We start from the raw sequence: 47074 nt of genomic DNA on the forward strand, positions 1-47074 counted from the left end.
AGCCGGTGTGGTCCAGCCAGGTGATCGTCGGCGAGGGGGTCGGTGTGGGTATCGGGTCGGGGATCGGGGTGAGGGCCATAGCTCAGGTATAGCGCGTGGATCTGACGGTCCGGTCAACGCCACCGGATGTCTCGGCCGGAGGGCGTGTGGACCATTCGCGTGTCAGCCCGGGCCAGATTTGTGTGGTTCCTACAACCGTCAGGGTCCCACTCAAGATTAGACTGAGGCCTTGACCTTGGTCATCAGCGGGTTCCACCCGGCGTGTGCCCCGGAACCGTCCGACCGGACTTGTATGAAAGCGCCAAGGGTGCCCCGCACCGGCGACCACCCCGACATCCACCCCGACGGAGGACCTGTGACCGAACCGGATCTGACCACCACGGCAGGCAAGCTGCAGGACCTGGCCCGGCGCCGGGCCGAGGCCGCACTGCCGTCCGGCCAGGATGCGGTGGACAGGCAGCACGCCCGGGGCAAGCACACGGCCCGCGAGCGCGTGGAGATGCTGCTGGATCCGGGCTCCTTCCTGGAGTTCGACGCCCTGGCCGTGCACCGCACCACGGCGTTCGGCATGGGGAGCAAGAAGCCGGTCGGGGACGGGCTGGTCTCCGGCCACGGCACCATCGACGGCCGGCTGGTGGCCGTCTACGCCCAGGACTTCACCGTCTACGGCGGCTCCCTGAGCCAGGTCAACGGCGAGAAGATCGTCAAGGTCCAGGAGTTCGCCGCCCGCAACGGCTGCCCGGTGATCGGCATCAACGACGGCGGCGGGGCTCGCATCCAGGAGGGTGTGGCCTCCCTGGCCATGTTCGCGGACATCTTCCGCAACAACGTGCTCTCCTCCGGCGTGATCCCGCAGATCACCCTCATCATGGGTCCCTCGGCCGGCGGTGCCGCCTACTCCCCCGCCCTGACGGACTTCATCATCATGGTGGACAAGACCTCCCACATGTTCATCACCGGCCCGGACGTGATCAAGACGGTCACCGGGGAGGACGTGGACATGGAGACCCTGGGCGGTGCCACCTCCCACAACACGGTGACCGGCACCGCCTCCTACCTGGCGGCGAACGAGGAGGACGCCCTCGAGTACGTGCGAGAGTTGCTGGAGTTCCTGCCCTCCAACAACCTGGCCGAAGGGCCCCTGGAGCCGTTCGAGGAGGAGCTGGACGTCACCGCGGAGGACCTCGAGCTGGACACGCTCATCCCGGACTCGGCGAACCATCCCTATGACATGCGCACCGTGATCGAGCACGTGGTGGACGAGGCCCACTTCCTGCAGGTCCAGGAGCTCTACGCGCCGAACGTGATCTGCGGCCTGGGCCGGGTGGAGGGGCGCTCGGTGGGGATCGTGGCGAACCAGCCGATGCAGTTCGCCGGCACCCTGGACATCAACGCCTCGGAGAAGGCGGCCCGCTTCGTCCGCTTCTGCGATGCCTTCAACATCCCCATCATCACCCTGGTGGACGTGCCCGGCTTCCTGCCCGGCACGGACCAGGAGTTCTCCGGGATCATCCGCCGCGGCGCCAAGCTGATCTACGCCTACGCCGAGGCCACCGTGCCGAAGCTGACCGTCATCACCCGCAAGGCCTACGGCGGCGCCTACATCGTGATGGGCTCCAAGAAGCTCGGGGCCGATCTGAACCTCGCCTGGCCCACGGCCCAGATCGGCGTGATGGGCGCCCAGGGCGCCGTCAACATCCTCTACCGCCGTGACCTCAAGGACGTGGAGGCGTCCGGCGGGGATGTGGAGGCCAAGCGCGCCGAGATCGTCCGGGACTACGAGGCCGAGCTGCTCAACCCGTACCAGGCGGCCGACCGCGGCTACGTGGACGCCGTGATCACCCCCGCCGAGACCCGGACGCAGATCGTGCGCGGCCTGCGGGCCACGTTCCACAAGCGCGAGTCCCGTCCCGCCAAGAAGCACGGGAACATCCCGCTGTGACCGTCGGACCGTCAGGGAACCGGACAGTGAACCAGACATCAATGAATCAGGAGGAGAGCATGCAGAACGACCATCCCGAGCTCGTGGTCAAGGGCACCCTCGACGCGGAAGAGACGGCCGCCCTGACCGCTGTGCTGCAGGCCGTGGCCGTGCAGGCCGAGCAGCACCGCCGTGAGGACGTTGGCCGGCGAGGCCCGGACCGCACACTGGACCGCCGCCGCCGGCTGGGACTGTGGGCCCGCCCGGGCTCCGACTCCTGGAAGCACGCCGCCGGGCAGCGCTGACCTCCGCTTTGAGTGCAGAAGTTTCGGCGCATCCCAGCGGAGGTCGATCGCTGCCAGCCGGGGCCGGACCTTGCTGAACGGAGCATGGGACGCCGGCGGAATACGGGGAGGAACGGTCTATTGCCCCCAACGCTCCGCCAGTTCCGGATAGGGCCCCTGCACCGAACACTTCACCGGGCGGGTCTTACGGGGCACGGTGCCACGAGCACTCTCGTTCGCTGAGGCCAGCCACGGGTTCGTCCGGGAGAGGTTCCACTTGCGGCACAGCCGCCGCAGCAGGTTCAAGCACCGCGCCCCGCCCCAGTCGTGATTTCCCAAACGGGCACGGTTGAGTAGGCAGCGCATGCAATCTGGCGGTGTTTGCTTCCGGTCGCGCGCATAAGGAGTCGTCGGTCGCTACGTAGGGGGACTTTCTCGTAGGCTGGTGGTCGTGTCTGTCGTTGATCTGTCCGCCAGTACTCAGAACTATCTGAAGGCCGTTTGGAACCTGCAGGAGTGGTCGGATGGCCCCGTGACCGCTTCCACGATTGCGCAGAAAACCGGGTTGAAGCTGTCCACGGTGTCGGGGGCTCTGCCCAAGCTCGTGGAGCAGGGCCTGGTGGAACACGCTCGGTATGGCAGCAGCGTCACGCTCACGACGGTGGGCCGCGGGTATGCGGTCGCTATGGTGCGTCGGCACCGGCTGATCGAGACGTTCCTGGTCGAGGTGCTCGGCTACGGCTGGGATGAGGTCCATGACGAGGCAGAGGTACTTGAGCATGCGGTCTCCGATTTCATGATCGGGCGCATCGATGAGCTCCTGGCGCACCCAGTCCGGGACCCGCACGGTGATCCCATCCCCTCGCCCTCGGGAGCCGTGGAACGGGTCCCCTCGGTGGAGAACCTCTCCGCGTCGAGGCCCGGTGCGCGGCTGGTGGTCGAGCGGATTTCCGATGATGATCCGCAGTTGCTGCGCTTCTTCGCCGAACGCTGCCTGGTGGTGGGCGCCGAACTCGTCATCTCCGCCGGGCCGCCCTACTCGGATTCGCTGCAGGTGCAGGTGGGCGAGGCCGCCCCGCTCGTGCTCGGCCGCGCTGCCACGGACGCGGTCTGGGTCTCCCCGGTGGGCCCAGCGGCCGCGTGACCGGCCGGGTCTTGACCGGTCGGTTTCAGCCGATCAGCGCCTGCTCCGGTGTGGTCGGCCGGGTCCCGGTGGTGCGCTGGAGGGAGGACCGACGCCTCCGAGCCCTGGCCGCTCGAGTGGCGGCGAGGACCAGCAGGAACACAACTCCGTAGAACACGGACATGCCGGCGCTGGTGGCCGCGTTGGCCGCATACGCCGCCCAGAACCCCCCGACGGCGCCGGCTCCGGCGATTCCCACGGTCAGGCCGATCATCACTGGCAGTCGATCGGTGAGCAGGTAGGCGGTGGCCGGCGGCGCCACGATCAGGGCGATCACGAGGATGGCACCGGCTCCGTTGAATGCCGCCGTGACCGTGATGGAGACGAGGAACATGAACCCGGTGTTCAGCGCTCCGGAGCGGATGCCGAGGGTCCGGGCGAACTGCGGGTCGAAGGTCGTGAGTTTCAGCTGCCGATAGAACGCGGCGAGGAAAGCCACGTTGACCAGCAGCACGGCGAGCATCACGTACAGGTAGACAGGCCCCAGGTCGAGATTGGGCGATCGGCCCGGTGCTTCGATCGTCAGCTGCTGGAATGACGCCAGATTCAGGTCTCCCACCAGCACGGCGTGGGTGTCGAGGTGGATGTTGGCGAAGTCCGCGGTCACCATGATCACTCCGATGCTGAATAGGGCCGGGAACACCAACCCCTGCGGGGAGTCTCCGGCCAAGAGCCCGGTGCGGGTCAGGTACTCGTTGCCCAGGACAACCACGAGGCCGGCCAGGGCTGCCCCGAGGATCAGCCACGGTGAGCCCAGGTCCTGGGTGATGGCGTAGCCGATGACGATGCCGGGCAGCACGGCGTGCCCGATTCCGTCGACCAGCATGGAGTTCTTCCGCAGCACGACGAACACGCCGGGCAGCGCGCAAGCCATCGCCATGGTTACGGCCACCAGTGTGGCTCCCAGCAGGAAGCTCATGACTGTCCCGCCCCCGGCAACGTGGTGCTACCCTGCGGTTCGATGTGTGCTTCCCGTTCGGCGACCAGCTGGCGCAGTAGTATCCGTCGGTGGCGGGTGCGGCCTCGTGCTCGGGTGATGAGGCTGCGTCCAGGGGCGAGCAGCAGCGAGAGCACGAGGAAGGCGAAGAGGGTCAGTACGATCAGCGGCCCGGTGGGCACGCCGCCTACCGCAATGGAGAGGTAGGCTCCCAGGCCGCTGCCGAGGCCCCCGATGATCCCGGAGAGCACCACCATGGCCGGCAGGGTGCGGGTCCATTGCCGTGCGGCGGACGGTGGGGTCACCACGAACGCGACCATCAGCACCAGGCCCACGGCTTTCACGCCGATGACGATGGCAATCACGATGGTGATGAACATCAAGGCGTCGATCGCCCGGGCATGGAAACCCAGCACGGTGGAGTGGTCCGGGTCGAAGGTGCGTAAGGTGATTTCCTTCCAGAACACCACCATCAGCACCAGGGCGGCGGTGCCTACGGAGATGCTGGCGATCAGGTCGGCCTTGGTGATCACGGAGGCGTTGCCGAACAGGTAGTCCTGGATGCCGCCCTTGCCCGGGTAAGCGCCGTTGCTGATGATCCGCATCAGCAGCATCCCCGCGCCGAAGAAGAGGGACAGGGTGATGGCCATGGCGGCGTCGATGCTCAGTTTCGTCGCCCGGGTGACGTACTGGGCCAGACCCACCGCCAGGGTGCCGGCCACGACCGCTCCGAGCATCAGTACGGCCATGTTGCGTCCGTCGACCTCCAGCACCACGACAGCGAGCAGGAAGGCCCCCAGGGTGCCGGGCAGTGCGGAGTGTGAGATGACGTCGCTGATCAGGGACTGCTTGCGCAGGTAGGCGAAGCTGCCGAGCGCTCCGGCCACCAGGCCGATCACCGCGGTGCCGAAGAACGCCATCCGGAAGGTGTGGTCGTCGAAGAACGCGCCCGGCCCCATCAACGCGCCGAGGACGTCGCTCACGGGGCGACCTCGACACGAGGGCCCCGGGAGTTGTCGGGCTCGAAGAATCCCTGTTCGGTGTCACCGACCCGGTACGCATGCCGGAGATGCTCGCTGGTGAACGCCTCATCCACGGGCCCGCAGGAGACGACGGTCTGGTTCAGCAGGGTCACGTGGGTACAGAAGTCCTGCACCGTGGCCAGGTCGTGATGCACGATCACGACGGTCTTGCCGGCCTGCCGCAGCCGGTGCAGCACGGAGACGATGGCCCGCTGGCTCTTCGCATCGATCCCCTGGAAGGGCTCGTCCATGAAGAACAGGTCGGGCTCCTGGGCCAAGGCCCGCGCCAGGAAGACCCGCTGGCGCTGGCCGCCCGAGAGCTCACCGATCTGCCGACGGGCGAGGTCGGTGATCCCGGTCTGGGCCATCGCTGTTGCGGCAGTCTCCTTCTCCGCGCGGCCCGGCCGGCGCAACCAGCCCAGACGCCCATAGGTGCCCATCAGCACCACGTCTCGGACCGTGGTCGGGAAGTCCCAATCCACCGAGGTGAACTGCGGCATGTACCCGACTCGCTGGCGGACCCGGCTCAGGGACTGGCCGAAGAACTCACTGGTTCCGGTCAGCGGTGTGACCAGGCCGAGCATGGCTTTGATCAGGGTGGATTTGCCGGCGCCGTTGGGGCCCACGATACCCATCACCGCGCCGGCCGACACCGAGAAGTCGACGTTGCGCAGCACCGGCTCGGTGTGGTAGGCGACGCTGAGGCCGCTGGTCTGGCAGGCGATCACTGCCCCTCCTCCTGCCCCTGGCCCAAAGCGTCGGCGACGGAGCGGGCGTTGTGCTCGTAGACCTCCAGGTAGGTGTCGACGTCCGCCTGGGCTCCGCGGGTGTCGGCATACAGCTCCTCGTCGGAGATCTTCACCTCCCAGCCGCGAGCTTCCACGGCCTCGCGCAGGGAGGTGATGGCCTGCGGGTTGGCCTGGTTGTCCTGGAAGATCACCGGCACCTCGTTCTCCACGATCAGGTCCGCGAGGTCACTGAGTTCCTGCGGGGAGAGCTGGGCCTCGGTGGAGATGTAGTCGGTGGCGTGGACCTCGATGCCGTAGGCCTGCACGAAGTAGGCGAAGGCATCGTGGCCGGTGATCAGCACCCGGTCTTCCTCGTCGATGGTGCCCAGCAGGTCCTCGGCCTCGGCGTGGACGCGCTGGATCTGGCCGATGTAGTCGTCCGCGTTGGCCTGGTAGGTGTCCGCATTGTCCGGGTCAATCCGCGCCAGATGGTCCGCCGCGTGACCTACCGCCAGCCTCCAGGCCTCGGGGCTGTTCCAGATGTGGGGGTCGTGCAGTGCGTTGCCCTCGGCATCGGTGTCCTCCCAGCCCAGCAGCAGGTCCTCCGGGATCTGATCGCCGACGGCCAGCTGGGCCTCGCCGAGGCTCTCCAGTTGATCGATCATCTGCGCCTCCAAGTGGAGGCCGTTCCATAGCACCACGTCGGCGCTCTGTAGGGCCTGGATGTCTTGTGTGGAGGGCTGGTAGGTGTGCGGATCCCCGCCCGGGCCCACCATGGTGGTCACCTCCGCTTCCGGGGCGATGTTCGCCACCGCGTCCGCGAGGTACCCGGTGGTGGCATACACACTCAGCGGTTCCTTGGACGCGCCGGCGGTGGAAGATCCGCCGACAGAGCAGGCTGACAGAAGCAACGCGCCCGCCAGGACGGTGCCCACCCCAGCGAGACGGCCACAGCGCCCTGAACGAGACGGACGGGGTCGGGAGTTGTCAGGCAATCGGTAGTTGGGCATGCAAGAGACAATATGTTCGGTGTATACAACAACGCAAATGGGTGCGCAGGGGTGAGCCGGAATATGCTCTCAGCAGAGGCCCGTCCAACGGCAGGTGTCCTCGTGGACACGAATTGATGACGCCTTACCAATCAATCGACTCTTGGATCGAATGTGACTTAATCCGCTAAATGGCGGGGTTCTTTAGAAGCTCCGTGGCGGCATGTTGCGGCGGACGATCGTCGTTGGGGCTCGCGTTCCGCAAGGGGATCCCCCTACGGGTCGCTTCTGAGGTCACCTGGTCGATCAGTGAAGACTGCTTCTGACATGAGTGCCGTCCGCTTCTGAACCTGACAGTCGGCCAGCACACTTGCCACCTCGTCCTCGTGCCCCACCGCCTCCTCGTGCCGCTCCCACGTCTCGTCGTCCTCAGACAGCCGCGGGTCGAGCCAGACAAGCACAAGCACATCACGTGGCGCGACGTCTGAGCCAGCGGCGTCCCCCGTGGCGTTGAGAAGGGCATCCGGCCGCGCCACGCATCGTTTCGCTGGACGATGACTCTCCGGCATACTCGTGTCATGGCCTTCCCGGGCTGGCGTGAGCCGACGCGACTGCTGGAAGAGTCCGCGGGTCCGCCAACCGACGAGCAGCTGGGCCTGGCGCTGAAGGTCGGGTATAGGTTTACCGACGAGTCACGCGTCGTGCTTGCGGCGGCTATCGAAGCTTGGCTTCGCCCGACGATCTGGCAAGAGCAGCTTTACCCGGCGACCGAACGGCAGCAGGCGGTCCTGCGGGAGTTGGGTCATACCGGCGAGGTGGCAGAACTCTCGCGTCCAGTGGCTTCGGCTTGGATCGAGCACCACCTCGCCGCGCGGACGGCTGTTGCGCTCAGGAAACTGCGCCTGAGAAGCGGAGATATTGTCGACCATGAGCAGAGGCACGTTGACCCCGCCACCGGAGAAGTTCACGTCTGGTCCGAGGCGCAAACCGTTTCGAGCATCGGTCGGAACGGCCTAGTCTACTTCCGCGGCGGCAACGGACGATGCGGCTGGCCCTCGAAGATTCGGCGCAGCGATGCCCCTCCATCTGAGTGAGCCGGCACCACAAACCTGAGATGTGTGGCACCGACCCCTCTGCGGCACGCCAGCCCGTGGAAAACGAAGGGCCACTGGCGTCACCGGATGTCGTTCCCCCACTGGATCATGCTTGCTTGAGTGCCAAACCTCGCTCTACCTGCCGGGCTTTAGCCTGAATCCACCGACCCGGCTACGTCCCCCACGCAGCACAATGATTGGTGAATCACGGTTAAGACGCCGACTCGAAGCGTTTTACTGACGAATCCGTTCACTGGTCCGATCGCAATATTAATAGGCCTCGATGAAGCGATATTCGCATTCCCACTAACGTCGATTTGTCCATCGACCAATAGATCCACGAAGGCATCCATTTTCGCACAAATTGAAGCACGGGCTGGCTATCCCCTCAACGGTCGGAATGTGCTTATAGTTCGTTCCACACGAGAAACGCAGGGGAAGGAACCATGAGACCTCAAAGGCGCACCGCTCGAGACCCACACGTGCCTGAATCGAAAAAGAAATCTAGGAAGTTGGTTCAGATCGTAGCCACCTCCCTGGCAATCGCGGTTGCCGTGGTATCTGAAATACTGGTTGGTTGGATCCAACCCTTCGCGGATAACGTTTCTGATTTCTTCAGAGATGGTGACCCTGTCCTGACGAGTGTCGTTTCGATTGATGCAGAGGTTCCTGGTGAAGATCTCCTGCTCGTAGGTGGCGTCACTAACGCAGATCTAGACCGACTGGAGACTTTACGTGGGGAGCAACGTGAGCAGTGGTTCCGAGAGCGAGATGCCATCACAGCAGGACCAAAAGAGGTAAAGATTCAGGTTAAAGGCAATAGACGGGATCAGGTCCGGATCGTCGGAATCCATCCGTCGCCGGAATGCTCTTACCCCGCAGACAGCGCCTACTTAATCAACATGGATGGGCGCGGAGGAATTCCGCCTTCCATCGGAGTGGTATTAAGCCTTGACGAACCATTCGATGAGCCAGTCACCCAAGATCCAGAGCATCCGCTGAAGTACGTACCTTTCTTCCGCGACCGGACCATTACCCTCGAAGACAAAGAAACGGAGTACTTAGTCATCACAATTCTCCCAAGCTATGGGGGCGGACTGTGCCAGACGGCGATCAACCTCGAAGTTCTCGTGAACGGCAAAACGACTACCCAGACAATCGGCGACGACGATAACCCGATTTACGTCTTATCAACTCAGAGCACCCGAGACCCTTCGCCGTTCCAGATGTACGAGGGAATGTGCTGGCGTCCTGTTCCATACACCCCTAGCGACATGGCAGTTTACGGACGGTGCGCGGATCCGTCTAACGTGAAGGAGAATTGGTGAACCGGTCCTCACTCCTCTACGGCTCGCTGAATGCCTCGCAACCTATTCCAGCTCACGCCGGCAGCAGTGCGTTCGAAGGTTCACATGCACGGTCTCCGATGGAATGCCCGTCATACTGACTCAGCAGGAGGGATGCCGCCCATCGCCGTATCCCTCACTAACCGAAGGTTCAATGCCCGCCACTCAACCTTGTAGCCCCATGTCCGGTAACCCATCCCCGACCGGACGTGTCTTGTTGAATGGGGGAATGGATATTCGCCCCTGCACCGACGAGGACCTGAGCGTGTTGTGCTTGCACTGGAGGACGCCCGGTGGCGTCCACGAGGCACACCATGCCCGTCAGCAGGCCGGCCAGGCCACCTACCTGGTCGCGTGGCAGGATCAGGAGCCGCTGGGCTCCGGCGTGGTGCAGTGGGGCGGGTGCATCGGGTCGAATGCCCGAACCGCGTACCCACAGGCGGTGGAGATCAATCACCTGCAGGTCCGTGACCAATACCGTGGACAGGGCGTGGGCAGCGACCTCATTGCCGCCGCTGAGGCCCTCGCATGGCAAGCTGGCCGTTTCCAGATAGCGGTAGGCGTCGCCGACGACAACCAGGGCGCGGAACGCCTGTACCGCCGCCTGGGCTACCGCCTCACCGGCGTCGTCGATGTCAGCGAGTACGACTGGATCACCGCCGAGGGAGCAGTCCAGCATGAGACCGAGCGCGATCTCCTGCTGGTCAAGGACCTCGCCCCCACCATCGGCATTCTTTGAAGGCCAGCACCGGGGCCGCCTGAACCCGGACGAGTGGACCGGATGAGGATCAGGTGAGCCCACCGTTCGTCACACCGCTGGATTGTCCCGTGAGGGGGAACGACTCACCGGTCCGACGATGGACCAAGAAGCAGTTTGCCAGCACCGCCCCAGCGGGGGATCCCTTATGGCCACGGTGAGTGGGTAGGCCGCAGGACGAACACAGCGTGGGGTTGGACGCTCACATTGAGTGTAATTCTCGGCGACACGACACGGCTTTGAAGTGCGTAGGTCGCAGCGGATGCGGATGGCGGACTCGCTGCTGATGCCGTAGTCGTACCCGAGGGGCTCCATAGTCGCTGTATGGATTCTGAGCCGGCTACTCCGGCGTAGAGCTCCAATGTTCCCGAATGACTGTCAGAGTGGCCCTGAGATGTGGGTGACCGACATCGGATCCAGTCCGAGATGGGACTGTTCATTTGTGTCGTCACAGTCGGCCATCGCGTCGTTGTCTAGGAAAAGGACGCAGACAGTGACATCGCGGTCCTTGGTGGAACGCCACAGGATGCCGTCGACCGGGAGATCGTAACGCAGGTGTTCAGCGATGATTTGGGTCGGGATGTAGTCGAGGTTCTGGGTATCGCTCGGGTCAGCGACCTTGGTGACGTCGGTGATGAAATCGTGCATGAAGGTCCGGGCACCACGCAGGTGACGAGCGCGGTCGTCGAACAGCGACGGGACCGGGGGCCAATCGCGTAGGTCGATGAAGGTTAGGTCAGTCAGCTGGGTGAACTGGCCGACGGTCGCGTCGTGGTCCGCTTCTGCGTACCCAGCGACCTCGGCTCTGGCTCCATGCAAGGTGGAGGCACCGTAGAATGCGCCGATGCCCGTCGGCGTCATGCGGTTGTCGCGGGCATGTTCGCTTGGAGGAGTTCCGATCTCTTTGGCTGTCTTGTGGGCCTCGTCAGCGGGATGAACGCGTGCGCGCCACCAGGTGGAGCCGGCAGGACTGACTATTGTCAGGCCAGAGTGTTGAACTGATCGCACGACTGCTGCGGGAACGGCGTGGAGAGGGATGTCGCCGGCTCCGAGCGTGGGATCTGCCTCCGGGGTGAGGAACGTGAATCGGCGCCGAGTCTTCACGTATTGGCAGAACGCCGACCATCCCCACTGGAGTGCTTGGCTTTCAGTTGATTCGTACGGATGGAGCTGGCACCAAACAGTGTTGTTGATGGCTCCTGCGATGTCGTCGATGAGCTTGCCGTTCTCGGCGACCTCATGTTCCCGCAGGAGATCGTCGGTGTCGTAGGTCGGGACCTGGTAGCCGCCTTCGCGTCCGTCCCAGCCAGCTTCCTCTGCTGGATCGTCGTACTCGGCCCGCAGGCCTCCGACGACGAGTTCTATTACCCGCTCGAGTTCGGCCAGTGATTCAGGTGCCTGCGGCACCTCCTGACAGTACTCGCAGGCGGCAGCTGCCTCGTCTTCGGCGTCGGCCCACGATTCGCCCTCTTCGCGGATGACCGCGGAAAGTGTGGGCTCGGTGATGCACTTTGAGCAGACCCTGCCGGACTGGTCGGAGTATCCGCGGGCGTCAACCTCTTCCATGTACCGCTTCGTCAGACCCATGAACATATGAAACCCGACGCACGTTGTTCAGGCAAAGCCAGATCCAGACGTGAGAACGGTCGATCCAGGTCGGAGGGACGACCTGCTTCAGCATGCGCGAAAACTGGTCTCCATCGCCCGAGGGGGAACGCACCGTCAACGGAACCTCAGCCGGCCGGTGGACGATCCCTCAGCGGCACATGTGGCCGCATCGCGGCAAGAACGAGGCGGGGATCAAGGAAGTAGGTCCCAGTATTGGCGTCTGGCGGGCATGGCATGGATCACCATCTGTTCGCCACTTTCGAAGGCCAGCACAACGGTCTCAAGCAATCGAGCGCGGGTATCGAAGCCAAGCCGTAACTCACGATGCGGCCAGTCGTCTTCTTCAAGGGGTTCGATCCACTGGCACCAGTCGGCAGCCTGGATCGCGTCCTCGGGAAGCACTCCGTGCTTAAGGGCGCTGGCGTGAACCTTCACACTGCGAAGTCAGTCAGGGCGCGGCGGATCGCCTCCGAGCGTGACAGGTGCTCTCGCTCGGCTACTTCATCCAGTGCCGCAATCTCCTCCGCGGTGAGGCGCACGGCAACGACCTGCATCGGCTCAGCGCCGCGACCGGGGCGACCGCGTCCGCGGCGCTTCAATTCCTCGACGTCGTAACCAGCTTCGGCCTCGTCTGCCCACTTCTGGATCTGCTCGTCACTGACCATGATCAAATCGTATAACGAAAATCGGCTGTGCAGTAGAGGAAGCACTCCGACCCCTGGCATGAGCGGGCGCCGAGCCACTAGATCCGTTTTGGGTGGGGATCCCCGTGCGGACAGCGACGGCTTCTCACCCATCTGGCGCCCAGCGTCGTTGAAGGCGGTTCGGCAGGCGGGCTGTCCGTTCATGCCGATGGTCCTTGAAGTAAGCTACTTCTGTCGACTATAGTCGACACATGGCCGAGGTCTTCACCACTGACGACTTCGACCGGTGGTTGCGCAAGCTAAAGGACCGACAGGGCCGGCTGCGGATCCTGTCCAGGATCGACCGCCTAGCCCACGGTAACCCCGGTGACGTCAAGGCTGTCGGCCAGGGCGTCCTGGAACTTCGGCTTACCTATGGGCCGGGCTACCGGGTCTACTACGCACAACGCGGCAACCGCTTGGTGCTCCTGCTCTGCGGAGGCGACAAGTCGACACAACAGAGCGACATTGCCAAGGCGCACCAACTCGCCTCAGAGTGGCAAGCGACGGAGGACGACAATGACCACTGAGCAGTACACCCGCTTTGACCCCGCCGACTACCTCGACGACATCGACGACGTCGCGGCCTACCTGCAGATCGCTCTGGAGGAGTCTGCCGAGGATCCCGCCGCCGTACCCCGCGCTCTGGGAGCGATCGCCCGCTCAGGCAACATGAGTGAACTGGCCCGCCGTGTCGGGATGAGCCGCGACGGGCTCTACAAGGCACTCTCCGACCAGGGCAACCCCACCTGGTCAACCGTGCTCAAGGTCTCCGACGCCCTCGGCCTCAAGCTCATTTTCCGCGCCGTCGCATAGACGCTCAACTCTGCCGCTGAGGGTTGACCGGTAAGGGGTCCCGTCGTGGGACGGCCCAGCTGTGTGCACCAGCAAGAGATCAGCGGACACGTTCCATGGTGAGGCTGAGGTCCTTGACCAGCAGGTGATCGTGCTCGGTCTCATGTCGGACTGACCCTTCGGCGGTGATCCAGTCATACTCACTGACATCGATCACCCCGGTGGAGCGGTAACCCAGACGCCGGTACAAGCGTTCGGCATCCGGATTGTCCTCAGCGACGCCCATCGCCATCTGGTGTCGGCCGGTCTGCGCTGCGAGGGCCTCAGCGGCGGCGATCAGAGCGCTACCCACTCCTTGTCCGCGACAGTGGTCACGGACAAGGAGGTGATTGAGTTCCACCGCATCGGGATACGCGGTCCGCGCGTTAGACCCGATGCAGCCACCCCACTGCAGTACTCCGGAGCCCAGTGGCTCCTGGCCCTGCCACGCGACCAGGTAGGTGACCTCACCGGCCAGATGGCGGGCATGGTGCCTCTCGTGGACGCCGCCGGGCGTCTTCCAGCGTGAGCACAACAAACGCAGGTCCGCGTCGGTGCAGGGGCGAATATCCATTCCCCCATTCAACAAGACTCGCCCCCGGCAATGCCGCACGACTGCCATCGGCATCGACGGACATCGTTATGCTTGCCCGGATCCGCTTTCGGTTGGCGACCCATCGGGTGTGAGCAAGCCGAGGCCGATGTAGGACAGCGTCCCCAGGATCAGGCCCGCGCCAATCCAGATCGCCCAGAGTCCCCCTTTGCGGCCTAGGGTTCGACTGAGGAGCCCAAAGGCCAGTACCAGCGGACCGATGAGCCAGCCGAGGTAACCGAACATGGCAAGACCCAGTCCGACGGGGACGGCCAGCACGGCTGCAAAGGCCATGGCCACCGTGTGCCGGTCTGGTGCATATGATCTGTCCGCTGGCGGTTGCGTCATCTCTGGTCGTACTCCAGATCTATGGGCGCCTCAGGCTCTCCGGTCCCTCTACCGTAGGGCGCGGCACCAGATGGTGATAGCCCGCAGGGTCACTCCTCTGCGGTAGGTCAGTGCACGCTTGTCGTACTGGGTTGCCAGTGCCTTCCTCTGCTTGGACACGTCGAAAGACCGATCCACCACGTTGTGCCATTGGTGTGCGTCGATGATGTAGTAGTCGACTGGGGCCCTCCGGCAGTTCACCGACGGGTCCGGTTCCCGATGCACCATCCCCACCCGAAACGGACTTAGTGGCTCGGCGCCCGCTCATGCCAAGGACCGGAGTGCTGCAGCTAATGCACAGCCTATTTTCGTCATACGATTTGTTCATGGTCAGTGGCGAGCAGATCCAGAAGTGGGCAGACGAGGCCAAAGCCGGTTATGACGTCAAGGACTTGAAGCGCCGCGGGCGCGGTCGCCCCGGTCGCGCGGCTGAACCAAGGCAGGTCGTTGCCGTACGCCTCACCGCTGAGGAGATTGCGGCGCTGGATGAAGGGGCCGAGCGGGAGCACCTGTCACGCTCGGAGGCGATCCGCCGCGCTCTGACCGACTTCGTAGGGTGAAGGCCCACTCCAACGCGCTCAATGCCCGAGGAAGTGGTCCGGGCAGCGGATCGGTGCCAGTGGATCGAACCCTCGAGGAGAATGACGACTCTGACCGACGAGAACCCGAAGGCCACCGTGATTCCGACGTCAACGTCGGCTGGGCCATCCAGCCAGTTGGTGAGGTCGCGCCCCACTGTGAGCTACTGTGCTCTGAGGTCGGCAGGTGGGTGACCGGCCCGGATAGGAGAAGGGTGTCCCCATGACCGACTACCGGTGGACGCGACTGAGCGTCGCGGACGTGACGTCATGGGCGGTGCTCGTCAACCATCTCGCCGACGTCGACGGCACCGAGGAGTACCTGGCTGCCGAGGATCTGCGCGAGGAGCTGGAGTCCACGTCGCTCAATCCCGCTGAGGACTCCTGGGCGGTGTGGGATGGCGAGCAGCTCGTCGCCTTCGGTCTGGCCCACTGCAGCTCCACCCTCAGCCATGAGGGTCTGGTCCGTACCTTCGTCGAGGGAGGGGTGCACGCCGACCACCGCGGCCGGGGGTTGGGTACCGAACTGATGGACCGGCTCGAGGCGCGGGCCCGGGATCGTGCCTCGACCATGCATCCCCAGCAGCCTGGCTACCTGAGCGCGGGCGGGCAGACCGAGGGATCCTCGGCGCGCGCGCTGCTGATCGAACGCGGATACGCGGTCGCGCGGCACTTCAACGCCCTCACCCGTGACCTGACGGGGGCGCCGGAGCCGCCGACCGTGGAAGGTGTGGCCCTACGCAGCCCCGTGCCGGCGGACGAAACGCCCGTGCGCTCCTCACACAACCTCGCCTTCCGCGATCATTGGGGATCCGCCCCGACCTCTGAGGAGACCTGGCACGAACGGTGGACCTCCCGCTCCAACCGCGACGACGTCTCCACCATCGCCGTCGATGAACGGTCCGGGGAGGTGCTCGCGTACGTGCTCTGCGGACAGTGGATCGACCGTGAGCTCTACGTCAATCTCGTCGGCACCGTCCCGACCGCCCGTGGCCGGGGTCTGGCCGCGGCCTGCCTCGCCAGGACCATCGGCCTGGCCCTCGAGACGGGCTCCTACGACCTCGTCGACCTGGACGTGGACTCCTCGAGCCCGACCGGCGCGACCCGGCTCTACGAGCGCCTCGGCTTCCGCCCCAAGCGGACCACCGCCGCCATGCGCCGCGATCTCCCCTCGACCATGGCTTCCCCCTGCCCCGAGTAGTGTGCTGTCATGACCGACTCCGCACGTCAGACCCGCCATCCCAGTGCCATCGACGCGCTGGCCGACCGCTATTTCGCCGACACCCTCGCCCTCCACCCGGAGGAGGCCACCGCGCTGGGCCACCCGGGCCGGGAGACCGAGTACTCGGACTACTCCCCCGCCGGCACGGCCGAGGACGACCAGCTCAACCAGCGGCTGCTCGCGGACCTCGAGAAGCTCGAGCCCGCCGACGAGGTGGACCGCGTCACCATGGCCGCCCTGCGCGAGCGCATCGGACTGGAACGGCGACTGCACGCCACCGGCCGCACCGAGCTGAACAACCTGGCCTCCCCGGCGCAGGAGATCCGCGGCATCCTGGACCTGATGCCCACGGAGACCGAACAGGACTGGGCGCACATCGCCGGCCGCCTGACCAACCTCCCGGACGCCCTGGCCGGCTACGCCGCCTCCCTGCGCGCCTCGCGGGACGAGGGCCACGTCGCGGCCCGCCGCCAGATCGACGTCGTGATCGAGCAGTCCCAGGCACACTCCGAGCCCGGCGGATTCTTCCCGGAACTCCTCGAGCGCGCGGAGGCAGCCGGCGTCGTGCCCCCGACGTTGATGACGCAGCTCCAGGCCGCCGCGCGCGGCGCGGGCGAGGCCTACCGGGCCCTCGCGTCCTTCCTGCGCGAGGACCTGCGGGACATCGCCCCGGAGCGCGACGCCGTGGGCAAGGACCTGTACTCGCTCTACTCGCAGGAGTTCCTGGGCGCCACGGTGGACCTCGAGGAGACCTACGCCTGGGGCCAGGAGGAGCTCGCCCGGATCATCGCCGCGCAGCGCGAGGACGCGGAGCGGATCAAGCCCGGCGCGAGCATCGAGCAGGCCCGCGAGGTGCTCAACACGGACCCCGCCCGCCGGCTGCAGGGCACCGACGCCCTGCGCGAGTGGATGCAGCAGGTCACCGACGAGGCCCTGGAGTCCATGACGCGCTACTTCGAGATCCCGGCGCCCATGGACCGGGTCCAGTGCATGATCGCCCCCACGCAGGAGGGCGGGGTGTACTACACCGGGCCCTCGGAGGACTTCTCCCGGCCCGGGCGCATGTGGTGGTCCGTGCCGCCGGGCGAGGACTCCTTCACCACCTGGGAGCAGAAGACCACCGTCTACCACGAGGGAGTGCCGGGCCATCACCTGCAGATCGGCACCGCCATGCTGGCGCAGGACGAGCTGAACAGCTGGCGCCGAAACGCCCTGTGGACCTCCGGCCACGGCGAGGGCTGGGCGCTGTACGCCGAGCAGCTGATGGAGGAGTTCGGCTACCTGACCGATCCGGGCGACCACCTGGGCATGCTGGACGCCCAGCGGATGCGCGCGGCCCGCGTGGTGTTCGACATCGGCGTGCACTGCGGCTTCGAGGCCCCGGAGTCCGAGGGCGGCGGGGTGTGGACCCCGGAGCAGGGCTTCACGTTCCTGAACAAGCACCTCAACGACACCCCGGGCCAGGTGCGCTTCGAGTTCATCCGCTACCTCGGCTGGCCCGGTCAGGCGCCGTCCTACAAGGTCGGTCAGCGCATCTGGGAGCAGATCCGCACCGAGCACGCCTCGCGCGCCGCGGCCGCCGGGCGCGAGTTCGACCTCAAGGCCTTCCACACCCGCGCCCTGCGTCTGGGCTCGATGGGTCTGGACACCCTGCGGTCGGCGCTCGCGTGAGCGCCGCACCGCGCCTCGTGCTGGCCTCGGCCTCCCCGGCGAGGGCGCGGATCCTCCAGGCGGCCGGCATCCCGTTCACGGTGCTCGTCTCCGATGTGGATGAGGACGCCATCGCCGCCGCCAATCCCCTGGCCGGGCCCGCCGAGACGGCGGAGCTGCTCGCCCGGGCGAAGGCCGAGGACGTGGCCGTCCACGCGGACGCCGCCGGGGCCCTGGTGGTGGGGTGTGACTCGGTGTTCGAGCTGGACGGCGTGGCCTACGGCAAGCCGTGGGAGCCCGAGGTGGCCCTCGAGCGGTGGCGGATGCAGTCCGGGCGGACGGGCCGGCTCCACACCGGTCACTGGGTGGTGGACACCCGCGGCGGTCCGGCGATCTCCCGGCCCGCCGTCGGCGCCCTGGCCAGCGCCTCGGTGACCTTCGCGGAGGTGGACGAGGCCGACGTCGCCGCCTATGTGGCCACCGGGGAGCCGCTGCAGTGCGCCGGGGCCTTCACGATCGACGGCCGCGGGGCGGCCTTCGTCACCGCGGTAGACGGGGACCCCAACGCTGTGATCGGGCTTTCCGTGTCCACGCTGAGAGAGCTGCTCGCGGACCTGGAGGTCTCCCTGACCTCGCTGTGGGAGACCTGAAGCCGGGCGGACGGCGCGCCCGGACCACCCCGCGCTGATACCGTGGACACCATGTCAGCAGCTTCCGCGGCCTCCTGTGCCGCAGTGACCAGGGTGCCCCGCTAGCGGCGGGGCCTCCTGACAGACTCTCTTCGAGACGCCCAGCCGCTTCGTCGTCAGACCCGGGCGGCCTCTTCTGTGCTGCCCGGGAACCTCTCGTCTGCAACGGAGTCCCTGGTGTTCCCAACCCTTCATTCCCTTCGTCCCTCGCGCGGCGGCGATCCGTCCCCGGCGCGCGCCTGGCTGGTGCTCTGCGCCATGTCGATGCTGCAGTTCTTCATCGCGGTCGACGTGACCGTGGTCAACATCGCGCTGCCCTCGATCGGCGCCGAGTTCGGTGCCGACGCCCATTCCCTGACCTGGGTGGTGGTGGGCTACACCATCACCGGCGGCGGCCTGCTGATGCTGGGCGGCCGCCTGGGCGACCTGCTCGGACGGCGCCGCACGCTGCTGGCTGGCACCGCCGTCTTCGGCGCCGCGTCCCTGCTGGCCGGCCTGGCCCCGTCCTTCACGGTGCTGGTCCTCGCGCGCCTGCTGCAGGGTGCCGGCGAGGCGATCGCCCTGCCCGCGGCGATGGCCACCATCGTGCTGATGTTCCCCGAGGGGCCCCGACGGTCACGGGCACTGAGCGTGTGGGCCGCGGTCGCCAGCTGCGGGCTCGTGCTCGGATTCGTGCTGTCCGGGATCATCACCGCCCACCTGGGGTGGCGGTGGATCTTCTTGATCTCGGTGCCCTTCATCCTGATCGTGCTGCTGACCGGCGTCCTCCTGGTGGAGCGTGACCGGCCGGTGCGCCGCCGCTCCGCCCCGCTGGATGTCCCCGGCGCCCTGCTGCTGACCGCCTGTCCCCTGTTGTTCACCCTCGGGGTGGTCGAGGCGGGCGAGCCGTCCACGCCGGCGTGGATCGCGCCGGCGGCCCTGGCCGGGGCCGTGCTGGCGGGTCTGGGCTTCGTGCGGGTGGAATCGCGCTCACGCCACCCGCTGCTGCCGTTGGAATTCTTCGCGCACCGCGCCCGGGTGGGGGCGAACCTGACCACCATGCTGCTCAGTGGCGCACTGTCCACCTCCTTCCTGCTGTTCACGTTCTATCTGCAGGACCGGTTGGGTATCGGGCCGCTGGGCGCCGGGGTGACGATGCTGCCGCTGGCGGTCGCCCTGATCGCCTGCTCCATGCTCGTCCCCCGGTTGCTGGGCCGGTGGGGTGCCCGGACGTGCGTGCTGGCGGGGCTGGCATTCACCGCGGCCGCCATGGGCGTGATCGCGCTGGTGGCCGCCCTGGGCGCCGGCGCCGTGGCGATGGTCCCGGCGATGCTGCTGATCGCAGCTGGCATGGGCTTCGGTCTGGTGGGCCTGCAGTACATCGCGGTCAGCGGCGTGACGGACGACGACGCCGGGACGGCCTCGGGCGTGCAGCGCGCGGCCGACCAGCTCGGCGGCTCCACCGGGGTGGCCGTCTGCGTGGGCATCGGCTTCGCACCCACCCTGCACACCGGTGACCCGTTCCTGGTCGCGACCGTCCTGGCCGGCGTCGGGCTCCTGGTGGGGGTCCTGGTGGCCTGGCGCCTGCCCGCACCGGCCGCCGCCCTACTGCGGGACGGGTGAGGGAGCCGACTGGGGCGAGGGCAGGCGGCGGCAGGCGGCGGCAGGCGACGGCAAGCGGCAGATATTGTGGACTTCCTACAACCCCAGACCCGCGGCGCGGGGAAAAGGCCCCGGATCCTGTAGGAAACCCACGGTCCCGTCTAGGCTCGGCGAGTGGGATCGTCCCCGGCCGCCTCGCGGTCAGGCGTCTCCCCACCGCAGACCGACTGCACCGAAGCTTGTGAAGGAGCCCCAGCCTGATGTCCCTGCCGACGCCGAACGCCGCGACCGCACCCCGACCGTTCTCTCGGGTACTCGTGGCCAACCGCGGGGAGATTGCCGTCCGCGTCATCCGCGCGGCCCATGACGAGGGGCTCAGCGCCGTGGCCGTCTACGCCGAGCCGGACCGCGAGTCGCTGCACGTGCGCATGGCCGATGACGCCATCGCCCTGGGCGGGGCCTCCGCCGCGGACTCCTACCTCATGGTGGACAAGATCCTGGCGGCCGCGCAGACCTCCGGGGCGGACGCCGTGCATCCCGGTTACGGCTTCCTGTCCGAGAATGCCGACTTCGCCCGCGCCGTCCAGGCCGCCGGACTGGTCTGGATCGGCCCGCCGCCCGCGGCGATCGAGCAGCTCGGGGACAAGGTCTCCGCCCGGCACCTGGCCCAGCAGGTGGGCGCACCCCTGGTCCCGGGGACCGCCGATCCGGTGGCCTCCGCGGACGAGGTCCTGGCCTTCGCGGACACTCACGGCCTGCCCCTGGCCATCAAGGCCGCGCACGGCGGCGGCGGCCGCGGCATCAAGGTGGTCCGGACCCGCGAGGAGATCCCGGAGCTGTACGAGTCCGCGGTGCGTGAGGCCACGGCGGCCTTCGGCCGGGGCGAGTGCTTCGTGGAGCGCTTCCTGGACGCCCCGCGGCACGTGGAGACCCAGTGCCTGGCGGATGCGTCCGGGACCGTGGTGGTGGTCTCCACCCGGGACTGCTCCCTGCAACGGCGCAACCAGAAGCTCGTGGAGGAGGCCCCGGCCCCCTTCCTCACGGCCGAGCAGCAGCAGCGGCTCTATGAGTCCTCCAAGGCCATCCTGCGCCAGGCCGGCTATGTGGGCGCCGGGACGTGTGAGTTCCTGGTGGGCGCGGACGGCACGATCTCCTTCCTGGAGGTCAACACCCGCCTGCAGGTGGAGCACCCCGTCTCCGAGGAGGTCACAGGCCTGGACCTGGTCCGCGAGCAGTTCCGGATCGCCCGGGGCGAGGAACTGGGCTACGAGGACCCGGAGGTCCGCGGCCACAGCTTCGAGTTCCGCATCAACGGCGAGGACCCCGGGAAGAACTTCATGCCCTCCCCCGGCACCCTGACCCGCTTCCGCCTGCCCTCGGGCCCGGGCGTCCGGGTGGACGTGGGTGTGGAGGAGGGCGAGACCATCACCGGCGCCTTTGACTCCATGGTCGCCAAGCTGATCGTCACCGGCGCCACGCGTCAGCAGGCCCTGGAACGTTCCCGGCGCGCCCTGGCCGAGATGCAGGTGGCCGGCATGCCCACCGTGCTGCCGTTCCACCGGGTGGTGGTGGCCGATCCGGCCTTCGCGCCGGCGGACGGCAGTCCGTTCACGGTGCACACCCGCTGGATCGAGACCGGGTTCGAGAACACGATCGCCCCGTTCACGGGCACGCCTGACTCGGCGGGAGCCGCGGAGGACGAGCTCGGCGACCGCCGCTCCGTGACCGTGGAGGTCAACGGCAAGCGCGTGGAGGTGACCCTGCCCGCCATCCTGGGCGCCATCTCCACCGTGGCCACTGGGGCCAAGTCCGGCGGCCGCAGGCGCAAGTCGCGCGGCTCGGCCGGTTCCCGCGGGGCCACCGCCACCGGGGCGAGCGGGGAGACCCTCACCTCGCCGATGCAGGGCACCATCGTCAAGGTCGCCGTGGAGGTCGGGGACGCCGTGGCCGAGGGGGATCTGATCGTGGTGCTGGAGGCCATGAAGATGGAGCAGCCGCTGACCGCCCACCGCTCCGGGACCGTGACCGAGCTGCTGGCGGAGACCGGAGCCACCGTGACGGCGGGTGCCGCGGTCGCGGTCATCGCCGACTGACCACCTTCTCGGGGCAGAGCCCACCTCTCCCCCGCGCCGCACCACCGCACCACCGCACCGGAGGAGAACCCGTGCCGAGACTCATCCGCCGCCTGCCCCGGCCCTCCGAGCTGCTTCCCCTGATGCGCCTCCGTCCGCCCACGCTTGACCGGCGCGCGGCGCGACTGGCCTCGGCCGCCGACCTCTGGGACCTACGCCGGATCGCCCAGCGGCGGACCCCCCGGGCGGCGTTCGACTACGTGGACGGCGCCGCGGGATCGGAACTGACGGTCCGCCGCACGCGGGAGGCCTTCGAAGCCACCGAGCTGCTGCCGAGGATCCTCCACTCCACGCCGGCGGCAGACCTGTCCACCACGATCGCCGGCGGCCCGTCGGCGCTGCCGTTCGGGATCGCACCCACCGGGTTCACGCGCTTCATGCAGGCGGAGGGCGAGGACGGCGGTGCCTCGGCGGCCGCGGCAGCCGGGATCCCGTTCAGCCTCTCCACCATGGGCACCCGCTCCCTCGAGGAGGTCGCCGGGGTCTCCGGGGCGGGGCGCCGCTGGTTCCAGCTGTACCTGTGGAAGGACCGGGACCGGTCCCTGGACCTGCTGCGCCGGGCCGAGGCCGCCGGCTTCGACACCCTGCTCGTCACGGTGGACACCCCCGTGGCGGGACAGCGGCTGCGGGATGTGCGCAACGGCATGACCATCCCGCCGCAGCTGAGCCTGCGCACCGTGCTGGACGCCTCGTACCGCCCCGAGTGGTGGTTCAACTTCCTGACCACGGACCCGTTGACCTTCGCCTCCCTGAGCGACACGGCCGCCGACCTGCCGACCATCATCAACGGCATGTTCGACCCCAGCCTGTCCATCGCGGATCTCGAGTGGATCCGCTCCGTCTGGCCCGGACGGCTCTTCGTCAAGGGCGTCCTCACCGCCGAGGACACCCGCCGCGCCCTGGACGCAGGGGCGGACGGCCTCGTGGTGTCCAACCACGGTGGCCGCCAGCTGGACCGCGCCCCCGTCTCCCTCCGCGCCCTCGGCGAGGTGCGCGCGGAGGCCGGGGCCGGCGTCGAGGTCATCCTGGACTCCGGCATCATGTCCGGGGCGGACATCGTCTCCGCACTGGCCCTCGGGGCGGATTTCGTGCTGATCGGCCGCGCCTACCTGTACGGACTCATGGCCGGCGGCGAGCAGGGCGTGGCCCGTGCCATCGAGCTGCTGGCGCGGGAAGTCGAGTCGGCGATGATGCTGATGGGCTGCGCCACGGTCGCCGATCTCAAGGCCTCCGGCCAGGTCAGGGCGTCGTGGCTGGACGAGGCGAGGTCGGAGCGAAGGACCGGCCGAGACCCGCGCGACGCAACGCGCGGCGCCCGGATCTCACCCTGAGCCTCGACCCACTGTCGAGACCCGTCCACTATATGGACATCATTCTTGCCTAGTGGACGTCACCACTACGCTGGATGGGCCGCCGAACCCGTCAGCGGCAACAGTCACCATGATCCTTGCCGAGGAGCACCCATGTCCACAGACCTGTCTTCCGGGGGCCCGTTGCCGGGCCCACAGGCCGACGCCACCGGGAAGGACGACGGCACCGCCGAGCTGGGTGTCCCCCGCTCCCGCGTGGTGCTCGCCTCCCTGATGGGAACCACGATCGAGTTCTACGACTTCTACGTCTACGCCACCGCGGCGGTCTCGGTCTTCCCGCTGATCTTCTTCGCGGCCGGTGACGAGGGCGCCGCCCTGCTGGCCTCGATGGCCACCTTCGGCGCGGCCTTCGTGGCCCGCCCGATCGGCTCGATCGTCTTCGGCCACTTCGGGGACCGGATCGGCCGCAAGGCCACCCTGATCGGCTCCCTGCTGACGATGGGCATCGCCACGTTCATCATCGGCCTGCTGCCGACCTACTTCCAGATCGGCCTGTGGGCTCCCGCCCTGCTGACGATCATGCGCTTCTGCCAGGGCCTGGGCCTGGGCGGCGAGTGGTCCGGCGCGGCCCTGCTGGCCACCGAGACCGCCAAGGAGGGCAAGCGCGCCTGGGCGGCCATGTGGCCCCAGCTCGGCGCCCCCATCGGCTTCCTGCTGGCCAACGGCCTGTTCCTCATCCTGACCGTGGCCTTCAACCACGACTCCACCAACCCGGAGATGGACGGGCCCTTCCTCACCTGGGTCTGGCGCCTGCCCTTCCTGCTGTCCATCGTCATGGTGGCCGTGGGCCTCTACGTCCGCCTGAAGCTGCAGGAGACCCCCGTCTTCCAGCGCGCCGTGGACAACGACGAGCGCGTCAAGGCTCCCCTGGGCGAGGTCTTCCGCAAGAACTGGCGCGAGCTCATCCTGGGGACCTTCATCATGCTGGCCACCTATGTGCTCTTCTACCTGATGACCACGTGGATCCTCTCCTACTCCATCAGCTCCTCCGAGGCCAGCGGCCTGGGCGTGCCCTACGCCGACTTCCTGGTGCTGCAGCTGATCGGCATCCTGTTCTTCGCCGCCTTCGTGCCCGTCTCCGGCCTGTTGGCGGACCGGTTCGGCCGCAAGCCCACCCTGATCGTCATCTCGGCCCTGCTGGTGCTCTTCGGCCTGACCTTCGGCTGGTGGCTCTCCGCCGACTCGATCGGCCAGGGCGAGGGACTGAACACCGCGCAGATGATGCTGTTCCTGATCGTCGGCATGACCCTGATGGGCCTGACCTTCGGCCCCATGTCCGCCGTGCTGCCGGAGCTGTTCCCCACCAACACGCGCTACACCGGCTCGGGCATCGCCTACAACGTGTCCTCGATCCTCGGCGCGGCCCTGACCCCCTTCGTGGCGCAGTGGCTGGTGCTGAACTTCTCGGTGGCCCACGTGGGCTACTACCTGTCCTTCGCCTCCGTGCTCACCCTGATCTCCCTGATCATCGCGCCGGAGACGAAGACCAAGTCCCTGGACACGGTGCGCGGCCTGGACGCCTGAGCCCGCACACCCCACGCCCGACGCCGGCCCGGCACCTCCCGCAAGGAATCCTGCGGAAGGTGCCGGGCCGGCGTCGTTCCCCTGCGTTGTGAGGGCGATCCCACCGGTGGGATCGCCCTCAAAACGAGGGGGGCCAGGGGGCAGGGTCTACAGGTACACGTGGAGGCGGCGGGCCGCCTCGGAGATCGAGCCGGAGATCGAGGGGTACACCGTGTAGGTGCTGGCCAGGTCGTCCACGTGCAGCTTGTGGCTGACGGCCAGGGCGATCGGGTAGATCAGCTCGGAGGCGCGCGGGGCCACCACCACGCCGCCGATCACGGTGCCGGAGCCCTTGCGGGCGAAGATCTTCACGAAGCCGTGCGTGACGTTCTGCATCTTGGCCCGGGCGTTGGTGGCCAGGTCCAGCTTGAGGATGTCCGCCTGGTACTTGCCGGAGGCCACCTGGGCCTCCGTCACGCCCACCGTGGCGATCTCGGGCGAGGTGAAGATGTTGGAGGACACGAGGTGCGGCTGGAACGGCTTGACCGCGTCCCCCATCAGGTGGGCCACGGCGACGCGCCCCTGCATGGCGGCCACGGAGGCCAGGGCGAAGACGCCGGTGCAGTCGCCCGCGGCGTAGATGCCCGGCGCGGAGGTGCGGGAGACCCCGTCCACCGCGATGTGGCCGGAGTCGGTCAGCTTCACCCCGGCCGCCTCCAGGCCCAGGTCGGCGGTGTTCGGGATGCCGCCGACGGCCAGCAGGCAGTGGCTGCCCTCGAGGACCCGGCCCCCGGAGAGCTGGACGCGCACGCCGTTCTCCGTCCGTTCCACGGACTCGGCGCGGGTCTTGGACACCAGGTTCACGCCGTCCTCGGCGAAGGCGTCCTCCAGCACCGCGGCGGCGTCCGGGTCCCCACCCGGCAGCACCCGGTCCCGCGAGGACACGAGGGAGACCTTGGCGCCGAGCTGGTTGTAGGCGGAGGCGAACTCCGCACCCGTCACCCCGGAGCCCACCACGATCAGGTGTTCGGGGACCTCGGTCAGCGAGTAGACCTGCGTCCAGTTGAAGATCCGCTCCCCGTCCGGCATGGCGGTGGGCAGCTCGCGGGGGCTGGCACCGGTGGCGAGGAGGATGTTCTCGGACTCGATGGTCTCGGTGCCGTCCTCGGTGACGGCCTCCACGGTGGTGGGCCCGGCCAGCCGGCCGTGGCCGATGACCACGCGGACCCCCGCCCGCTCCAGGGCGCGGCGGATGTCCCGGGACTGCTCCGAGGCCAGGTCCAGCAGCCTGCGGTTGACCACCGGCATGTCCGCGACGGCGGCGCGGTCCCCCAGGTCCACGCCCAGCCCGGCGGCCCGCCCGGCCCGCCGCATGGAGTCGGCGGTGGCGATGAGGGTCTTGGACGGGACCACGTCCGTCAGCACGGCGGAACCGCCCATGCCCTTGGACTCGACGATGGTCACCTGGGCTCCGAGCTTCGCGGCCACCATGGCCGCCTCATAGCCGCCGGGGCCGCCGCCGATGATGGTGAGGGAGGGACGGGGACGCGAGTGCAGGGGGGTGGAAGTCACGCCACCCATTCTGGCACGGGGCCCCTGCGGGCCGGAGGCGCCGCGGCCACCGTGCGCCAGCGTTCCCGACCCCTCTAAGCTGAGGGACGTGACTGACACGACTGACTCCTCCGCCACCCCGTCCCCGCAGGACCCGCCCCTGACCGGCGGCCATCCCGGCTTCGCCGAGGCCCGTCAGGCCGCCGCGGCGCTGGCCGAGGCCACGGGCGTGGCCCGGCACCGCATCGCCGTGGTGCTGGGCTCCGGCTGGGGCGGAGCCGCCGAGCTGATCGGCGAGACCACCCACACGGTGTCCACCGCCGAGCTGCCCGGCTTCGCCGCCCCATCGGTTCCCGGACACAACCCGACGGTGCGCTCGGTGCGGCTGAAGGACACGGCCGACGGCGGCCCCGGCGGCCAGGCGCTCGTCTTCGGCTCGCGGACGCACTACTACGAGCACCGCGACGCCGGCGCCGTGGCCCACACCGTGCGCACGGCGGCCGCCGCGGGGGCCGAGATCGTGGTGCTGACCAACGGCTGTGGCTCCCTGGTGCCCGAGTGGGGGCCGGGCACCCCGGTCCTGGTGGCCGACCACCTCAACCTCACCGGCGCCACCCCGCTGGTCGGTGCCGAGTTCGTGGACCTGACGGACCTTTACTCCCCGCGCATCCGGGCGATCGCCCGCGAGGTGGACGCGTCCCTGCCCGAGGGCGTCTACGTGCAGTTCCCCGGCCCCCAGTACGAGACCCCGGCCGAGGTCCGCTACGCCAAGGCCATCGGCGGGGACCTGGTGGGCATGTCCACCGCCCTGGACGCGATCGCCGCCCGGCACGCCGGCCTCGAGGTCTTCGGCATGTCCCTGGTGACCAACGCCGCCGCCGGATTCAGCGGCCAGCCGCTCAGCCATGACGAGGTGGTCCAGGCCGGTCGCGATGCCGGCCCCCGCATCTCCGCCCTGTTGGCCGGCATCATCGACCGCCTCTGACCGCGCCGCACCCGAAGGACTCACCGCACATGAACGACTCCCCCGCCCCGCAGCCCGCCCCCGGCCCCGCCCTCGACCCCGCGCTGGTGGCCGCCGCCGTGGAATGGGCCCGCCAGGATCCCGACGACGGCCACCGCGCGGTCCTTCAGGCCGAGATCGCCGCGGCGCAGGCCGGGGACGGCGCGGCCGCCGCGTCGCTGGCCTCCCGCTTCGCCGGCCCCCTGGCCTTCGGCACGGCCGGACTGCGCGCCGAGGAGGGCCCCGGCCCGGCGCGGATGAACCGCGCCGTGGTGCGCCGCACCGCGGCCGGGCTGGCCGCCTACCTGCTCGGACGCCTGGACAGCGCGAGCCGCCGCCCGCGTGTCGTGGTGGGATATGACGCCCGCCGCGGCTCGGCGAGCTTCGCCCAGGACTCGGCGGCCGTCTTCACGGCCGCCCGGCTGGAGACGATCCTGCTGCCCTCCGCGCTGCCCACCCCGGTGCTGGCGTTCGCGGTGCGGCACACGGACGCCGACGCCGGCGTCATGGTCACGGCCAGCCACAACCCGCCCACGGACAACGGCTACAAGGTGTACCTGGGCGGCCGGATGACGGACGAGGCCGGCCGCGGGGCTCAGATCACCACGCCGAGCGACCGCGAGATCGCCGAGTGCATCGACCACGCGGCGCCCCTGGACTCGATCCCGCTCGCGGAGGGCGGCTGGACCGTGGCGGAGCGGGGCATCGCGGCGGCCTACCGGCTGGCGGCCTGCCGGGTGTTGAACCCCGAGAAGACCGCCCACCGGCGGCTGGACGTGGTCTACACGCCGCTGCACGGGGTCGGCGGCACGGTGTTGCCGGACCTCTTCGAGGACGCCGGCTTCGACCGGCCGTACGTGGTCCCGGAGCAGGGCGAGCCGGACCCCGCCTTCCCCACCGTCGCGTTCCCCAACCCGGAGGAGCCCGGCGCCATGGACCTCGCCCTCGCGGCGGCCCGCGCCCGGGGCGCGGACCTGGTGATCGCCAACGATCCCGACGCCGACCGGCTGGCCCTGGCGGTCCCGGTGCCCTCCGCAGGGGGCGCCGAGGGCGGCTGGCGCATGCTCACCGGGGACGAGGTCGGCGTGCTGCTGGGGCGCCAGATGCTGGGCCGGTTGCGGCCGGCGGGGTCCGTGATGGCGAACTCCGTGGTGTCCTCCCGCCTGCTCTCCCGGGTGGCGGCCGAGGCGGATGTGCCGCATGAGACCACGCTGACCGGGTTCAAGTGGATCGCCCGGGTGCCGGGGCTGGGCTTCGGCTACGAGGAGGCCCTGGGCTACTGCACCGCACCGGAGACGGTGCGGGACAAGGACGGGATGACGGCGGCCCTGGTGGCGGCCGAGCTGGCCGCGGAGCTGGCCGACCAGGGCCGGACCCTGCTGGACGCCCTCGACGAGGTCGCCCTGCGGTTCGGGGTGACGGTGACGGGCCAGCTCTCCGTGCGCGTGGCGGACCTGTCCCTGCTGGAGTCGATGATGACCCGGCTGCGCCGGGAACCGCCGCAGACCCTGGCGGGACAGGGCGTGGTCGAGACCGTGGATCTGACGGGCGGCTACCGGGACCTGCCGGGCACCGATGCGCTGATGTACACCACCGCCGACGACTCCCGGGTGATCGTGCGGCCCTCCGGGACCGAGCCGAAGCTCAAGTGCTACCTGGAGGTGGTCCGTCCGGTGTCCGCCGCCGCCGAGCTGCCGGCGGTCCGGGCCGAGGCGGCCGCCGCGCTGGCCGCGCTCTCCGGGTCCATCGGCGCGGCCCTGGGTCAGCAGTCGGCCCAGTAGGCTGGAGCCATGGACACCGCCGAGCTCGCGAAGTACATCGACCACACCCTGCTCAAGCCGCAGGCCTCCCGCCAGGACATCCTCGCCGTGTGCGCCGAGGCCGCCGAGGCGCAGGTGAAGAGCGTCTGCGTCAACCCGGTGTGGGTGCCCACCGTGTCCGAGGCCCTGGCCGGCTCCGGCGTGCTGACGTGCACCGTCATCGGCTTCCCCCTCGGCGCCACCACCACGGCGGCGAAGGTCGGTGAGACGCGGGACGCCGTGGCGCACGGCGCCCACGAGGTGGACATGGTCATCAACATCGCCGCCGCCCTGGCCGGGGACCACGATGGGCTGGTACAGGACATCCGCGCCGTGGCGCAGGCGGCCCATGAGGGCGGGGCGACCCTCAAGGTCATCATCGAGACCTGCCTGCTGGACGAGACCGCCAAGGAGCTGGCGTGCAGCGCCGCCGTGGCCGCCGGCGCCGACTTCGTGAAGACCTCCACCGGCTTCTCCACCGGCGGCGCCACCGTTGAGGACGTGGCCCTGATGCGCCGCGTGGTCGGCCCCGAGGTGGGGGTCAAGGCCTCCGGCGGGATCCGCAGCCGCGAGGACGCCCTCGCCATGATCGAGGCCGGCGCCACGAGGATCGGGGCCAGCTCCGCCCTTGCTATCCTGAAGACCAGCTAGTTACCCGCACCACCAGCACCACGGGCAGCCGCCGCCGCACCGGCCGGTGCCACCGCACAAGGAGACACAGTGATTGTTAACGGCAAGCCGACGAACCACTCGGGCCAGGGACGCTTCTGGGGCAACCTGCTGATGACCGCGGTGTGCTTCGCGCTCTTCGTGGGATGCCTGTACGCCATGGGCTGGTGGGACCTGGACGCCGTCTGGATCCCGGGTGGCATCGCCATGGTCCTGGCCGTGCTGACCTACCTCATCCCCCAGGAGCTGCTCGGCCGCAGCGACTCGGTGGACCACGAGGTCATCCACGCTGAGGCCACCGACGTCCGCCGCGCGGGCCACTGATCCCGGAGGGGCCCATCCCCCACGTCAACACCCCCGCGGCACCGCCGCCCAGAACACGTCCACGCCGGAACACCGGCGTGGACGTTCTGCGTATCGTCTCCATCGTGGCCGTGGTGGCCGGCCACTCCTGGGGCCCCCGGCTGCTGGGCGGCGAGTACCTGGAGATCTGGCGGATGCCGCTGTTCTTCTTCCTCACCGGCTACTTCTGGACCCGGGGCCGGTCGGTGGGCCACGAGTTCCAGGCGCGCTGGCGGACCCTGGCGGTGCCCTACCTGATCTGGGCCGTCATCATGAGCGTGGCCGCCTGGGCCTGGACCCGGGACACCCCCGGGGAGTTCTGGCCGCTGATGGCCAACGGCTGGTACGGCGGTTCGGACCAGACCCCGCCCTGGTGGGCGTTCTGGTTCATCTCCGTCCTGTTCTTCGTGACCGTCCTGCGGCGGATCCTCGAGCGCTTCCCGGTGGGCGTGGCCTGGGGCGTGGCCGTGCTCGGCCTGGTCCTGTCCATGCTGCCGGACAGCCTGCTCGGCCGCACCCCGCTGGGCATCGGCCTGGCCCTGCCGTGCCTGTTCTTCGTGCTGGCCGGCGAGCTGTTCAAGTACTCGATCCAACCCCGCATCCGGCGGAACCGGGCCCTGATCGGAGCCGTCTGCGTGGCCGTGGGACTGCTGGCGGTGGCGCTCGGCGTGGAGCCGCTGAACATCAAGTTCTCCGGCTTCGGCGACTTCCTGCTCACCCCGGTGGTCGGGGCGCTGACCGCCGCCGGGTTCGTGCTGATCTTCGGCACCGTGGTGGACCGGCTGGTGCGGGGCGCCGCCCGCCCGGTCAACGCCCTGGTGCGGACCGGCACCGTGGTGGTGCTGTTCCACGGCTGGCTGCTGCAGACCCTGGTGGACCTCGGGATCCTGGCGGACGGCGCCAAGTTCCTCCTCACCGTGCTCATCAGCTGGGCCGTGGGCCTGGCCCTGAACGCCACGCCGCTGTCCCCCTGGTTGTCCGGGGTGCCGGCACCCCAGTGGTGGGTCCGCTGGCGTGGCCGCCATCAGGCCCGCCGGGACGAGCGCCCCGCCTCGTCCTGACCGTCAGGCGGGCGGGTCCGGCAGGAAGATCGCCCTGAGCACCTGGGCGGCCCAGTCCAGCAGCGGCAGGTCCACCAGGTCCTTGCCGCCCACCGGCGCCGTCTTGGGCCGCGGGATCATGGCGGCCTTCAGCGCCGGCTTCACGGAGGCCCCCTTGTACATCCGCTTGAGGCGCATCTCCCGGGACTCGGGCAACTCCGCGGGGCCGAACTTCACGTTCGGGCCCATCAGCATCACCTCGGTCACCCCGGCGGCGCGGGCCGCGTTGCGGAAGCGGGCCACGGCTACGAGGTTCTCGGCCGGCTCCGGCAGCTCGCCGTAGCGGTCCTTGAGCTCCTCCACCACGGCGTCCACGGAGGCGTCGTCATTGGCCTGGGCCAGGTTCCGGTAAGCCTCCAGGCGCAGCCGCTCCCCCGGCACGTAGTCGTGCGGCAGGTGGGCGTTCACGGGCAGCTCCACCTTGACTTCGGCCGGGGCCGCGTCCTGATCGCCCTTGAAGTCCGCCACGGCCTCGCCGACCATGCGCAGGTACAGGTCGAAGCCCACTCCGGCGATGTGCCCGGACTGCTCGCCGCCGAGCAGGTTGCCGGCGCCGCGGATCTCCAGGTCCTTCATGGCCAGCTGCATCCCCGAGCCGAGCTCGTTGTGCGCGGCCACGGCCTTGAGTCGTTCCAGGGCGGTCTCGTTCAACGACTTCTCCGGGTCGTACAGGAAGTAGGCGTACGCCCGGTCCCGGCCTCGGCCCACGCGCCCGCGCAACTGGTGCAGCTGGCTCAGCCCGTAGGCGTCGGCGCGGTCGATGATCAGGGTGTTCGCGTTGGCGATGTCCAGGCCGGTCTCGATGATGGTGGTGGAGACCAGCACATCGAACTTCCGCTCCCAGAAGTCCACCATGACCTGCTCGAGCCGGGCCTCGCCCATCTTGCCGTGGGCCACCACCACGCGGGCCTCCGGCACGAGCTCGCGGATCTCGGCCGCCACCTTGTCGATCGAGGAGACCCGGTTGTGCACGAAGAACACCTGGCCCTCACGCATCAGCTCGCGGCGCACCGCGGCGATGACCTGCTGGTTGGTCTTGGGGCCCACGTAGGTCAGCACCGGGTGGCGCTCCTCCGGCGCGGTGGCCAGGGTGGAGGTCTCCCGGATGCCGGTCAGGGACATCTCCAGGGTGCGCGGGATCGGGGTGGCGGACATCGAGAGCACGTCCACGTTGGTGCGCATGGTCTTCAGCGCCTCCTTGTGCTCCACGCCGAAGCGCTGCTCCTCGTCCACGATCACGAGCCCGAGGTCCTTGAACTGGATCTCCTTGGACAGCAGCCGGTGCGTGCCGATCACCACGTCCACGGAGCCGTCCGCCATCCCGTCCAGCGTGTCCTTGGACTCCTTGGGCTTCTGGAACCGGGAGAGCGGCTTGACCCGGACGGGGAAGCCCGCGAACCGTTCGGTGAAGGTCTCGGTGTGCTGGCGGGCCAGCAGCGTGGTGGGGACCAGCACGGCCACCTGCTTGCCGTCCTGCACGGCCTTGAACGCCGCCCGCACGGCCACCTCGGTCTTGCCGAAGCCGACGTCCCCGGAGATCAGCCGGTCCATGGGCACGGCCGCCTCCATGTCCTGCTTCACCTCGTTGATGGTGGTCAGCTGGTCCGGGGTCTCGATGAACGGGAAGGACTCCTCCAGCTCGCGCTGCCACGGGGTGTCCGGGGGGAAGGTGTGCCCGCGGGAGGCCATCCGCGCCGAGTAGAGGCGGATCAGCTCGCCGGCGATCTGTTTCGTCGCCTTCTTCGCCTTGGACTTGGTGGAGGCCCAGTCCGAGCCGCCCATCTTGGACAGGCTCGGCGCCTCCCCGCCCACGTAGCGGGAGATCTGGTCCAGCTGGTCCGTGGGCACGAAGAGCCGGTCCCCCGGGGCGCCGCGCTTGGACGGGGCATACTCCAGCACCAGGTATTCGCGGTAGGAGTCCGTGGCCGGGCCGCCAGTGCCGCCCGCGACGGAGCCGGCGGCGACCTTGCGGCGCTGCAGCTCCACGAACCGCGCGATGCCGTGCTGGGTGTGGACCACGTGGTCCCCCTCGGTCAGGGCCAGCGGGTCCACGGCGTTGCGCCGCTTGCGGGCGAGCGTCTTGGTGGCGCCGCGCGCCCCGGAGGCCCGGTTGCGGCCGAAGAGGTCCTGCTCGGTCAGCAGCGCCACCTTCGCGGCGGGCACGGTGAAACCGGAACCGGCGACGGCGGTCGTGATGGTCACCTGCCCGGGCTGCGGTTCGGCGCCCACGGCGTCCACCACGACGGCGGGCAGTCCGGCCTCGCCGAACAGCTCGGCCAGCCGCCGGGCCGGCCCGGCGCCGTCGGTGGCGACGACGGCCTGCCAGCCGTCACGGCACCGGCTGACCACGTGGGCGGTCATGGCGTCCACGTCCCCGGCGAAGCCCTGGGGCTCGGCCAGCGCCGTGCGCAGGGCGCTGGCCTCCGGCAGCAGTTCGACGTCCGTGCCGAGGCTGGTCAGCTGCCACCAGCCCTGGAATCGGCGCTGGGCCGCGGTGCGGGTCTCGGCGAGGGTGGCGAAGCCGCCGGCATCCGACTGTCCGGACGCGTCCGTGCCCAGGGCCGTGGAGACGTCCACGGGGGCGGCCCCACCCATGGAGGCGGTGGCCCAGGCGGCCTGCAGGAACTCCTCGTTGGTGTTCAGCAGGTCGTCTGCGCGGTGGCGGATCTTCTCCGGCTCCACCAGCACGGTCAACGAGCCCGCGGGCAGCAGGTCCACGAGCGGGACCATGCCGTCGGCCAGGATGGGGGCGAGGGACTCCATGCCCTCCACGGCGATGCCCTCGCCGATCCGCTCCAGCATGTCCACGGCGCCGGGCAACGTGGGCATCAGCTCCTTGGCGCGGCGGCGCACGGAGTCGGTGAGCAGCAGTTCGCGGCACGGCGGGGCGTACAGGGTGCCCGGGTGGCCGGAGCCGTCCTGCGAGGTGTCCTCCAGGGACCGCTGGTCCGCCACGGAGAAGTAGCGCATCTGCTCCACCTCGTCCCCGAAGAACTCGATGCGCAGCGGGTGGGACTCGGTGGGCGGGAAGACGTCCAGCAGCCCGCCGCGCACGGCGTACTCGCCCCGGCGGGAGACCATGTCCACGCGCGAGTAGGCGGCCTCGGACAGGGACTGGACCACGGCGTCGAAGTCATGGTCCTCCCCCACGGAGATCCGCACCGGCTCCAGGTCCCCGAGCCCGGCGACCAACGGCTGCAGCACGGAGCGGACCGGCGCGGTCACCACCGCCAGCGGCGGCAGCCCGTCCTCACCCGGGTGGGTGAGCCGGCGCAGGACCGCCAGCCGGGTGCCGACCGTGTCCGAGCGGGGCGAGAGGCGCTCGTGCGGCAGGGTCTCCCAGGACGGGAAGTGGGCCACGGTCCCGGGGTCCATCCAGGCGGCCAGGTCGGCGGCGAGGTCCTCGGACTCCCGGGAGGTCGCGGTGACGACCAGCAGGGTGGCCGGGCGGGAGAGACCAGCGTCTTCACCGGCGCCGGCGAGCAGAGCCACCAGGGGTGCCCGGCCGCCGTCGGGCAGGGAGATCTCCAGGTCCTCTGTGCGGTCCGCACCGGTGCGGGCGACCGAGGTGGTGGCGGCCGCGACGGCCTGGTCCTGGAGCAGGGCGCCGAACATTCCGGCCAGCGGGTGGGGACTCGTCATTCACCCCAGCATAGTTGCCCGTTATAGGCTCTTCGCGTGGTGTCCGCCGCGGGCGGAGGCCACACCCGACCGGTCGAACCACAGACGCAGCTTTGAAGGAGAACCCCACCATGGCGTTCAAGGAATCCACCACCGTCGCCCACCCGCCGGCCGACGTGTTCGCGGCCCTCGTGGACGAGGCCTTCAACCGCAAGGTCACCGAGGGACTCGGCGGCACGCTGGTCGCGTTCGAGCGCCAGGGCGAGCTGACCGGGCCCGTGTCCGTCACCATGGTGCGCTCCGTGCCCGTGAACCGGCTGCCGGAGGCGGTGCAGAAGTTCGCCGGCAAGTTCCTCGGGGACAAGCTGAGCCTGGAGCAGCACGAGACCTGGTCCGCCCCGGGCGAGGACGGCTCCCGCACCGGACAGCTGGTGGTCACCGTGGCCGCCGCCAAGACCAACGCGACCGCCGAGCAGCTGCTGCTGCCCACGGACGACGGCGCCGAGGTGCGCGTCACCGGTGCCGTGGAATGCAGGATCCCCTTGGTGGGCTCCAAGATCGCCCAGGCCGCCGAGCCGAGGGTCGGCAAGGTGCTGGGTCGTCAGGCCCGCGAGGTTGCGGCCTGGTTGGGAAAGTAGAGCCGTCTGCCCCCGGACCGGCGGACTGATCGACCGAACCGGGGGGCCGACTGATCCGATCTGGTGAGGGACATCCCTCGTGCAATATCCTGGGGCACGGCCCCGGGCATCGCGACGGCGTCGTCCCCCGTCGTTGAAAACGACCAGCCCCGCCTCAGGAGCCCCCGCCCACCGCATCGCAAGACTTCTCGGAGTCTCGCGCGCCGGGTCGCTCGCGGCGGGTCGGCACAACACCACAAAGCTGCGGGCGCCCCTCTTCTGTTCCCGCTGGCTCGGACCCTCCGAGATGTACTCGTTGCCCACCTGCACCGGCGTCTCCACCTGCATCTGCAGCTCTTCCTGACGCCTGCCCACGTCCTCTTCGGGCCATTCACCGCGCAAATTTCACCAGGAATGCCTGGTCGGTTGAGCTCCACGACGGCCCACTTGGGCGACGACCGTAGCCCAAGTGGGCAATCGCATACTCAGCGCGCCCTCCGAATCTCGTTTGAGTAGTCCTGCAGACAAGCGCGTGTCTTCAGGAAGCGATACGGGTGGTGACCACGCGTGCCCGGGATGGGGCCGGTTCCTAGAGTTTGACTCGATGTCGCGAGCCCAAAGAGTCCCGTCACTCTCCTGGGCTGCAGAGGAACACCGAAGGTGGCCCCACTGCATGCGGCTCACCCAAAAACCGCCCCCAGGCAGAGGTGGATCACGCAGGCCTCAGAGCCGGTCAACGGGTCGAAACCGCCGCGAGCAATACCACCTCGGATAGCACCAGGGGTGCTGGAATCACCGTCATCGAGGAGTCCGCCATTGAGCCCTACCGCCGTCGCCCCATCGAGACCGCAGCCCGTCTCGGTTCGGGGATCAGCAGGATCAGGTCGAGACTTCGATACCCGCTTCCTCCATCATCCCTCGGTGCGAAGGATGATGACGTTCGCGTCAGTCGGCGCACTCGGTGCCGTGCTGAACCTGTTGATCATGGCAGCCCTGCTGGGTGTCGACGCCCACTACCTTGCGGCGTCCATAGTGGCCACCGAGCTCACCATTATGAGCAATTTCCTCCTCCATGAGCGGTTCGTTTTCCACGACCGGCTCGGGGGCCGCCCGTTTATGCACCGGTTGCTGGCGAGCTTCGGATTCAACAACATCGAGACCCTCGTGAGGATCCCAGTGCTGATGGTCCTGGTTACCCACCTGCAGATTCACAGCATCGCAGCCCAGGCCGCCACGCTAGCGGCTGCCTTCATTCTCCGCTTCGCGTTCACTTCCAGTGTCATCTACCGAAATCGTCCGGAGACCGGCCTGCCCCAGGCGGCCTCCCTGACTGAGGAGCACACCGCATGACCACCGTCTCTGAAGTTATTGCCGTGAACCAGACCTCGGCTCTTCCAGAAGAACCCCATGCCAGGCAAGTGGTGCAGAAGTTCGGCTGCGACCACTGCACCGAAGAGTCATACGAAGGATCGTCGTGCAACTGACAGTGAAAGCACCCGCCGACCAGGACACCACTCCGGCCACAACGACTGCCGAGGCGGCCGGCCTGGACCTCTCCGGTCTGAACCGACCGGGGCCCCGGATCATCTCCCTCATCCCGGCGCACAATGAGGAAGAGGGGATCGTCAAGACCGTCCGCAGTCAGTTCGCTCAGTCCATCCAGCCGGCACTGATCATCGTCATGGCGGACAATTGCACGGACAACACGGTCCAGCTGGCCCGTGAGGCTGGCGCCCAGGTGGTGGAGACCATCGGCAACAAGGCCAAGAAAGCGGGAGCTCTCAATCAGGGCCTCGCGTTGGTCATGCCACTGCTCGAGGATGAGGACTACATCCTCGCGCAGGACGCGGACGGAGAGCTCAGCACCGACTTCATTAAGAATGCCTTGTGGGCTTTCGACGTCAAACCGAACCTGGGCGGCGTCTCCGGTTGCATCGTGGCCCGCACTCCGACGAACTTCATCGAGAGGGCTCAGGCCATCGAGTACGCCCGCGGAACCCGCCTCATGGGGCGGCAGGGTGGCAAGGTCCATGTCCTGTCCGGCGCCGCGGCTGTATTCCCGGTGCATGCTTTCCGTGCCATCGCCTCTGCGCGCGGGAAATCCCTGCCCGGTACGGCCGGCACCGTCTACATGGAGGATTCACTCACCGAGGACTACGAATTGACCTTGGCCATCAGGCATCTGGGCATGGATTGCACCAGCACAAGCCGTTGCCCGGTGGTCACAGACATCATGCCGACCATTCAGATGCTCGAGGTCCAGCGTCTGCGCTGGTACCGAGGCGCCATGGAATCACTTTGGCTGTACGGGTGGAACAAGATCACGCGTCTCACGTGGGGAGGTGTGGCCTTCACCTTCTTCTCCTCGTTGCTCTTCCCCATGGCCCTTCTGGCGCTGGTCCTCAGCTGGCTCTTGTGGGATGTCGCGCCGAACCCCCTCTACTGGTTCCTCCTGCCCATCTTCATGGCGGAGAACATCGTCGTGGCGGTCCGCCTAAAGGACAAACCTTCATTGCGGACTGCCATCCTCTTTGTCCCGCTGTGGATCTACGACAACGCGATGTTCGTCGTCTACTGGCGGGCTCTGTTCGATGCCGTGCGCCGAAATGCGCGCGTCTGGATCACCTGAGGGGAGGGAAGAGAAATGTACGGAGCAACTGAGAATGTCGCGGCTTCAGGCGTCGCAGCAACCGCACTCGCAGCGACTGGCCTGGATGTGTTCTGGATCATCGTCTCCGGTGTCGCATTCATCATGGCAGGCATCGTCTTGACACGGCTGAGGCCCAAGGAGGAGTTCTGAGGATCGTGGCGGCCTTGGCTATCCAGGCCGCCACCTCCCCGGAGAGAGTCACCATGCGAAATCACTTCACCCCTATTTCTCTGGCCCTGCTGGCCGCCCTGGCCCTGGCCGGATGCAGCAGTTCCACCACGGTGCACCCCACGCCGATCCCCCGAACGGAAGGCCCGGTCCAGGCCGTGGATGTTGATCACCTCCCCGAGCTGACTCCCCCGGCGACCTGCAGCGGATACGTCGCCCTGACGTTCGACGACGGACCCACTCAGACCACGAAGGACCTGCTGGACATCCTCGGCCACTACAGCGTTCCGGCGGCCTTCTTCAACCTCGGCCTCCAGGAGAAGAAGATGCCGGAACTCGTCGAACGGCAAATCAGCGAAGGCCACCAGGTGGGCAACCACACGATGACGCACCCCGAACTCCTGAACATCCCATTGGACGAGGCCTTGGATGACATCGACTCCGCGACCGTGGTCCACCGCGACCTGCTGGATCGCTCCCACACGCTGTTCCGTCCACCTTACGGAGGGACCGACGAGCAGATCCGGGAGGGCGCCGAGAACCGGGGCATGACGGAAGTCCTGTGGACTGTCGACTCCAAGGACTACGAGGCCACCTCCGCCGAACAGGTGATCGAACAGTCCCAGGGCATGACCGACGGCGGTGTGCTCCTCATGCATGACGGCAAGCCTCTGACGGTAGAGGCACTGCCCCAGATCATCGGGAACTACTACGACCAGGGAATGTGCTTCGGCCAGATCACCACGGTCGACGAAGAACTTCCCTCCAACATGGGCATCACCCATCGAGCGCGTGCCACCGAGCAGGAAGCCACACCATGAGCACCATGACCCTGACCCGCCACGAGACCACGACGGTCCCCAGTGCAGCTCGGACCCCGAAAAAGCGCCTCCGGTTCAAGATGCAATGGGTCCTCCTGGGGATCGTCGTGGTCTACGTGGCGATTCTGGCGATCCGCCTGCGCAACACGGCCTTTATTGACGAGGCGCTGTACATCAATGCAGGTCATGCGTACCTCGCCCATTGGTTCGACGGTCAGCCACTGGGCAACGCCGGGGCTTTCTTCTCCGGGCTGCCGACGCTCTACCCGGTCCTGGCTGCGCTGCTGGACACCCTAGGCGGGCTCTACCTGGTCAGGCTCTTCAGTCTCGCTTGCATCCTGGGTGCGGGCTTCCTGATGTACGGTACGGCGCGGCACCTCTGGGGTGAACGGGCCGGCCTGCTCACCGCAGCCACCTTCTTGCTTTCCGGCCCGGTGGTCTACATGGGCTGGCTCGGAACGTTCGACGCCGTCGTGGTCGCGATGCTCGCCCTGGGGCTCTGGCTGGGGTTGACCCGCACGGGAATCCCCTCCGCGGTCCTGTTGGCGGCCGTGCTCACACTGGCGGTGCTGACCAAGTACACCGCTGGGGCCTTCGTGCCCGTTGTCCTGGCCGCAGTCCTGGTTTACGGCACGAGGGGATTGTTCCGATCCATCATCGCGACGGGGGCCGTCGCGGTCTCTCTGACCACCGTGTGGATGATCTGGGGCGCGGACATTGGCCGCGACATCGCATTCACCACCACCGACCGTCAAGCCCTGTCTCCCATAGGAACGGGAGAACTACTGGGACTACTCACCGATCACCTGGGACTGCTCATCCTCCTCGCGGCCCTCGCGCTGTTCCTGATGTTCCGCGAGCGCGGGTGGCGACTGTCCGTCTTGGGCCTCGGCCTGGTGCTAGCCTCAGCGATGCTGCCTATCGGCCAGATAATCCTGGGAGAGGCTGTCTCCTTCGAGAAGCACCTCGCCTATTCCGTGCTGATGCTCTCCCTGCCCATCGGCTGGAGCCTGGCGCGCGTCTCCCGCTATCCGCTAATGGTCACGCCCGTGGTCCTCACAGTCATGATCATGGCCCTGTTCCCCCTCGTCCGCGCGGACTCCATGTACCGCTGGCCAAACGTGGCCGGCGTGGTTGAGGCGATTGATTCCGACCCGCAGCCGGGCCTGTACATCAGCTCGGCCACGGACTCGATCAGCTACCACACCCGTGCGGTCCCTGACATCTCGTGGGAGACCACCTTTGAACTGTATTACGGGGGCGAGGAAGCTATCCGGGGGGCCGTGGAGAACGAGCGATACCAGTCGGTGATCCTCCGCACATCCAGCGTCGGCAATGCCGAGCAGGACGATCTTCAGGCGGTGTTCCTGGAGGAGCTGGAGAAGAGCCCGTCATACTCCCTGGCGTTCGAACCGTTCCCGGTGTCCTCCAACAACCCGGACGACCTCTGGCTCATCTTCTCCCGACGTTGAACCACCACCGAACCATCAAGGAATGAGGCCGAGTGAAGCAGAAGAAAAGGTCCAGAAGGCTCCTCGCCATGGCGATCGTGCTCGGCACGGTGAGCATCGGCGGGATGGGTTCCGCGGTGGCGGCCCCCTGTGTCTGGGGCACGCAGTGCGTCTCTGTCACCATGCCCGCCCCCGCAGACGGGTCGGAGCTCAGCGGAGACGTGGAACTCGAGGCCACCGCCCGTGTCACGCAGGCCTCAAGGGGCTCGATCGTCAAGGTGGAATGGTGGTTGTATCACCCCGACTTCACCCGGCAGGTGCCGGAGAACGGCGAGGGCAAGATCCTTCTCGACGAGGCCCCCGCCCCGGCCAGCGGCAGTACTAGCAATGGAACGTGGCGTGGCGAGTGGACGGTCTCCCAGCGGATGACCACCCGTGACGGAGCATACGAGCTTCTCGGCACGCGGACCTACACGCTGCCAGACTCCCCCGGATACAAGATCGAGGCCCATGTCCTGGATGAGGAGTGGGTACGGACTTGGGGAGGCCCTCCCGGACGTAGCGATGCGGCAGACGTCACCATGGATTTCGGCGGCACCACTCCGACTCCTACACCAACGCCCACGCCGACCGCCACCCCCACCGCTACGCCGACACCGGTCCCGGACGGCCACGTCCGCATCGGCACGGCCACCCGCAAGCTCGATGGGACCAACGTCTACCGCAGCACCGGCCAGCTCATCAGGTATACCGGCACGAAGAGTCCGGCGAATCCCTACGGAATCGAGGTCGCAGTCGGCAGGGACGGCAAGATCACCAGCATCTCGCGTTACGAGGAGGGCGTGGCCATCCCCAGCGGCGGTTACGTCCTGTCCGGTCACGATGAATCCGGTGCGTGGCTGACCACTCACGCCGAGGTCGGCGGGCAGGTCCAGCTGGGAGGGAGCTCAACCTCTCCGACACCCACCCCGACCCCAACCCCGACATCAACCCCCACGGAACCCCCTGCCTCGAGTGAATTGCAGATCGGCTCGGCAAGCCGGGCCCTGAACGGGACGAACATCCCCCGCGCCGCAGACTTCCTGGTCCGCTACACCGGCACCAAGAGTCCGGCCAACATGTGGGGCACGGAGGTTGCGGTCAGCCGCGACGGAACGATCACCTCGTTGAGCAAGCGTCGGGAGGGCATGGCCATCCCCAACGGAGGCTACGTCCTGTCCGGTCACGGCGAATCCGAGCGGTGGTTGGAAGCCAACGCCCCGGTCGGCGCACATGTGACCCTGCCGGGCGGGACGACCCCCGCCCCGTCGCCCACGCCGACGCCTACACCGACACCCACCGATCCGCCGGAAACCGGTTTGACGGCCACGGGCCGCTGGTCGGTTCAGGACAATCCGCTGCCATCCCGGGCCATCCACTCGACGTTGCTGCGCGATGGCCGGGTGCTGCTGCTGGCCGGTTCCGGCAATGACACCGGTGACTTCGACGCGGGCACCTTCAAGAGCGCGGTCTGGAACCCGACGAACGGGACCTACAAGGAGATCCCCGTCCCCTATGACATGTTCTGTGCCGGCCATGTCACCTTGCCGGACGGCCGGGTGCTGATCAGCGGTGGCACGGAGGGTTACGCCGGGCACAATGGCGCCGTCGGTTACGTGGGTTCCAAAAAGTCCTACATTTTCGACCCCGCCGATGACACCTACACGGCGGTGAACGACACCATCGAAGGGCACTGGTACCCGACCCTGACGAAGCTGGAGTCCGGCAACATCTGGTCGGTCGGCGGCTACGATAATCGCGACGGTGAGGCCAAGGTCTCGACCGCCGTCGAGATGTTCGATTCGACGGCCGAAGAGTGGCTGCCGGCATCGGCGACCACCCAGACCAACAGGTACTGGGGTACCTACCCACACTTCTTCCTCATGGCCAACGGCAACCTGTTCTTCACCGGCGGTTATACGTTCGGATCTTCGCCGTCGTCGACGGGTTCGGTCATCCATGACTGGCGCAACGGGACCAGCGGCGACATCAGTGGCCTGCGTGACCGGCAGTTGCGCGACCAGGCCAGCTCGGTGCTGCTGCCGCCTGCCCAGAACCAAACGTTCATGATCGCCGGTGGCGGCTCGACCGACCGAGGCGGGGCAACGAACAGCGTCGACCTCATCAACCTCAACTCGGACATCCCCACCTGGGTGCCCGGACCGAACCTGCCCGGGCCGGAAGGCCGGATGTACGTCAACCTCTCGACGCTTCCCGACCGGACTGTGCTTGCCTCCAACGGCAGCACCGGACCGCGTGCGGGCAACGTGCTCAGGGCGGCGAACTACAATCCCGCGACCAATGAGTGGAAGACGGTGGCGGCGGACCCAATCGGCCGCAACTACCATTCGTCCTCCCTGGTCCTGATGGACGGTCGGGTCGCGGTATTCGGATCAAATCCGGCCGATGGTTCCTTCGAGATGAAGGTCTCGATCTTCGAACCGGGATACCTCTTCAAGGGTGACCGCCCAACTATCACGAAGGCCCCGCGGGAGGCCGGCTACGGTGACTCGTTCGACCTGGACGTGACCGGGAACGTCGTGAGCGCATCGCTCACGGCTGTGGGTTCCGCCACCCACCAGACTGACACGAACGCGCGTCTGGTGGACCTGCCGATCAGCGGTTCTGGTGCCACCCGCCATGCCAGTGTCCCGTCAAATCCCGCACTCCTGCCTCCCGGACCGTACATGCTCACGGTCCTGGATGCAGACGGTGTCCCCTCGGTCGCGGAGATGGTGAATGTGCAATGAGGACCCAACGTGCCGCACTCGCCGCAGCAGGCTTCCTGCTCCTACTGACTGGGTGTTCCGGTCCCACGGCGACGGCGGGGTCGACGCCGGAGCACATTCCCGTGGAGGCACCAGACTCGCGGCCGGATTCCGAAGTCGACAAGGCCAACGTGCCGATCGCTGCAGTCGCACCCGAGGCCGAGGACGTCAACGATCCTGAACCGGAACAGGCCGAAGGCATCAAGATGACCTCAGACAAGGGCAAGGGGCTAGATCCCGATGATGTCTCCGACACCGCCATGGCGGGTGGATGTGTACCGGGATACGGCTCCGGCGGAGTCTGCCTGCCACCCGTCCCACCTCGGCTCGCCGAGGAGCATGCTGGCCACGCGGGGATGAGCGGCATGGAGATGGCCGCGTTCTACAACTGCAACGATGTCCGGGACCTCATCCCCCGGGGCATTGAGACGGTCGGGGACCCTCTCGGGCTTGATTCCAACGGAGACGGAATCGCCTGCGGGAAGGGCGATGACGTTTGATATCCGAAACACACCAGGAAGGGCGGCAGGGGCCGGCTCATGATTACCCGACGCTTCTTTCTGTGTGGCGCGGCGTGGACGGCGGGAGCCCTCGGAACGGTGCCGCACCCTGAAGTCCGGGAGAGTCAGGGGCCGCGGCGTCATGGAGATCTTCGCCCCCAGCCCGTCCCGGCTGGCTACCCCTACGACCGAAGGATCTCGGAAGTCAGGAGCAAGATCATGGTTTCGCTTCCGCAGCGGGTGGTCGCCGGATACTGGACGTCCTGGGGTTCACCTCTCAGGCTGACCGAGATTCCACCGCAATACAACACGGTGTTCCTCTTCCACGCCACTCCCGTCGGCGGCGCACCCGGAAGCACCGGAGCCGTCCAATGGAGCGCTGTCGGCGATGGACGCGGAGCGGCTACCCATTTCACAGCGGACCTCGCCCAGTTTCGCAGGAATCGGACAGCGATCCTCACCGTCGGCGGCTCGCGGCAGCACGTCGACCTGTCCACTCGACTCCGCGCTCAGACGTTCTTGGACAGCATCAAGCGCATCTACGGCGAACTCGGCGGATTCGACGGTCTCGATTGGAACAATTATGAAGGTGAGCAGCAACCCGACACCGACCAGATGATCTGGATCTCCCAGCAGCTCAAGACCACCTACGGCCAAGACTTCGCTATCACCAGTCCGCCCGCTCCGTGGCGTCCCGCCGACGTCAGGCACTGCAAGGCGATGATCGACGCTGGCGTCCTGGACATGGTCAGCCCGCAGTATTATGACGGCCCCGGACTGGCCGATGAGAAACACATCGTGGAGTCCGTGAACGAGTGGGTGGCCATCATGGGTGACTCTAGCCGCGTCGGCGTAGGCGTCGGCCTGGCGAACGCGACAAACTACTCCACCCATGCCACCGTCGAGGGAGCATGGAAGACCTTGGCCGGCCGTCACCCCCAACTTCGGGGCGCGTTCAACTGGAACATATCGACCGACGAGAGGATGGGCTGGCCGTTTGCCAATTACGTTGGCCCCCTGATGATGAAATTGACCCTACCGGCCACCATGCCGCCACTGACGGTGCCACCCATCATCCCGGTTTTCGCGTCCACCCTGAAACGAGACAACACGGAAGAGTCAGAGGCCACGAGCGGCGACATAGCCGAGAATCACGGCATGACCGACAAGTAAGGGCCAACGCACTCATCTGAATCCTCAAACCGGAGTCGGTGCGTGGGGGCTGGCCCCAGCATCAGCGAAGAAGCCCTGCACTTCTGGGTCCTCAAAGCCGAGGCCGCCATCTACCGTGTTCTACGCCCAAGTCCGCGGCCATAGGATCGTCAGCGACCCTACAAACGCCTTCAAGGACCGAAACCGCAGCGCGCTTGACGCGGTACACCGGGGTCACGTTGCTTGCCCAACGCCACCCCGCGTTGGGATACCGGCCGTCGCTCGACATCAAGGACGATCTCTCCGCCATATTTGGACTGCCGCCTGAAGCCGATTGGCGCGTCCATTCCTTAGGTGTCACGACCTCTGTAATCAACCATCAAGGCCAGGCCCCGCCTCACCATCGACCGGCCTGGCCTGATTGACTCCCTCATCCGGCCGCATTCCGAAGAACCGCCACATCACCCGAATGCCAGTTGGCCGTCAGCAATTCCACGATTCCGTCGTCGTCGAGGTCGACCGCATGCACAGCAAATGGTGTCAGACCAACCGGAACACTCAGCGGGGCTCCGTATCCTCCTTCGCCATGTCCAAGGAGCACCGTTAGCGACGTTTCGGCCGATCCGTTCGGATAGTTTCCGTGGGTGTTAGCTGTGACGATGTCGAGGATCCCGTCCCCATTCAGGTCCGCGACGGTGGCTGCCTTCGGTCTAGACCCGACCTCGTGGAAGACAGTTTCGGCGAACGTCCCATCCGAGCGTCCTTGAAGGACTCCCACAGCGTCGTCGAGTTCAGCCGTCACCAGCAGATCGGGGATGCCGTCCCCGTTCAGGTCCGTCAGCTGGAGGTTGTGCGGCCCGAGACCCGACCAGTACTCCACCGGATCGGCAAATCCCCCGACCCCGTCGTTCAACAGAACCGTCACGCGGTTGGAGCCGTAGGCGGCGACCGCCAAGTCCCTTCCACCGTCGCCGTTGAAATCCGCGGACACCAACGAGTGTCCGGCGTTCCCAGCCGGGTGGAAGACGGCGTCTCCGAGACCCCCAGCACCGTCGCCGGACAGGACTGCGAGATCGTCCCCGCCCCAACAGGCCACCGCCACATCAAGGATCTCGTCATCGTCGAAGTCCGCGATCTCTACCTCGTGAGGCCGCAGGCAAGCCTCATAAGTAACCCCTTCCGCAAACGAGCCGTCGCCGTTCCCCGAGAATACCGAGATATCGTCACCGCCCGTGGAGTCCTGGTTGGCACTGACAATGTCCAATGTCCCGTTCCCATCGAGGTCGGCGACCGCGGCGAACTTGGGGAACGTCCCGGGACCGGACGGCAGCAGGGTGGGGGGCTGGAAGGTCCCGTCACCGTTGCCGCGGGCCACACTGATGCCGTCGAGACCTGGGACCGCAGCAACTAGATCCGCTGAGCCGTCACCGTCCAGATCGGCTGTGGTGACCGAGTGGGTGTTCGCACCCGTGGCCACCGGCTCGAGCGTCTCCATGTCCCAGATCGGATCCTCAGTGCCCGGGTCCGTGGGGTCCGGATCAGTGGGGTCCGGATCAGTGGGGTCCGGATCAGTGGGGTCCGGATCAGTGGGATCCGGATCAGTGGGATCCGGATCAGTGGGGTCCGGATCAGTGGGATCCGGATCCGAGGGATCATCACCACACTCAACCCGGGCCTCAGCCCAGTTCGCGTGGTCCCACCACTCGTTGTCCCCGGCATCACCCACAGCCGTA

The 47074-nt window shown here is 67.7% G+C and carries 43 protein-coding genes (1 of these 43 only partly in view); 30 read left to right on the plus strand and 13 right to left on the minus strand.

Annotated elements, in window-relative coordinates:
• Positions 1–79 carry the 5' end (the start) of a biotin--[acetyl-CoA-carboxylase] ligase gene (locus AB0K08_RS04885; RefSeq protein ID WP_363352242.1) on the minus strand. The gene continues 776 nt to the left of window position 1, outside the view, so the window shows 79 of its 855 coding nt (coding positions 1–79); its start codon is at positions 77–79; the stop codon falls past the left edge of the window.
• Positions 80–355: 276 nt separating this feature from the next.
• On the opposite strand from AB0K08_RS04885, the gene AB0K08_RS04890 reads away from it, so the two are divergent.
• The 3 genes from AB0K08_RS04890 (at position 356) to AB0K08_RS04900 (ending at position 3349) form a co-directional block, all read left to right on the plus strand.
• Positions 356–1942 (plus strand): acyl-CoA carboxylase subunit beta, encoded by a 1587-nt coding sequence (locus tag AB0K08_RS04890; protein ID WP_363352244.1) that lies wholly within the window; start codon positions 356–358, stop codon positions 1940–1942.
• 59 nt (positions 1943–2001) lie between these two features.
• Positions 2002–2226 (plus strand): acyl-CoA carboxylase subunit epsilon, encoded by a 225-nt coding sequence (locus AB0K08_RS04895; RefSeq protein WP_363352246.1) that lies wholly within the window; start codon positions 2002–2004, stop codon positions 2224–2226.
• 430 nt (positions 2227–2656) lie between these two features.
• Positions 2657–3349, plus strand: a complete 693-nt coding sequence (locus AB0K08_RS04900) for a metal-dependent transcriptional regulator (protein ID WP_363352248.1) — start codon at positions 2657–2659, stop codon at positions 3347–3349.
• Positions 3350–3374: 25 nt separating this feature from the next.
• On the opposite strand, the gene AB0K08_RS04905 is transcribed toward AB0K08_RS04900, so the two are convergent.
• The 4 genes from AB0K08_RS04905 to AB0K08_RS04920 are packed head-to-tail and all read right to left on the minus strand — an operon-like array spanning position 3375 to position 6920.
• Positions 3375–4307, minus strand: coding sequence for a metal ABC transporter permease (locus AB0K08_RS04905; RefSeq protein ID WP_363352250.1), 933 nt, complete (start codon positions 4305–4307; stop codon positions 3375–3377).
• Entirely contained in the window at positions 4304–5308 is a 1005-nt protein-coding gene (locus AB0K08_RS04910; RefSeq protein WP_363352252.1) for a metal ABC transporter permease, read from the minus strand. Before AB0K08_RS04910 ends, AB0K08_RS04905 begins: the two co-directional genes overlap by 4 nt.
• Positions 5305–6075, minus strand: coding sequence for a metal ABC transporter ATP-binding protein (locus tag AB0K08_RS04915; RefSeq protein WP_363352254.1), 771 nt, complete (start codon positions 6073–6075; stop codon positions 5305–5307). Before AB0K08_RS04915 ends, AB0K08_RS04910 begins: the two co-directional genes overlap by 4 nt.
• Positions 6072–6920 carry a metal ABC transporter substrate-binding protein gene (locus tag AB0K08_RS04920; protein ID WP_363352256.1) on the minus strand — a complete coding sequence of 283 codons (849 nt, stop codon included), beginning with the start codon at positions 6918–6920 and terminating at the stop codon, positions 6072–6074. The genes AB0K08_RS04915 and AB0K08_RS04920 overlap by 4 nt, the downstream gene beginning before the upstream one ends.
• 722 nt (positions 6921–7642) lie before the next feature.
• Between AB0K08_RS04920 and AB0K08_RS04925 the strand changes: the two genes are divergently transcribed.
• From AB0K08_RS04925 to AB0K08_RS04935, 3 genes are all read left to right on the plus strand, one after another.
• On the plus strand, positions 7643–8158 hold the full coding sequence (locus tag AB0K08_RS04925; RefSeq protein WP_363352258.1) for a hypothetical protein: 516 nt from the start codon (positions 7643–7645) through the stop codon (positions 8156–8158).
• A gap of 482 nt (positions 8159–8640) precedes the next feature.
• On the plus strand, positions 8641–9486 hold the full coding sequence (locus AB0K08_RS04930; protein ID WP_363352259.1) for a hypothetical protein: 846 nt from the start codon (positions 8641–8643) through the stop codon (positions 9484–9486).
• Positions 9487–9733: 247 nt separating this feature from the next.
• Positions 9734–10243 carry a GNAT family N-acetyltransferase gene (locus AB0K08_RS04935; protein WP_363352261.1) on the plus strand — a complete coding sequence of 170 codons (510 nt, stop codon included), beginning with the start codon at positions 9734–9736 and terminating at the stop codon, positions 10241–10243.
• 396 nt (positions 10244–10639) lie between these two features.
• Here AB0K08_RS04935 and AB0K08_RS04940 read toward each other — a convergent pair whose 3' ends face one another.
• From AB0K08_RS04940 to AB0K08_RS04950, 3 genes are all read right to left on the minus strand, one after another.
• Positions 10640–11848 carry a HEPN-associated N-terminal domain-containing protein gene (locus tag AB0K08_RS04940; protein WP_363352263.1) on the minus strand — a complete coding sequence of 403 codons (1209 nt, stop codon included), beginning with the start codon at positions 11846–11848 and terminating at the stop codon, positions 10640–10642.
• A 213-nt stretch (positions 11849–12061) separates the two neighbouring features.
• Positions 12062–12304, minus strand: coding sequence for a toxin (locus AB0K08_RS04945; protein ID WP_363352265.1), 243 nt, complete (start codon positions 12302–12304; stop codon positions 12062–12064).
• Positions 12301–12534: a ribbon-helix-helix protein, CopG family gene (locus AB0K08_RS04950; RefSeq protein ID WP_363352267.1), complete on the minus strand. Its 234-nt coding sequence runs from the start codon at positions 12532–12534 to the stop codon at positions 12301–12303. Before AB0K08_RS04950 ends, AB0K08_RS04945 begins: the two co-directional genes overlap by 4 nt.
• A gap of 230 nt (positions 12535–12764) precedes the next feature.
• Between AB0K08_RS04950 and AB0K08_RS04955 the strand changes: the two genes are divergently transcribed.
• Both AB0K08_RS04955 and AB0K08_RS04960 read left to right on the plus strand, forming a co-directional pair.
• Positions 12765–13082, plus strand: coding sequence for a type II toxin-antitoxin system RelE/ParE family toxin (locus AB0K08_RS04955; RefSeq protein ID WP_363352269.1), 318 nt, complete (start codon positions 12765–12767; stop codon positions 13080–13082).
• A complete protein-coding gene (locus tag AB0K08_RS04960) occupies positions 13072–13368 on the plus strand; it encodes an addiction module antidote protein (RefSeq protein ID WP_363352271.1) in 297 nt (98 codons plus the stop codon). The genes AB0K08_RS04955 and AB0K08_RS04960 overlap by 11 nt, the downstream gene beginning before the upstream one ends.
• Positions 13369–13447: 79 nt before the next feature.
• Here AB0K08_RS04960 and AB0K08_RS04965 read toward each other — a convergent pair whose 3' ends face one another.
• Both AB0K08_RS04965 and AB0K08_RS04970 read right to left on the minus strand, forming a co-directional pair.
• Complete coding sequence (locus AB0K08_RS04965) at positions 13448–13960, minus strand: GNAT family N-acetyltransferase (RefSeq protein ID WP_363352273.1); 513 nt, start codon at positions 13958–13960, stop codon at positions 13448–13450.
• 66 nt (positions 13961–14026) lie between these two features.
• Complete coding sequence (locus AB0K08_RS04970; protein ID WP_363352275.1) at positions 14027–14272, minus strand: hypothetical protein; 246 nt, start codon at positions 14270–14272, stop codon at positions 14027–14029.
• 419 nt (positions 14273–14691) lie between these two features.
• Here AB0K08_RS04970 and AB0K08_RS04975 point away from each other — a divergent pair, with 419 nt between their 5' ends.
• The 8 genes from AB0K08_RS04975 (at position 14692) to AB0K08_RS05010 (ending at position 25111) form a co-directional block, all read left to right on the plus strand.
• The gene (locus tag AB0K08_RS04975) at positions 14692–14925 is read left to right on the plus strand and encodes a ribbon-helix-helix domain-containing protein (protein WP_363352277.1); all 234 of its coding nucleotides are present in this window, start codon (positions 14692–14694) and stop codon (positions 14923–14925) included.
• A gap of 241 nt (positions 14926–15166) precedes the next feature.
• Complete coding sequence (locus tag AB0K08_RS04980; RefSeq protein WP_363352279.1) at positions 15167–16144, plus strand: GNAT family N-acetyltransferase; 978 nt, start codon at positions 15167–15169, stop codon at positions 16142–16144.
• Between the two features lie 9 nt (positions 16145–16153).
• Positions 16154–17836, plus strand: a complete 1683-nt coding sequence (locus tag AB0K08_RS04985; RefSeq protein WP_363352281.1) for a DUF885 domain-containing protein — start codon at positions 16154–16156, stop codon at positions 17834–17836.
• The gene (locus tag AB0K08_RS04990) at positions 17833–18465 is read left to right on the plus strand and encodes a nucleoside triphosphate pyrophosphatase (RefSeq protein ID WP_363352283.1); all 633 of its coding nucleotides are present in this window, start codon (positions 17833–17835) and stop codon (positions 18463–18465) included. The genes AB0K08_RS04985 and AB0K08_RS04990 overlap by 4 nt, the downstream gene beginning before the upstream one ends.
• Before the next feature lie 216 nt (positions 18466–18681).
• Positions 18682–20106 (plus strand): MFS transporter, encoded by a 1425-nt coding sequence (locus AB0K08_RS04995; protein WP_363352285.1) that lies wholly within the window; start codon positions 18682–18684, stop codon positions 20104–20106.
• 239 nt (positions 20107–20345) lie between these two features.
• A complete protein-coding gene (locus AB0K08_RS05000; protein WP_363352287.1) occupies positions 20346–22178 on the plus strand; it encodes a biotin carboxylase N-terminal domain-containing protein in 1833 nt (610 codons plus the stop codon).
• A 122-nt stretch (positions 22179–22300) separates the two neighbouring features.
• Positions 22301–23548 (plus strand): alpha-hydroxy acid oxidase, encoded by a 1248-nt coding sequence (locus AB0K08_RS05005; RefSeq protein ID WP_363352573.1) that lies wholly within the window; start codon positions 22301–22303, stop codon positions 23546–23548.
• A 132-nt stretch (positions 23549–23680) separates the two neighbouring features.
• The gene (locus AB0K08_RS05010) at positions 23681–25111 is read left to right on the plus strand and encodes an MFS transporter (protein ID WP_363352289.1); all 1431 of its coding nucleotides are present in this window, start codon (positions 23681–23683) and stop codon (positions 25109–25111) included.
• Between the two features lie 147 nt (positions 25112–25258).
• Here the strand turns inward: AB0K08_RS05010 and AB0K08_RS05015 are convergent, their stop codons facing one another.
• Complete coding sequence (locus tag AB0K08_RS05015) at positions 25259–26671, minus strand: NAD(P)H-quinone dehydrogenase (RefSeq protein ID WP_363352291.1); 1413 nt, start codon at positions 26669–26671, stop codon at positions 25259–25261.
• A 130-nt stretch (positions 26672–26801) separates the two neighbouring features.
• Here AB0K08_RS05015 and AB0K08_RS05020 point away from each other — a divergent pair, with 130 nt between their 5' ends.
• From AB0K08_RS05020 to AB0K08_RS05040, 5 genes are all read left to right on the plus strand, one after another.
• Positions 26802–27626, plus strand: a complete 825-nt coding sequence (locus AB0K08_RS05020) for a purine-nucleoside phosphorylase (protein ID WP_363352574.1) — start codon at positions 26802–26804, stop codon at positions 27624–27626.
• Positions 27627–27655: 29 nt separating this feature from the next.
• Complete coding sequence (locus AB0K08_RS05025; protein WP_363352293.1) at positions 27656–29425, plus strand: phospho-sugar mutase; 1770 nt, start codon at positions 27656–27658, stop codon at positions 29423–29425.
• 9 nt (positions 29426–29434) lie between these two features.
• Entirely contained in the window at positions 29435–30094 is a 660-nt protein-coding gene (deoC, locus tag AB0K08_RS05030) for a deoxyribose-phosphate aldolase (RefSeq protein ID WP_363352295.1), read from the plus strand.
• Between the two features lie 69 nt (positions 30095–30163).
• Entirely contained in the window at positions 30164–30436 is a 273-nt protein-coding gene (locus tag AB0K08_RS05035) for a hypothetical protein (protein ID WP_363352297.1), read from the plus strand.
• Positions 30437–30513: 77 nt separating this feature from the next.
• Positions 30514–31515 carry an acyltransferase gene (locus tag AB0K08_RS05040; protein WP_363352299.1) on the plus strand — a complete coding sequence of 334 codons (1002 nt, stop codon included), beginning with the start codon at positions 30514–30516 and terminating at the stop codon, positions 31513–31515.
• A gap of 3 nt (positions 31516–31518) precedes the next feature.
• On the opposite strand, the gene mfd is transcribed toward AB0K08_RS05040, so the two are convergent.
• Positions 31519–35196 carry a transcription-repair coupling factor gene (mfd, locus tag AB0K08_RS05045; protein ID WP_363352301.1) on the minus strand — a complete coding sequence of 1226 codons (3678 nt, stop codon included), beginning with the start codon at positions 35194–35196 and terminating at the stop codon, positions 31519–31521.
• Between the two features lie 110 nt (positions 35197–35306).
• On the opposite strand from mfd, the gene AB0K08_RS05050 reads away from it, so the two are divergent.
• The 9 genes from AB0K08_RS05050 to AB0K08_RS05090 all read left to right on the plus strand — a co-directional run bounded on the left by AB0K08_RS05050 (position 35307) and on the right by AB0K08_RS05090 (position 45362).
• Complete coding sequence (locus AB0K08_RS05050) at positions 35307–35813, plus strand: DUF2505 domain-containing protein (RefSeq protein ID WP_363352303.1); 507 nt, start codon at positions 35307–35309, stop codon at positions 35811–35813.
• 909 nt (positions 35814–36722) lie between these two features.
• Positions 36723–37142 (plus strand): GtrA family protein, encoded by a 420-nt coding sequence (locus AB0K08_RS05055; RefSeq protein WP_363352305.1) that lies wholly within the window; start codon positions 36723–36725, stop codon positions 37140–37142.
• On the plus strand, positions 37139–37276 hold the full coding sequence (locus tag AB0K08_RS05060) for a hypothetical protein (RefSeq protein ID WP_363352307.1): 138 nt from the start codon (positions 37139–37141) through the stop codon (positions 37274–37276). The genes AB0K08_RS05055 and AB0K08_RS05060 overlap by 4 nt, the downstream gene beginning before the upstream one ends.
• Positions 37267–38421, plus strand: a complete 1155-nt coding sequence (locus AB0K08_RS05065) for a glycosyltransferase family 2 protein (protein ID WP_363352309.1) — start codon at positions 37267–37269, stop codon at positions 38419–38421. Before AB0K08_RS05060 ends, AB0K08_RS05065 begins: the two co-directional genes overlap by 10 nt.
• 176 nt (positions 38422–38597) lie before the next feature.
• A complete protein-coding gene (locus AB0K08_RS05070) occupies positions 38598–39431 on the plus strand; it encodes a polysaccharide deacetylase family protein (protein WP_363352311.1) in 834 nt (277 codons plus the stop codon).
• On the plus strand, positions 39428–40903 hold the full coding sequence (locus AB0K08_RS05075; RefSeq protein ID WP_363352313.1) for a glycosyltransferase family 39 protein: 1476 nt from the start codon (positions 39428–39430) through the stop codon (positions 40901–40903). The genes AB0K08_RS05070 and AB0K08_RS05075 overlap by 4 nt, the downstream gene beginning before the upstream one ends.
• A gap of 200 nt (positions 40904–41103) precedes the next feature.
• Positions 41104–43671: a galactose oxidase early set domain-containing protein gene (locus AB0K08_RS05080; RefSeq protein ID WP_363352315.1), complete on the plus strand. Its 2568-nt coding sequence runs from the start codon at positions 41104–41106 to the stop codon at positions 43669–43671.
• 149 nt (positions 43672–43820) lie between these two features.
• Positions 43821–44189 carry a hypothetical protein gene (locus AB0K08_RS05085; RefSeq protein WP_363352317.1) on the plus strand — a complete coding sequence of 123 codons (369 nt, stop codon included), beginning with the start codon at positions 43821–43823 and terminating at the stop codon, positions 44187–44189.
• Positions 44190–44408: 219 nt separating this feature from the next.
• Positions 44409–45362, plus strand: a complete 954-nt coding sequence (locus tag AB0K08_RS05090; RefSeq protein WP_363352319.1) for a glycosyl hydrolase family 18 protein — start codon at positions 44409–44411, stop codon at positions 45360–45362.
• 409 nt (positions 45363–45771) lie between these two features.
• On the opposite strand, the gene AB0K08_RS05095 is transcribed toward AB0K08_RS05090, so the two are convergent.
• The coding region (locus AB0K08_RS05095; RefSeq protein WP_363352321.1) for a VCBS repeat-containing protein at positions 45772–47074 on the minus strand (1303 nt) is incomplete at its 5' end.

This window comes from Citricoccus sp. NPDC055426 (assembly GCF_040677445.1).
Classification (GTDB): domain Bacteria; phylum Actinomycetota; class Actinomycetes; order Actinomycetales; family Micrococcaceae; genus Citricoccus.

What these genes read in the sequence shown, in the direction of transcription:
- AB0K08_RS04970 (WP_363352275.1), bottom strand. Translation starts at nt 14,272, where the DNA reads ATGGCCTTTGCAGCCGTGCTGGCCGTCCCCGTCGGACTGGGTCTTGCC.
- AB0K08_RS04965 (WP_363352273.1), bottom strand. Translation starts at nt 13,960, where the DNA reads ATGGATATTCGCCCCTGCACCGACGCGGACCTGCGTTTGTTGTGCTCA.
- AB0K08_RS05010 (WP_363352289.1), top strand. Translation starts at nt 23,681, where the DNA reads ATGTCCACAGACCTGTCTTCCGGGGGCCCGTTGCCGGGCCCACAGGCC.
- AB0K08_RS05055 (WP_363352305.1), top strand. Translation starts at nt 36,723, where the DNA reads ATGATGACGTTCGCGTCAGTCGGCGCACTCGGTGCCGTGCTGAACCTG.
- AB0K08_RS04980 (WP_363352279.1), top strand. Translation starts at nt 15,167, where the DNA reads ATGACCGACTACCGGTGGACGCGACTGAGCGTCGCGGACGTGACGTCA.
- AB0K08_RS05075 (WP_363352313.1), top strand. Translation starts at nt 39,428, where the DNA reads ATGAGCACCATGACCCTGACCCGCCACGAGACCACGACGGTCCCCAGT.
- AB0K08_RS05025 (WP_363352293.1), top strand. Translation starts at nt 27,656, where the DNA reads ATGAACGACTCCCCCGCCCCGCAGCCCGCCCCCGGCCCCGCCCTCGAC.
- AB0K08_RS05050 (WP_363352303.1), top strand. Translation starts at nt 35,307, where the DNA reads ATGGCGTTCAAGGAATCCACCACCGTCGCCCACCCGCCGGCCGACGTG.
- AB0K08_RS04935 (WP_363352261.1), top strand. Translation starts at nt 9,734, where the DNA reads ATGGATATTCGCCCCTGCACCGACGAGGACCTGAGCGTGTTGTGCTTG.
- AB0K08_RS05005 (WP_363352573.1), top strand. Translation starts at nt 22,301, where the DNA reads ATGCGCCTCCGTCCGCCCACGCTTGACCGGCGCGCGGCGCGACTGGCC.
- AB0K08_RS04895 (WP_363352246.1), top strand. Translation starts at nt 2,002, where the DNA reads ATGCAGAACGACCATCCCGAGCTCGTGGTCAAGGGCACCCTCGACGCG.
- AB0K08_RS04940 (WP_363352263.1), bottom strand. Translation starts at nt 11,848, where the DNA reads ATGGGTCTGACGAAGCGGTACATGGAAGAGGTTGACGCCCGCGGATAC.
- mfd (WP_363352301.1), bottom strand. Translation starts at nt 35,196, where the DNA reads ATGACGAGTCCCCACCCGCTGGCCGGAATGTTCGGCGCCCTGCTCCAG.
- AB0K08_RS04975 (WP_363352277.1), top strand. Translation starts at nt 14,692, where the DNA reads ATGGTCAGTGGCGAGCAGATCCAGAAGTGGGCAGACGAGGCCAAAGCC.
- AB0K08_RS04955 (WP_363352269.1), top strand. Translation starts at nt 12,765, where the DNA reads ATGGCCGAGGTCTTCACCACTGACGACTTCGACCGGTGGTTGCGCAAG.
- AB0K08_RS05000 (WP_363352287.1), top strand. Translation starts at nt 20,346, where the DNA reads ATGTCCCTGCCGACGCCGAACGCCGCGACCGCACCCCGACCGTTCTCT.
- AB0K08_RS04960 (WP_363352271.1), top strand. Translation starts at nt 13,072, where the DNA reads ATGACCACTGAGCAGTACACCCGCTTTGACCCCGCCGACTACCTCGAC.
- AB0K08_RS05015 (WP_363352291.1), bottom strand. Translation starts at nt 26,671, where the DNA reads ATGGGTGGCGTGACTTCCACCCCCCTGCACTCGCGTCCCCGTCCCTCC.
- AB0K08_RS05060 (WP_363352307.1), top strand. Translation starts at nt 37,139, where the DNA reads ATGACCACCGTCTCTGAAGTTATTGCCGTGAACCAGACCTCGGCTCTT.
- AB0K08_RS05090 (WP_363352319.1), top strand. Translation starts at nt 44,409, where the DNA reads ATGGTTTCGCTTCCGCAGCGGGTGGTCGCCGGATACTGGACGTCCTGG.
- AB0K08_RS04905 (WP_363352250.1), bottom strand. Translation starts at nt 4,307, where the DNA reads ATGAGCTTCCTGCTGGGAGCCACACTGGTGGCCGTAACCATGGCGATG.
- AB0K08_RS04925 (WP_363352258.1), top strand. Translation starts at nt 7,643, where the DNA reads ATGGCCTTCCCGGGCTGGCGTGAGCCGACGCGACTGCTGGAAGAGTCC.
- AB0K08_RS04985 (WP_363352281.1), top strand. Translation starts at nt 16,154, where the DNA reads ATGACCGACTCCGCACGTCAGACCCGCCATCCCAGTGCCATCGACGCG.
- deoC (WP_363352295.1), top strand. Translation starts at nt 29,435, where the DNA reads ATGGACACCGCCGAGCTCGCGAAGTACATCGACCACACCCTGCTCAAG.
- AB0K08_RS04950 (WP_363352267.1), bottom strand. Translation starts at nt 12,534, where the DNA reads ATGGTCAGTGACGAGCAGATCCAGAAGTGGGCAGACGAGGCCGAAGCT.